The following is a 42722-nucleotide window of genomic DNA, read 5'->3' on the forward strand; positions in this document are numbered from 1 at the left end:
CGGCGGCGACCGTGGTGCTCTGGCGCGGCGCGGCGGCGGCGGAAGCAGCACCGCGGGCGGCGGGCGCGAACAGTTCGCGGATCAGCGCGAGCTTCGGTTGCACGGCGGTGTTGCCGGCATCGAGCTGCAGCGCGCGGCTGTAGGCCTGGCTCGCGAGCTTGGCATACACGTCGCCCAGGTTCTCGTGCGCGGTGGCGTAACTTGGATTCGTGCGGATCGCCATCTCCAGCGCCGCGCGTGCCTTGTCGAACTGCGCCTGGCCGGCATACAGCACCGCCAGGTTGTTGTAGGGTTCCGGCAGCTCGGGGTAGTCCTCGGTCAGCTTCTGGAAGGTGGCGATCGCCTCGTTGATGCGGCCGGCCTCCGTCAGCACCACGCCCTTGAGGAAGCGCATCTGCGGGTCCTTGGGCTTGGCGGCGAGGTACTGGTCGGCCTTGTTCAGGGCGTCGGTGAGCTTGCCGGAGCGCAGCAGCTGGTTGACGTCGCCGTATTCGTCCGCGCGCGCCACGCCGCCTGCCAGCAGGGCGGCCGTCAGAACGGCCAGTCCCAGTGATTTGGGAAGATTCTTGCGCGCAAACTTCATGGGGCCCCTTGCTCCAACACGTGTGACATGCCCCGAAGGGGGGCTATATACTGCGGGCCGATTGTAGCCGTGGGGCTGCGCCGCGGCTCATCCCCGCTTTCCCCAGAACAACATTTGCGCACGGCGCCACGCCGACCCCGCATCCCTGGATTCCAATGAGCCTGCGCATCTACAACACGCTCACGCGTGCTCTGGAGGTTTTTTCGCCCCTCGAGGCGGGGCACGTGCGGATGTACGTGTGCGGCATCACGGTGTATGACCTGTGCCACGTGGGCCACGCGCGCGCCACCGTGGCCTTCGACCTGGTGCAGCGGTGGCTCAAGGCCTCGGGCCTGCGCGTCACGTTCGTGCGAAACATCACGGACATCGACGACAAGATCATTCGCCGTTCGCTCGAAAACGGGGAGACTGTGCGCTCCCTCACCGACCGCATGATCGCCGAGATGTATCGGGACTTCGACGCGCTCGCCATCGAGCGTCCCACCCACGACCCGCGCGCCACCGATTACGTCCCGCAGATGCTGCAGATCGTGCGCCAGCTCGAGGCCAGGGGGCTCGCGTACCGTGCCGGCGGCGACGTCAATTACGCCGTGCGCCGCTTCCCCGGCTACGGCAAGCTCTCGGGCAAGTCGCTCGACGAACTGCACGCGGGCGAACGCGTCGCCGTGCTCGAAGGCAAGGAAGATCCGCTCGACTTCGCGCTGTGGAAGGCGGCCAAGCCCGCCGAGCCGCAGGATGCGCAATGGGACAGCGACTTCGGGCGCGGCCGCCCTGGCTGGCACATCGAGTGCTCCGCGATGTCCTGCGCGCTGCTGGGAGAGACCTTCGACATCCACGGCGGCGGCGCCGACCTGCAGTTCCCGCATCACGAGAACGAGATCGCCCAGAGCGAGGGCGCCAACGGCGTGCCGCTGGCCAGCGTGTGGATGCACAACGGCTTCGTCAACATCGACAACGAGAAGATGTCGAAGTCGCTCGGCAACTTCTTCACCATCCGCGAGGTGTTGCGCAAGTTCGATCCCGAGACGCTGCGCTTCTTCATCGTGCGCGCGCATTACCGCAGCCCGCTCAATTACAGCGACGTGCATCTCGACGACGCGCGCGGCGCGCTCAGGCGCCTGTACACAGCGCTCGACGCGGTGCCGCCCGCGCCGGTGCAGATCGACTGGGCCGATCCCCACGCCGCGCGCTTCAAGGCGGCGATGGACAACGACTTCGGCACGCCCGAAGCGATCGCGGTGCTGTTCGAACTGGCTGCCGACGTGAATCGCTCCAGGTCCGCCGATCGTGCCGGCCTGCTCAAGGCACTGGGCGCCACGCTGGGCATCCTGCAAGGCGAGCCCAAGGCCTTCCTGCGCGCCGGCGCCTCGCTCGATGAAGCAAGCATCGAGCAGAAGATCGCCGAGCGTGCCGCCGCCAAGCAGGCGAAAGACTTCGCCGCCGCCGACCGCATCCGCCAGGAACTGCTGGCCCTGGGCATCGTGCTGAAGGACTCGCCGGCCGGGACCACCTGGGAAGCCAAGCAGTGACCGACGGCGCGCAGCTGGTGACGCCGGAGTACTGGGACGAGGCCCGCAAGTACCTCACCCGGCGCGACCGCGTGATGAAGCGGCTGATCCCGCAGTTCGGCACGGCCTGCCTGCAGTCGCGCGGCGACGCCTTCACCACGCTGGCGCGCAGCATCGTCGGCCAGCAGATCTCGGTGAAGGCGGCGCAGAGCGTGTGGGATCGCCTTGCGGCCCTGCCCAGGCGCATGACGCCGGCCAACGTGCTGAAGCTCAAGGTCGACGACATGCGGGCCGCCGGCCTGTCGGCGCGCAAGATCGAATACCTGGTGGACCTGGCCCTGCATTTCGATTCGGGCGCCGTCCACGCCGACGCCTGGCTCGAGATGGCGGACGAGGACATCATCAGCGAACTGGTGGGCATCCGCGGGATCGGCCGCTGGACCGCCGAGATGTTCCTGATCTTCCACCTGATGCGTCCCAACGTCCTGCCGCTGGACGACGTGGGCCTGATCACCGGCATCAGCAAGAATTATTTCTCGGGCGATCCGGTCTCGCGCAGCGACGCCCGCGAGGTGGCGGCGGCCTGGAACCCGTATTGCTCGGTCGCCACTTGGTATATTTGGAGATCGCTCGACCCGCTGCCGGTGGCCTACTGACCGGCAAGCGAGGGCGGCAACCTGAGGAGTTTGGCTTGGCGAAGAAGACCTTCCTGGATTTCGAACAGCCGATCGCGGAGCTGGAAACCAAGATCGAGGAACTGCGATACGTGCAGACCGAGTCCGCGGTCGACATCTCGGACGAGATCGAGCAGCTGGGAAAGAAGAGCCAGCAGCTTACCAAGGACATCTACAGCCAGCTGTCGCCCTGGCAGATCACCAAGATCGCGCGCCATCCGGAGCGGCCGTACACGCTGGACTACCTCAATGAAATCTTCACGGATTTCGTCGAGATGCACGGCGACCGCCACTTCGCCGACGACCAGTCGATCGTCGGCGGCCTGGCGCGCTTCAACGGCAATCCCTGCGTCGTGCTGGGCCACCAGAAGGGGCGGGATACCAGGGAGCGCGGGCTGCGCAACTTCGGCATGAGCCGGCCCGAGGGCTATCGCAAGGCGCTGCGCCTCATGAAGACGGCGGAGAAGTTCAAGCTGCCGGTGTTCACCTTCGTCGACACGCCCGGCGCCTATCCCGGCATGGACGCCGAGGAGCGCGGCCAGTCCGAGGCCATCGGCCGCAACATCTACGAGATGGCGCAGCTCGAGGTGCCCATCATCACCACCATCATCGGCGAGGGCGGCTCCGGCGGCGCGCTGGCGATCTCGGTGGCCGACCAGGTCCTGATGCTGCAGTACTCCATCTACTCCGTGATCAGCCCCGAGGGCTGCGCCTCGATCCTCTGGAAGACCTCGGACAAGGCGCAGGATGCGGCCGACGCGATGGGCATCACCGCCCATCGGCTGAAGGCCCTGGGCCTGATCGACAAGATCGTGAACGAGCCGGTCGGCGGCGCCCACCGCGACCACAAGCAGATGGCCGCCTTCCTCAAGCGCGCGCTGAACGACGCCTGGCGCCAGCTCAGCGACCTGAAGGTGCGCGAGCTGCTGGAGCGCAGGTACGAGCGGCTGCAAAGCTATGGCCGCTTCTCCGACACCAAGGCCGAAGCTGCCTGAAGACGCCGGCGGCAATCCGGCGGTCGCGGCGCTGGCCGGACTGCAGTTGCCGCTGCCGCTGGGCGTCGCCTACAGCGGCGGCGCCGACTCCACCACCTTGCTGATCGCCGCCGCTGCCCGTTGGCAGGGGCAGGTGCAGGCGGTCCACGTGCACCACGGCCTGCAGGATGCGGCCGACGACTTCGAACAGCATTGCCGCGACACCTGCGCGGCGATCCACGTGCCGCTGCATGTGCGGCGCGTGTCGGCGCGCAATGCGCCGGGCGAGAGCCCCGAGGATGCCGCCCGGCAGGCGCGCTACCAGGCGTTGGCGCATGCGGCGCGGGAGCACGGGCTGCAGTCGGTGCTGCTGGCCCAGCATGCCGACGACCAGGTCGAGACCCTGCTGCTGGCGCTGAGCCGCGGCGCCGGGCTGCCCGGCTTGGCCGCCATGCCGCCGGTGTTCCAGCGCGAGGGGATGGTGTTCGTGCGGCCGCTGCTGGCCATCAGCGGGCGGGCCATTCGCGAGTGGATCGCGCACAAGGGCGTGCCCGTGGTGGAGGATCCGAGCAACGCGGACATCGCCTTCACCCGCAACCGCATCCGCCACTTGCTGCTGCCCGCGCTGGAACAGGCGTTTCCACACTACCGCGAGACCTTCGCGCGGTCCTCGCGCCACGCGGCGCAGGGGCAGGAGCTGCTGGAGTCGGTGGCGGTGGAAGACCTGGCGCGCATGGGCGGCGTGCCCGGGATCACGTCCTTGCAACACATGCCGCGCTCGCGCCAGGCCAACGTGCTGCGCCACTGGCTGCGCACCACGTACAGCGCCACTGCCAGCGCCGCGCAGCTCGATGAACTGCTGGCCCAGGTGGCCGACTGCACCACGCGCGGACACCGCATTCGCATCAAGGTGGGGAGCGGGTTCGTGCAGCGGCAAGGCGAGCGGCTGCAGTACACGGTGGAGTAGCGAGGATGTCATCCCGGGCTTGACCCGGGATCCACGGCGGCGCTTGCATCGGCGCCATCTGGATTGCGGGTCAAGCCCGCAATGACATCCAACCGGTCCCGCGACGACATCGGTCTGCCGGCATCGTGGGCGGCGCGGTCCTCCCGGCCGCGCCGCCCCTCACCCCCACTTACTTCTTCGTGATCGTCAGCGTCGCACCGCCACCGAGCACCGGGTTGCTGGACCACGCGCGCACCACGGTCGGTGCCACGCTCCAGCCACCCGCGGGGTTCGGGTTCTGGAACGCGGTCGCCGCGAACTGCGAGTCGAAGCTGAAGGCGCCGGTCGCCGTCACACCCGTCGTGCCCACCGTGCACTCCGGGATGCGGTCGGTGCCGTCGCAGGTCTGGCCCGCGTTCGGGCCGCGCGACAGCGTGCCGTTCGTGTACGTGATCGAGATCGTCTGGCTGGCGCGGATCGTGTCGGTGCCGTCAACCCGGAACCGGTTCCTGCCGGACTCGAACAGCACGCGCGTCAGCCCGATGGTCTCGCTCGCCACCGTGGTGACCGTGCTGGTCGCCGTGTTGATCGATTGCGCGCCGGCGGCATCCACCGCCCGGAAGCCGATGGCGAAGTTGCCCGTTGCCGCCGGCGTGAAGCTGATGACGCCCTTGACCGGCACCGGCTGCGGCCCGAGTTGCGGCGGCCAGGCCGTGATCACCACGTTCTTCAGGTCGGCGGCCCCGTCGGGATCGGTGGAGGTGGCCAGCAGGTTCAGCGTCATCGCGGCGTTCTGCACCGCATTGATCGTGATGTCGCCCGCGATCGGCAGGTCGTTCACCGGGGTCACCGTGATGGTGGCCACCGCCGCGCTCGAGGCCGCGCCGCCGTTCACCGACACGGCGTACGAGATCGCGTCGGTGCCATTGGCGTTCGGGTTCGGCGTGTAGCTCAGGATGCCGTCGGCCGAGACGCTCGCGATGCCCAGGCGCGCGCCCTGCACCAGGGTCACGGTGACGCTGCCACCTTGCTGCAGCAGCTGGCGCAGGTTCTGCTGCGTGCCGTTCAGCGCGATCGTGTCGTTCGCCAGCAGGTCGATGGTCACGCCCTGGCCGGGGGCGCAACTGGCGGACGCGTTGGGCGAGCAGTCCTCGAGCACCGTGGCCGTGTCGTTACCGGCCACGATCTGGCCGGCCGCCACGGCCATGCCGCGCGCCGTCTGGACGGTGTGGAAGCCGGCGCCACCGCGCGAGGAGACCACCTGCACCTGGTTCGGCGGCGAGGTGATGGCGTGCACCGTCACCGCGTTGCCCGCCAGATCCGCGCCGGGGCCGCGGCCGGTGAAGGAGCCGTCGGCAGCAGGGGCGCCGCTGCCGAAGCCGGCGAGCGTCAGCAAGGCCGTCGGGTCGCTCGATTCGGCCGTCACGGCCAGCGTGCCGCCGGACGGGCCGTTGTACGCCGCCGTCTTCACGACCACGTCGTCGGTCAGCGGCCGCAGGAAGTAGGCCGGCTCGATCTGGCCCGCCGCATTGCGCGCCGTGGTGTCGACGATGCAGACGTGGCTCGCGGGCTTGCCCGTGACCGGCGCCTGGCCCCAGTAGTCCGTGCTGTTCGTGTCGTTGACCAGGCTGGTCTGCGTGCCCGCCGGTGCGGTGTAGGGCGGCGGGTTGACGGTCGTGGCGCCGGTGGCGGGATCGATCGTCACGGCACCGCCGCAAGCCTGCGGATAGAAGGCGAGCGCGGGCTTGACGACGCCCTGCACCGGCTGGCCGGGGATGCGCGCCTGCACGGTCGGCGACGCGGAACTGAAGACGTCGACGTCGGTGGCATTGCCGCTGGCGTCGGCGCGGTACACGGCGCGGCCGCCGTTCACGCGGCCCGGCAGGTTGCCGGTCATCAGGCGGCCTGCCACGGTGAAGTTGCTCTCACCGTCGATCGTGTAGAAGACCGGGCCGTCGTGGTTGGGCGTGGGCACGCGCACTTCGACGCGGAAGGTGTTGTGGTTGCGTTGGGCGGACGTGCCGTCGACATTGTTCGCGGTGAAGTCGGGCAGCGGGGTGCCCGTGACCGTGCCCACGCGAGCCGGGTCGGCCAGGTACTTCTTGCCGGTGCCGGGGGCGCCGGTCGTGGCGCCGGTGGCCACCAGCAGGTCGTAGAACGGATCGGTGCCGGAAGGCGCGGATTGCAAATCCGGCATCGGCGGGATCTCCGCACCGCCCGCGGTCGCGGAGGGCAGCAGGAACGGGCCCAGCGTGCCGGCCAGCGTGCAGTCGAAGGTGGTGGGGCAGGCGACGCCGATGTCCACCGTCTCGAAGATGCGGTCGCCGACCTTTTGATCCAGGTAGATCGTGTCGCTGAAGGGCGTGATCACCCGGTAGTCGCCGTCGAACGGCAGCGTGTTCATCTGGATGCGATGGCGGGTGAACGTCATCTGGTCGCCATCGATCGGGGGGCCCCCCGAGAACGCGGCTTCCACCGCCAGCACGAGGCGGGCCTTGAACGCGTTGCCCGGGTCGAGCAGCACATTGGCCGCGTCGTAGTAGAAGTGCTCGCCGAAGTAGTTGGTCGGGAACACCTCGGGCAATCCGTTCGGGGGGCCGTCCGGCGGCGCCACCACGCACCAGCCGCCGTCCCATTCGGTCTGGTTGGTCAGGCTGCAGAACTCCAGCGTCACGCCGGTGTGGTCCTGGAACCAGCTCGGGTAGCCGCCGATGGCGGGGGCGCGGTCGACGGGGCCGGTGCGCTCGAGGCTGGCGTGCGCCGGAGCGGTGGCGGCAATGGCCAGCAATGCGGCGGCGGAAATGACATGCAATTTCGATTTCATGAAGACCTCAAGTTGTTCAGCTCAGCACGTTCGGGTACGCGGCCGCACTCATTGCCAAGCCATGCGCAGCCCCCTCCTGGCCCGGCGGCACCGCGGCGGCGGCGCCGTCCTCTTCCTGCAAAGGGGTGTGACGCACGGGCTGTGCCAACCTGACCGCAGGCTGACCTGGAAGGAACTCGTGACCTATTACCGCTGGCACGAACGTGCCGTGGCGATGGCACCCCCGATGCCGGGTTTGCGGCCCCTAAGTGGGGGCCGATGTGGGCACAGGCGCCCACTCCGTGGTGCCGGAGCCCCCGAACGAAGAGGCCATGGGGGCGCTAGGTATAATCCCGCGCTTCCAGGTGCGTCGCCCCGCGTCCCTGGGGCCTCCTGTCTCCGGCCACTGCGTGGCCTTTCTCATCCCGGTTCCGATGGCATTGATCGTTCACAAATACGGCGGCACGTCGATGGGCTCCACCGAGCGCATCCGCAATGTCGCCAAGCGCGTTGCCAAGTGGGCGCGCGCGGGTCACCAGATGGTGGTGGTGCCCAGCGCCATGAGCGGCGAGACCAACCGCCTGCTCGGCCTGGCCAAGGAAGTCTCGCCCGCCAGGACCGACGAAGCCGTGCAGCGCGAGCTGGACATGCTGGCCTCCACCGGCGAGCAGGTCTCGGTGGGCCTGCTGGCGCTGGCGCTGCAGGCCGAGGGGATCCCCGCGGTCAGCTTCGCGGGTTGGCAGGTGCCGGTGCGCACCAATAGTGCCTACACCAAGGCCCGCATCGACTCGATCGACGACGGGCGGGTGCGGCGCGAGCTTGCCGCCGGGCGCGTGGTGATCATCGCCGGCTTCCAGGGTGTGGACGACCTCGGCAACATCACCACGCTCGGGCGCGGCGGCAGCGACACGTCCGCCGTGGCGGTGGCCGCGGCGCTGAAGGCGGCCGAGTGCCTGATCTACACCGACGTGGACGGCGTCTACACCACCGACCCGCGCGTGGTGCCCGAGGCCCGGCGCCTCGCCACCGTGAGCTTCGAGGAAATGCTGGAGATGGCCTCGATGGGGTCCAAGGTCCTGCAGATCCGTTCGGTCGAATTCGCGGGCAAGTACCAGGTTCCGCTGCGCGTGCTATCGAGCTTCACCCCGTGGGACATCGCGATCGAGGAAGAAGCGGCATCCGGCACGCTGATCACTTTTGAGGAAGACGAGAAAATGGAACAAGCCGTTGTCTCCGGCATCGCGTTCAACCGCGACGAAGCGAAGATCTCCATCCTGGGCGTGCCCGACCGGCCCGGCATCGCTTTCCAGATCCTGGGTGCGGTGGCGGAGGCCAACATCGAGGTCGACGTGATCATCCAGAACGTCAGCCACGACGGCAAGACCGACTTCAGCTTCACCGTCCACCGCAACGACTATGCGCGCACGGTCGACGTGCTCAAGGCCTCGGTGCTGCCCACGCTGGGCACCGATCGCATCCAGGGCGACACGCGCATCTGCAAGGTGTCGATCGTCGGCATCGGCATGCGCAGCCACGTCGGCATCGCCTCCAAGATGTTCCGCGCGCTGTCGGAAGAGGGCATCAACATCCAGATGATCTCGACCAGCGAGATCAAGACCTCGGTGGTGATCGACGAGAAGTACATGGAGCTGGCCGTGCGCGCACTGCACCGGGCGTTCGATCTCGATCAGCCGGTCGGATAGGAGCGCAAGCACGCCAGCGTCCCGGCGCGGCCGGGACCTCGAGTTCGGGTATCATCCCCGTCACGGAGCGGTGACCGAGTGGCCGAAGGTGCTCCCCTGCTAAGGGAGTATGCGGGCAAAAACCTGCATCCAGGGTTCGAATCCCTGTCGCTCCGCCAGGACGAAGTCCGAAGAGGTCCCCAGAGGTCCTCTCCAGCAGCAAAAAGCCTTGAGAAATCAAGGCTTTTTGTCTTTCTGCGTCCCGGGACGTCCATGACGTTCCCACCCCTTATGGGGGTACGAGGTGGGGTATCGAGGCAAGCCTTATGGGGGTACTTTTCTCCTGGCTTGAAGGACTCGACATGTCTGAAACCTCTACCGATCGCAGGACGACAATCGCGCTGGCGAGCTTCACAGGGGCACCGCCTTGTTTGCCACTCATGCCGCTCCAAGCAGTCGCAGTTTCGCGCGTCTGCTCGGCGTAGTCGGCAATGCTGGGTTTCGCAAACGTCGTGGAGTCTGGCGTGAACAGTTCGGTCCGGAAGAAGCCTGGTTCCACCAGCATGGTCCGGATACCGAACTGGTGCACCTCGGGAGCCAACGATTGCATCCAACCCTCCACGCCGAACTTGGCGGCGGCATAGGCCGTGCAGAACGCTTGCCCAGTGATGCCCGCAGTCGAAGAAATGGTGAGCACGAGGCCCGAGCGCTGCCTGCGCATCTGCGGCAGCGCGGCGCAGGTGACGTTCATCGGGCCGAACAGAAGCGTCTCGACCTGGCTGCGAACCTCGTCGGGGCTCAGTTCCTCGAAGAACCCGGCGTAGAAGTTGCCGGCATTGTTCACGAGGACGTCCAGCCTTCGGCATCGGCGCCCGCAGGCCTGGCAGTCTCGGCGAACGCACCGAATGAGCGCAGCCGCGCCAGGCGCTGCGCCAGCCGCGAGGCTGCGTCCATCGCCTCCAGAGCCGTCAGCACGCGAAGCAAGGCCGCGTCGACCTGTTCGATCGCCTTCTCCGCGCTGCAGTGGGCACCGCCGTCGCGTTCCGCGATCACCTCGTCGATCAGCCCCAGCGCATGCAGCCGCGGCGCCGTGATTCCCAGCGCGCTGGCCGCCACGTTCGCCTTGGCGGCGCTCTTCCAGAGGATCGATGCGCAACCCTCCGGGGAAATCACCGAGTAGGTCGCATACTGCAGCATGCAGACCCGGTCGGTGACGCCGATGGCAAGCGCGCCGCCTGAGCCGCCTTCGCCGATCACGATACTCACCGTCGGCACCTTCAGCTGCGAGAGCCGGTAGATGCATTCACCGATGGCCGCCGATTGCCCGCGCTCCTCGGCGTCGATGCCGGGAAAGGCGCCGGGCGTGTCGATGAGTGTGACCAGCGGCAGACCGAACCGCTCGGCCATCCCCATCATCCGCAGCGCCTTGCGATAGCCCTCCGGGCGTGCCATTCCGAAGTTGCGGTGCATGCGCTCCTTGACATTGCGCCCCTTCTGGTGGCCGATCACCACGACAGGCCTCCCTCGAAACCGCGCCAGGCCGGCCACGATGGCTGCGTCGTCGCCGAAGGCCCTGTCGCCGTGGAGTTCGACGAAGTCGGTGAACAGCCCCTCGATGTAGTCGAGCGCCTGCGGCCGCTGCGGGTGACGCGCCAGCTGGGCGATCTGCCAGGCGTCGAGGTCGGGCTGCGCATCGTCCAACGTCAGGCAAGACCGGGCATCGCCCGGCACACCGCCTTCGCCAGGATCGGGCAGGCGCGCCGTCGCGATCGTATCGAGCATCTGCACGAGGCTTTCCTGCTGCAGATCGATGACTTCACGTTCGAGCTGTCCGGCATTCATGAGGCTTTCTCCTCGGTTTCCAGGAAGTGGATCTGCGTCGGGCAATCGCGCTGCAGCATGCCCAGCGTGCGATGCAGCATCTGCGGCTGCTGGCGGCGATCAACGATCAGGTCGATCGCGCCCTTCTCCAGCAGGAATTCGGCACGCTGGAAGCCCGCGGGCAGTTTCGTGCGCAGCGTCTGTTCGATGACGCGCGGTCCCGCGAAGCCGATCAACGCTCCGGGTTCGGCGACCACGATGTCGGCCAGGAAAGCGAAGCTCGCAGACACGCCGCCCATCGTGGGGTTGGACAGGATCGAGACGAACGGCAAGCCGACGCGCCTCAACTGGGCGATGGCCGCGGTGGTCTTTCCCATCTGCATCAGCGAGTAGAGTCCTTCCTGCATGCGCGCACCGCCGCTGGCAGTGATGCAGACGAAGGGCAGCCGCCGCTCGCATGCGACATCGACCGCCCGAACGAAGCGTTCCCCCACCACCGAGCCCATCGAGCCGCCCATGAAGCGATAGTCGAAGCAGGCGATGGCGACCTCGATGCCGGTGCTTGCGGACAGGAGCCCGGTCTGTGCCACCAGCGCCTCGCTTTCGGACGAAGCCGTCTGCGCACGCTCGAGTCGCACGGTGTAGGGAGACGAGTCCTCGAAGCGCAGGGGGTCGCGCGGCACGACGTCGGAGCCGATCTCCGTCGTGCTGCCCGCCTTCAGCAGGGATGCCAGGCGGCTGCGCGCGCCGATCGCTGCATGGTGCCCGCATCGCGGGCACACGTGGAGGTTGCGCAGCAACTCCTGGCCGAACAGCGTCGTGCGGCAGGAGTGGCACTTGGCCCAGACGCGATCAGGAACGACGCGACGCCCGCTTTCCCCTCGGGGCTGGATCGGCGGCGGCGCGGACCGGGCGATCCAGTTCATCGTGGCCTCCGCCGGCCGGATGGAGCATGCCTTGTCGTCATCATGTTTCCTCTCGATCTAGATGGGATCCAGCGCGGTTGCGCGCATTTCCGCGGCGCAGTGCAGTGCATCGCGGGCGGGTGCAGGTTCGAGCGTCAGCCGATAGCGCAGCGCGAAAGGCCCCAGGCGCTGCGCCACCGCGCGCTCCACCTGTCGGCGCTCGCCTTCGCTCGCCTGCAGGCGGACCTCGGTGAGCAGTCCGTGTTCAGGGTGCGGTCTGCATTCGACGCCCAGCAGGCGCCGCTGCGGTTCCAGGTCCTGCAGGGCCTGGAGCACGGCCTGCTCGTGCTCCAGTTGGACCAGCTTCGCCTTGAACACCTTGCCGACAGCCGTCAGTGGCATCTCGTCGATGACGCGGATGGCCTTCGGCCATGCTGCCCGCTCCGGAATGTGCCGGGTGGCGTGGTGGAGCAGGTCGTCGGTGTGGTGGGGCTTCCCGGGCGCAAGCGTCACGTAAGCCACCGGTACCTCCCCCAGCCTCGCATCCGGCTGCCCGACGGCGGCCGCGGTCACGACGTCGGGATGCGACTGCAGCGCCTCCTCGATCATGCGCGGATCGATGTTGTGCCCGCCGCGGATGATGAGCTCCTTGGCGCGGCCCGTGAGCCAGACGTAGCCGTGCTCGTCGACACGCGCGAGATCGCCAGTAGCCAGCCAGCGCATCCCTATGCCGTCGTCGACCCACAGTTGCCCGTCGTGCCGCGGATCGAGATAGCCGTTGGCGACGTGGTCGCCGGCGATCAGCAGCTGCCCGATCTCGTCGGGCGCGCAGTCCCGGACGTGGCGCTGTCCGTCCAGCACGGCGGCCTTCAGGCGGGTGAACGGCAGCCGCAGGCCCACCGAGCCGGGCCTGCTCGCGGCACCGAATGGCGTGAGGCAGCTTGCCACGGTCGCCTCGGTCTGGCCGTACCCTTCGATGATGCGGATCCCGGTGCGCTCTTCGAAAGCCCGCATCACCTCGCGGGGCAGTGCCGCCGCGGCCGATATCGCGAAGCGCATCGAACGCAGGTCCTGTGAGCGCGGCGGCGCCTGCAGCAAGGCGGAGAAGATCGTGGGAACCGCGCTGAAGTACGAGATGCGGTGCTGCTCGATGATGTCGAAGAACCGTTCCCGAACGCCGGCCGTCCTGAATCCCGCCGGTCCGGCGATCACGGTCGTCATGCCCAGCAGCAACCCGAACAGCGCATTGATCGCGGCATTCACATGGAACATCGGCAGCACGAGCAAGCCGACATCCTCCCGGCGCAGCGGCGTCACGAGGGCCAGCATCTTCGCGTTGGCGAGCTTGTTCCGATGCGTTCCGCGAACCAGCTTGGGCGAGCCCGTCGTGCCGCCCGTGTGGAACAGGCTGGCCACGTCGTCCGCGTCGGGCCATGCCTCGCGCGGCAGCGGCGCGCGCTCCTGGCGCGCGAGCGCCCGGCGGTAGTGCACGCAGTCCGGTGTGCCGTCGCCGCGGACAAGGATGACGGCGCGCAGGCTCGGGACGCGTCCCAGCAGGCGTTGCACGTTGCTCCAGATCGGGCTGCCCGGCAGGTTGCCGACAGTCACCAGCACCCGCGTGTTGGCCTGGACGAGGATGCTCTCGATGATTTCCGGTTCCAGCAGCGGGTTGATCGGATTCACGATGCCCACCGCCTCCGCGGCCCACAGGCAGAACAAGGTTTCCGGCAGATTCGGCAACAGCAATGACACCACGTCGCCTCGGCCGACCCCGTACTCGCGAAACAGCCGCGCGGTCTGCGACACCTTTTCGCGCACTTCGCGAAAGCTGAATTCCTCGTAGGGCCGTGCCACCGGGCTGCAGTAACGCAGCAGCGCGCCGGCTGCGCGCAGCCGGGCCCGGATCGGAATGCGGCGGCGGTCATGGCAATGGCCGTCGATGAAGAATCGCAGCGCGGTCTTGTCGGGCCACTGCGCGGCCGCCGCGTCCAATGCTTCGTAGCTGGATTGCACGGCGCAATAGGAATCGAGCGGCCTCGACTCGACGGCCAGCAGGTCCTTCAGGTCCCGGACGGGCGTTGACGGCTGCAACATCACAGCTCCCGCGGCCATGCAGCGGCGAGGACGTCGGCGGTCGCGGGCGCGGGCATCGGCAAAGCCTGCGCGGCGCGCATCCGGCTGTACGCGGCCAGGGTGAGATCGTCCGACCGCGCCGTCGGCGCCAGCCGTTCCATCAGCTCCACGACATGCCCGAACACCTGGGCCAGGCGCTGCCGGTCCACCGCGGGGCTGCAGGCCATCGCGTTGTAGCAAAGGTGGCCGTCCACCTGCCGCAGCCAGAAGATGAACAGCGGGCCGCCGACGCACGCTCCGTTGAAGCCGAACACGTCTTCGATCGCGAAGGAGCCGACGCGCTCCGCGAACGGGTAGCGGCCGACGTTGCTGATGTTGATCCCGTCGCCGGCGCCGCCCGAGCGGCGGTGGTCGAGCCCCCAGCGGGCGATGAATTCGCGGTAGTCGGTCACCGTGTCGGTGACGGCCTGGAACAGTTTCGGTATCCCGAGCTTCACCTGCTGGCGCGCGCTCTCCATGAGCTGTCGTGCGAGTGGCCAGAATCCGATCTCCGGCGACACCTTCACGCCGATGCTGGCGATGCTCGTCCCGAGGCCGATCGCCTCGCCGTCGATCTGGCCGTGGTCGACGCGGCCGCGCATGTTGTAGTCCATGGAAAGCGGCATCGCCACGTGCCGGCCGCGCATCGGCACTGGCATTCCGTGCTCCGTCAGGTAGCGTGCCACGGCGAACTGCACCGATGCACTGAAGGCGCCGCCGACCGTGACGCCGCGCTGCTTGCATTGCGTGGACAGCTCCTGCCATGCGCCTGGCTGGCCCCGCCGGAAGACGCACTGGGTGCGCACCTGCAGTTGGTTGCCGGGCCCCGGCGCTGCAATCGGGAGCCACGGCGCAGTGGTGAACTGCTTCTGCTCCCGCGCGAACTGCCACCGCCCCACCCACGTGAGCACCTTGTCGAGCCAGCCGAAGCGCAGGTGCGAATACAGCGACGCCGACAAAGGCATCGGTTCGACCGGGCGCAGGCGTGCTGCTGCCCGCGCGTGCAAGGCGCCGCTTCCGGTGAGGATCTCATGCAAGGCAGACATCTCGTGCAGAACCTGGTTGACCAGCCGCATCAGCGATGTGCCATCCACCACGGCGTGGTGGCTGCAGATGATCAGGTGGCCGGTGTCGCCGGACGAGTCCGGCACCCAGACGACGCGGAAAAGGAACCCTGCATCGAGGTCGAACCGGTGCTTCGACTGCTCCTCTGCCACCCATTCCCAATGGGCCGAATGCGTCCGCCGCCAGGGCTGCGGGCCCGCGTCGGCAGGCTCGACCACCACCACATCGAGGGCGTCGCGATCCGCTTCGAAGACCTGCAGCCATGGAGCCTGTGCGCGCCCCTGCGGCCAGCGGATGGCGGCGCGCAGTGACGGATGCTTCTGCTGCACGCGCCAGCAAGCGTCGCGCAGCAGCGCTTCGGACACCGGACCGCGCAGGGCAGCGACGATGAGATCGGGACCCATCGTGTCGCCGACTTGCGCGAGCACGACCTCCAGGCCTCGCATCGGCCTTTCGGCCAGCACCATGCGGCGTTTCGCCGCGGGTTCAGAGAGAGCTTCCATTGCAGATGTTCCTCAGGGTCAGGGGTGGACGGGGGACGGCACCGCGGTTTCCCGCGGCGCGCTGGACTTGCGGCCGTATTCATAGCGGGCCAGGGTGTAGCGGTACACGGAAAGGTGCGGGTCGATGACCGACGGATCGGGCAAGCGGTCATAGAAGCCGTGCTGCACCAGCCAGCGGTGCAGGGCCGGCAGGCGCCATTGGGGCACCGACGGGTACAGGTGGTGTTCGAGGTGGTAGTTGCCGCCGTAGTCGATGAGCGTGAACAGCCAGTGCGTGCGGCTGCGCGTGTTGTGCAGATCGCCCACCCCGGTATGGGCATGCTCGGTGAAGGAGCGCAGGCCCGACAGCCAGCCGCTGACCACCAGCGGCACCGCCACGCAGATCCAGATGGAGCCAGGCAGCAGCGTCTCGACATGGAGGTACGTCAGCAGCCACCCGAGCGCGAACAGCAGGTTCAGCACCGCCAGTGCACGCATCACCGGCGGCCTGAACGGCAACCTCACGTTGGAGATCTCCGGCGGCAGCGGACGCCCGAGAGCGAGGTGGAGCGCGCGTCGGAAATAGTGCGCGTTGGCGCGATTGCGCTGGCCGAACATCCGGCCCCAGAAGGTCCTGTAGCGGCGCAGCAGCCGCAGGTCCGGGTCATGCTCGGTATTGGCGAAGCGGTGATGCGACCAATGGTCGATCGCCATCCCCGACTCGTAGAACACGAGCGTCATCGACGAGAAGAACAGGGCGATGACCGCAGAGACCCTGGGATTGGAATGGAACGTGAGATGGAAGCCGTCGTGCGCCACCCAACCCATGAGGTGCACGCCCTGGCCGGCGATCACGAAGAGCGGAAGGCTCGCTGCCAGGCACCCCCACCATGGCCAGGTGGAGTGCATCCACAGCCAGTAGTTGATGCCCGCGGGGACCAGGAACATCGCCAGCATGAAGGCGATCAGGCCGGAGGCGCCAAGCAATGACTTGCGGGTGAAATGGGCTGGAATCCTCGGCTTCGGCTGCGGGGTGGCGAACGGCTCCTGGGGTTCGAGCTGCATGGGACTTTCCTTCATGGTGGAGGCGATTTGCCGGGACGCGTGAGCGGATGGCGGCGGCAGGTTCAAGGGTGCGCGGCCTGCAGGCGCAGGACCAGCGCGCCGGCACGTTCGGCCCGCTGCTTCAGGCGCGTGGGATGCAGCGGGTAGCCGGCGAAGTCCCGTTGCAGGAGGTGCAGTGCGTGGTGCCGCTGTCCGTTGCGTGCCAGCGCCTGCGCATAGGAGATCGAGAAGCGGGTCCGGTCGATGCCGTAGGACGGCGCCGAGCGGTATGCCTCCTCGAACGACGCGAGTGCACGCTGCCGGCTGCCGCCGACGATGCGGGGGGCACGCAGGTGGAACTGGCCGTGGACGTAGTGGACGAAGGGCTGGTGGGGATCGCGGCGCAGTGCGCATGCCCCCAATGCGCGGAACCGCGGCAACAGCAAGGGCGCCAAGGGCTTGGGCGCCGACAGCAGCCGGAAACCCCAGGCGCGGAACTGCTGAACCTGCATCTCGTGGCTGCCCGGGTCGCTGTGCGACGCGAGCTCCACGAGGCGGAACACCGGTCGCAGGTCCGTCCAGCGGATCATCTCCGGGCCGCGTTCGATCAGGTCCTCGAGCAGGTGCTCCGCGCGCGCGGCCAGATGGCGCGCCGTGACCTGCGCCGCCTCGGCGTTCCATGGCGCTTCGGACTGGAGCACGGCTGCCAGCCGCTCGCGGCAGCTTGCCTTCACGGCGGGCACGCCGTCGCGCTCAAAATCGGCGGGCAGCACCGGCGGCAGCATCACGGCGCTGGCCCGGCTTCCCTTCACGGGCCAGAGCCGGCACTTGGGCAGCACCCGGTGTGTGTCCAGCAGCGCCACCGGCACCAGCGGAACACCCAGCTCCCGCGCGAGATTGAAGGCGCCGAACTTGAACGGCAGCAGGGCCTTGCCGTCGGAGCGGGTGCCTTCCGGGAACACCAGGACGATCCGGCCGTCGGCGATCAGCCGCCGCAGCGCGCGATACGTGCCTTCCCGGTCCGCGGGATCGATTTCCACAGCGCCGCAGGCCAGGTGCAGCCAGGAGCGGAAGATGCCCTTGAAGGCTTTCCTGTTGGTGGGGATGTACAGCTTTTCCCCGTAGTACAGGCGAATCGCATGGGCGAGCAGGAAGTCGTCCATGTAGCTCAGGTGGTTGGCGACGATGACGAAGGGGCCTTTTTCGGGCAGATGCTCGAGGCCGACGATGCGATCGATGTGCTTGCGCATGAAGAACAGGAACAGCCAGGTCACCACCCGGTAGATGGCCCGCAGCACCAGGCACTTGGCCGGCACGGCCGTGTAGTCGGCGTTCAGATCGGGGGAAGTGCCGCCGGGTCCGGGGCGGGGAGCCGGCCGTGCCGGCCGGGCGCTTGGCTGCTGGTTCGACACGTCGGTTCCCCCGTTCTTCTTCGGCCTCGCCGCGCCTCAGGCGACCCTGAGCTGCTCGAGCTCGTTCTCGCGCTCCGCCTGGCCATTCCGCTGCCACTGCACGTACTCGACGAGATCCTTGATCGTCAGGTACTGCAGGCGGTGCGCGCGTGCCATCACTTCCAGCTCCGGCCTGCGCGCCATCTCGCCGTCGGCCTTGATCACTTCGACGATCACGCCGGCCGGCGTCAGACAGCACAGGCGCGAAAGCTCCACGGCAGCTTCGGTATGGCCCTGCCGCTCGATCACCCCGCCGGGACGGGCGATCAGCGGGAACAGATGTCCCGGAGCCTGGAGATCCGAAGCGCCGTATTGCTGCCCGATCACGACCTCGATCGTCTTCGCTCGATCGCTGGCGGAAATGCCCGTGCTCACGCCGTGCGCGGTCGTCGCATCGACGCTGACCGTGAACGCGGTGCCGAGGTGGTCGCCATTGCGTTCGACCATCGGCTTGAGCTGCTTGCGGGCGGCGATCTCCGGGCTGATCGCCAGGCACACCAGGCCGCGGCCGTGCGTGATCATGAAATTGACGGCGATCGCGTCGGCGTAGTCGGCGGCGATGATCAGGTCGCCTTCGTTCTCGCGATCTTCGTCATCGGAGACCAGGACGAATTCGCCCCTGGCATAGGCGGCGAGGGCGAGCTCGGTACGCCGGATGACTTGCTGGAGGTGGGTGTTCAGTGCGTTGCAGTTCATGATGTTTCCTGAGGGTTCGACGGTTGGGTCAAGAAAGACAAAGTGGGTGAGGGTGAGAACGGGTGCTTATGTGCGCGCGGCCTCCCTTTTCATTGCTCAAGGGAGCGCGGCGAGAAGTACTCGTTCCCGATCCCGCGATCGGCTTCGAACTTCGTGTACTCGATGACGGTGCTGTGACCGGTCTGCAGGTTGGCGGCGCTCATGCGCATCGCCTGCCACTTGCCGGCGGAGCCGGCCGGCTTCAGGTCGGCAAAAGTCATCCGCTTGAGCGGCTGGCCGGCGACATCCCAGACGTCGATCTGCACCGCGACGAAGGTGTCCTTGCGCACCCAGGTCAGGCGCCGCGAGTAGCCGCTGTCGGTCTTGACGGATTCCTGCTTCGGCAGCGACTCGATCACGTCGCACGGGACGCCGTCCACCTGCTCCTCGCGGACCAGGCGGTGGGTCCACTCCCCGACCTTGAAGCCGATCATGTCGCCGTAGCTGAAGTCGGTGCCGACGAAGCTGTCCTTCTTGTTGGCCGCGGCGAGCCGCCGGACCTTCTTCAAGGCGGGCAGGTAGACCCACAGGTCGTCGTCCCGATCGGCATGTTCGACCATCAGCGTGGCGGTGCCGTTGATGTCGGACGGTGACAGGAACTTCACCAAACGCATGTTGTCGCTGCCGTTGGGCTGCAGCTTGGTGTAGCTCGAGGTCGTGCGTCGACGCGATTCACCGTTGCGGTTGGTCAGGGTGAAGGTGGCGCTGGAATCGGAGTCGCGTACCTTGATGGCATCGACGCTCTTCTGCATGAGGGCGGCCTCGTCCGTCTCCGCATGGGACAGGCGCGGGACCATCAGCAGCACGCCCGCCGATACGGCGACGCTGATGAACACCTGCCGGGCCAGCGCCATCCGCTTGAGGGACGCGCCGAACATGAACGCGGGCCGCAGCGACAGCACGATGGCCGGAACCAGCGTCAGCGAGGCCAGCGCGCTGACGATCATCGCAACAACGATGAACAGCGACAGCCACAGGTGCACGTTGTATCCGAACGAGAGAGCCAGCACGCCGTAGCCGCCTGCCACCGCGGTGGCGACGAACAGGCATGCCTTGCCGGCGGAGCCCAGGGTGGCCCGCAGGGCCTGTTCAACATTGCTTTGCATCATGATTTGTTCCCGGAAGCGGTAGAGGATGTAGATCGCATAGTCGGCACCGATGCCGACTGCCATCGCGGAAATCAGCGAATTGGGAATGTTCAAGGGAATGCCGAACAGGCCCATCACGCCGAATACGGCAAAGATCGAAAGCAGCACGGGCAGCAGCACGATCAGGCCGCCCAGCACCGAGCTGAAAACCAGAGCGGAAATCAGGAACACGGCCACGCAGATCTGCAGGATGTTGCGCAGCTTGCCGTAGACCATGGCGTCCGAAAGCGCGACGGTCATCGCGGTGTCGCCGCCGAAGGAGACGCGGACACCCGGAGGGAATTCCGCCTTGGCGTAGCGATCGAGGTCCGCGACCAGCCGCTTGACATAGGCGTTGCTGCCCGTCTTCAGCAACACCGTGACCTTGGCGGAGCGATAGTGGTCGTCGACGTACGCATCGAAGTCGCTGGGCTGACCCGAGATCGCGTACAGGAACAGGTACTGCGACACGAGGTCCCGGCCCGTCGGCAGGGCGTCGTACCCGGCGTCGTCGGCGTGCACCGCCCGGTTCATGCGCTTGAGGAAATCGACGATCGACAGCGTCTTCCCCACCTCCGGACGGGTCTCGATGTGGCGTTGGAGGCGTTCGATGGAGGCGAGCACGCCGGGGTCCTTGATCGCGTCCTCGCCCGAACCCTCGACCATCACGTACAAGGTGTTCGTACCCGCCAGGCGGCCGTTCAGGAAGCGGTCGTCGTGCTGGATGTCCAGGCCGCTGGAGAAGTAGTTCTTGCTGTTGTTGTCGACGACCACGTGCTCCATGCCGAACGCCATCAGCGCGACTGCGACGGCGGACAGCCCGTACAGGAGGCGGCGGCCCGACGGGCGAACCACCAGGTCGGCGAGCCGGGCCGGGATCCGGTCCCAGATCCGGGTGGCCGCTTCGCGCAAGCGGTCGCTGTCCGACGGCGGGCGCAGCAGCGAGCGCACGGCCGGTATGAAGGTCATCTCGAGCAGCACCGCGCTGAGGATGCCCACGCCGGTGAAGATGCCGAACGAGCGGATCGTCGGAATATCGAACACGATCAGCGAGAAGAAGCCCAGCGCGGCGACCCCTCCGGCGATCATCATCACGGGGCCGACGCTCGCCATCGAGCCGACGATGGCACCGACGTTGGCTTCGCGCGGGGCCGTGCCCCCGGCACGCAGGCGCTCGTATTCCTCGTAATAGCGCTTGAGCAGCTGCACGGCATGGCCGGCCGCGATGGCGAGAATCAGGATCGGGGTCGGCGAATTGAAGATGTCCAGCGACTGGCGCAGCAGGCCCATCGTCCCCATCCCCCACACCACCGCCATGACTGCCGTGACCAGCGGAAGGATGAGCCCCTGCCTGGTGCGGAAGGCCTCGAAGTGCAGCAGGCCGATCACGAGGATTGCGAGCGGGAAGAGCAGGTTGATCCGCCGGCCGAAGGTCTCTGACTTGGCGATGAAGACCGGGTTGCCGCCCATGGCGATGTCGACGTCCGCACCGGATTCGGCGCGTGCGATGGCCGTGATGGGCGCCAGGAGCTTGTCGACGCCGTCGAAGCCTTCCTTGAGCTCCACCAGGATCGCCGCCGTCTTGAAGTCCCTCGAGACGATGGTGTCCAGGTACACCGGGTTGGCCTGCAGCGCCGCCTTCAGCTGGCTCATCTCGCTGCCGTTCGCCGGCACACGGTCCATCAAGGGCAAGGCATCGAAGCCGTCCGCGTGGCCGGCGATGTTGCGCACCCGCGGCGCGGCCAGGCTCATGAGGTTGCTTTGGACCACCTCCGGCCGGGTGGCCAGCTTCGCCGTCATGCGCTGCACGCGTTCCAGCACGGCTGGCTGGAAGATGTCGCCGTGTTTCGGCGTGACGCCGATCAGCACCATGTACTTGGAGCCGAACCGGTCGTTGATGCGGTCGATGGCCTGGATCGTCGGGCTGCTGCTCGGGACCAGCGCGGACGGATCCACCGTGACCTTCAACTGCGGCGAAAGCAGGCCCAGCACGGCGGTGATGATCGAAATGACCGCGATCACCCACCAGCGGACCCGCAACAACCAATGCGCGTAAGTTTTCAATTTCTGCTCCGGGAGGTGTTGCTTCAGAAGGTCGCAACGGCGCCGTTGCCACGTGCCACGACGGCGCTGGTCCACTGGGTGACGACCTTCAGCTCGTTGCCGAGGAAGTCTTCACGGCACGGCCGCCGCGAGAGCTTTCCGCTGGTGGTCTTGTTGATGCTGCCCCTTTCGACCAGTGCGACGGCATGCGGATGGATGTCGTGCCGGTTCGCGATCGCATCGCGGATGGCCTGGATGATCTGCGGGCCGTTTTCCTTGTCGCGGCGGCCGACTTCCTGCACCACGACGAGCCGCTCTTCACCCTCGTGCTCGATCGAGAAGCAGATGCCGCAATCGGGACGGATGGCCTCGTGGCACTGGTTCACCGTGTCCTCGATGTCCTGCGGATAGTGGTTCACGCCGTGCACGATGATCAGGTCCTTGAGTCGTCCGCTGACGTGGACCTCGCCGCCATGCAGGAAGCCCAGGTCCCCGGTGCGCAGGAACTCGCCCTCGTGGCCGTCGATGCGGACGCGGAAGCTCGCCAGGGTTTCGGTCTCGCGCTGCCAGTAGCCCGCGGCCACCGAAGGGCCGGCCACCAGGATCTCGCCGACGGCATCCTCCGGCAGGGAGGCCAGCGTGACCGGATCCACGATCGCCACGCTGTGTCCCGGCACCGCCGCTCCGCAGCAGACGATGGCCTGCGCGCGGTCGGCTGCATGGTCCTCGGCGCTGGCGACGATCGCGAGTTGATCCCGGGCGTAGGCTTCCTTGTCGATGATGCGCGCCTTGAAGGTGTCGCGGCGCTGCTTGCCGGTCACCATCAGCGTCGTCTCGGCCATGCCGTAGCAGGGATACAGCGAGCGCCTGTCAAAGCCGCACGCGGCAAAGCGCTCGGCGAAGCGCTCCAGCGTGGCGAGCTTGATCGGCTCCGCGCCGCAGAACGCCACTTGCCAGGACGAGAGGTCGAGCTCCTCGATCTCGCTGTCACTGACCTTCTCGATGCACAACTCATAGGCGAAGTTGGGCGCACCGCTGATGGTGCAACGACGCGTCGAAATCTCGCGCAGCCAACGCGAGGGCCGGCGCACGAAGGTCAGCGGGGTCATGAACGCCGCCGGCATGCCGGCGCAGAACGGTGACAGGATGGCGCCGATCAGTCCCATGTCGTGATAAGGCGGCAGCCACGAGAAGAACCGGTCCTGCGGCACATACTGGCCCTGTTCGGCGATCGCGCGCACGTTGGCCATCAGGTTGCCGTGCGTGACCGTCACGCCCTTGGGCGTGCCCGACGAGCCCGACGTGTATTGCAGGAAGGCGAGCTGCTTGCGATCGATGGCGGTCTTGCGCCAGGCATGTTCCAGGCCGTCGAGGGCGCCGTCGGTGGCGAACCATTGCATGCTGGCCAGCGGGTGGCACAGCCGCGTCAGGTCTCCCATCTGCGCCAGCGTGGGTGCATCGGTCAGCGCGATCTTGGCGTGGCAGTCCTGCGCCACGGCACCCAGCCGCGTGTGCAGCCGCGCGTTCAGTGGCGGATAGGCCGGCACCGCAACCATTCCCGCGTACAGGCAGCCGAAGAAGGCGGCCACATAGTCCAGCCCGCCTGGATACAGCAGCAGGACCCGCGCCCCCGGGCTTCCGTGCATCTGCAGCAGCGCCCCGATCTGGCGCGCGCGCCGGTCCAGCGACTCGTGGGTGAGCGTGGATTCGCACGCCCGCTCCGTCGCGTAGTCGACGAAGGTGTAGGCTGGTTGCGCGGGTGTCCGGGCGGCATGCGCGTGCGCGACCTCGACGAGGGTTGCGCAGGCATAGGGCCATTCCGGAACGAGCAGGGAAGCAGGGGCGTGGTTGGGCATGTCGGGTCACCGTCCGTTGAGAAATCAGGAGCCGCCGAGGCGGCGGGGGTCAGGCTTCGAGCTTTACCGGGCGCCCGAAGCTGCGCAGGCTTGAAAGGGAGAAGCCGTGCTTGCGGGCCAGCCGCTGCTGCCGCTGCACTTCGGCCGCGTCGAGCGCGTGGCCCAGGCTCGTGTCCTGCGGATCGCCTTCGAGCGCGAGCAGCATCGTTTCTGCCATGCAGGCGTACGACGTGCCGTCTTCGAGCCCGTACGGTCCGATGCGCGGCCGTCCGGGCAGTGCGACGATCCCGCCGTCGATCACCAACACATCGGGCCGTCGCTGCAGGATCGACTCGCCGATCGAACGCGGCCGCGAGACGTCGCAGATCACCGCGTTGCGCGCCATCAGGTCGGGGTTGAACAGCTGGCCGGGAAAGCTGGTGGCGGCAACGATCACGTCGGCCATCGCCGCGGCCTGGATGCTGGCCGTCAGGATCAGCCGTCCGCTGCTTTCCAGCGCAAGCAGCACTTCTTCGGGAGTGGCGCCGGATGCGCTGTGCTCGACGATCTGCGCCGCCAGCGACGCGGGTTCGACGCCCCGCGATGGATCGGCCAGCGCGTGGCGCACCATGGAGCGGGCAATGGCGAGCAGCCGCTCCCGGCCGATCGCGGGCTCGTGCGCCGGGTTGCCGATCAGCACCAGCCGGGGCGCCCGTTCGGACAGCAGCATGACCATGCATGCGCCGATGGCGCCGGCGGCACCGACCACACCGGCCGTCCTCTCGTCCCAGCGATGGCCGTGGCGCTGCACCACGAGGTCGAGCGCCTCGATCGCGGAGACCACGGTGTACGAATTGCCCGAAGTGAGCTTGACCGTCGGGTTGACCAGCCTTGCACCGCCGCCGCTGACCACGGACGTATAAGCGCCCAGTCCGACGATCGAAGCCCCGCGCCGGCGTGCCAGGGCGACGCCTTTGTTGAGCACGTCCAGCGCCTCGCTCTGCGGCATCTGCTTCAGCTGGGCGGCGGTGTGGCTGATCATGATGAAGTCGCCACGTGCGCGCGCACCGGTCGCCGATTCGATGTCAACCGTCGTGCCGACGACCGGATCAAGCAATCCCGTCATGCTTTCCGAGAACTCGCGCAATTCGTCGCGTTCGAGGGAATCCAGGCTGGTGTCGTATTCGGCATAGCCGGCTTCGTCCAGCGGATGCATCAGGAAGGCGAAGCGCGTCGCCCGGCCGTCGTCCGCGGTCGGCACCGGCGAAGAGGGCGCCGCCGCCGGCGCGGGCAGGGCCGGCGGCGCCTCGCGCCGCAGGATGGCGCGGTAGAAGATGCCCGTCTGGCGGGACGCGAGCACGTCGACCGTGCGCGCGAGCGCATCGGCGACCATCACGCATTGCTCGTGCGTCGCATTCAAGGGCGGCTGCACCCGAAGCACGTTGCCGCCGTTCAATGTCGGCGCGAGCCGCACGTTCTCCACATTGAGCAGGTAGCTGGCGACGAATTGCGCCAGTTCACCCTCTTGCGCGGCGATGCCGAGGAAGTTCTCCGGCCACGGCGCGCGCTCGGTCGTGAAGGAGATGCCGAGCATGAACCCGCGGCCGCGCACTTCGCTCACCAGCCAGGGATGGCGTGCGCGGATCGCCTCGAAGCGTTCGAGCAGGTACTGGCCTTCACGGCGCACGTTTTGCAGCAAGGCGCCATCGTTGCGCGTCAGCAGGTCCAACGTGGCGAGTCCTGCGCGCGCGGCCAGTGCATTGCCGGCAAAGGTCGAGGAATGCTTGAGTGCGAAGCGCTCGCCGTAGGCGCCTTCGCTGCAAAGCGTTGCTCCGATGGGAACCAGGCCGCCGCCCAGGGCCTTCGCCAGCGTGAGGATGTCGGGTTCGACTCCTTCGGTCTCGCAGGCGAACAGCGCGCCCGTCCGCCCGAGGCCGGTCTGCACTTCGTCGACGACCAGCAGCGTGCCGTGTCGTGCGCAGACCTCCTTGGCGGCGCGCAGGTATCCCGGCTCCGCCATGCGCACCCCACCCTCACCCTGGATCGCTTCGACGATGAAGGCGGCGTAGCTGCCGGGGCGGCAGGCCAGCGCAGCTTCGAGCGCGGCGATGTCACCGAAGCCCACCTTGTCGAAACCGTCCAACGGCAGGCCGAATGGCGCCTGGTAGTCGGGATTGCCGGTGGCCGACAGCGCGCCGAAGGTCTTGCCATGGAAACCGCGGTGGGTGGACAGGATGCGCATGCGGCCGGTGGCCTGGCGCGCCAGCTTCAGTGCGACCTCGACTGCCTCGGCACCGCTGTTGGAGAACGTGACGTAGCGCAGGCCGGGCGGTGCCAGTTCGAGCAGGCGTTTTGCCAGTTCCCCGGATGAATGCGAAATCGACGGCTGGCAGAACACGGGCTCGGCGTCGGCGTGCAAGGCCTGTATCGCCTGCCAGATCTCCTGCGGGTGATGGCCGAACGGCAAGGCGCCGTACTGCGCCATGAAGTCCAGATAGCGGCGGCCCTCCTGGTCGAACAGGTAAGCGCCTTCGCCGCGCACGAAAGTGCGGTCGATCTTGAGTTGCTTCAGCTTCGCCGCGAGGTAAGGGTTGACGTGCTTCTCCCATGCCCTTTCGCTCGGCAGGCGCTCGGCAGCGCGCCGCTGCAGGTCTGCGATCGCCTGCAGCAGGCCGTGCGTGTCGGTCACTCCCGACAGAAGATCGGTCGGCACGGGAATGCCGAGCCAGCGCTCGAGTGCGCACACGAGGTCGACCGCTGACAGCGAGTCGATGCCGAAATCGGCGAGCGCCACCCGATCGCCGGCCCACGCCGCCTGGTGGCGCTCGTGGACGTAAGCGGTGAGCCAGGCGACGACGTCGCTTCTCGACTTTGCAATCATGTTCACGCGCAATGCTCCGAAGAAGTGAAGGAGGGGTGGTGCCGCTGGCTGCTTGCCTCTTGGGCCTTCCGGATCACCTCGCACCTGGCGACGATCGCCGCCTTGATTGCGTGAAACAGGTCCCGCGCTTGCGCGGGCGGAAGGTATTGCACTGGCCGAGCTGCGCTCTTGTAGGAAACGGGGACCATTGCGTGCTCCTTGTCTGCAGGTGGGATCGTGCTTTCCCGATGCAGCCAACTCTAGGCGACGCCATCGCAAAGACGATCGACCGATCGGGTTACGCACAACGAGAGGTGCGCAGGAGCGTTGGCCGCTTGGTGCGCTGCCCGTTTCACTTGCGATCGACGCAGGCCACGGCTTCGGTGGCGCATGCGTGCTGCTCAATTGCCAGCGCAAGCCGCACGGCCGCGCAGGATCCCCGCAGGGAGTGGCGCTATATTTCGGCGCCATGATCGCGAAACCCGAATTCCTCGACCGCCGCGGACAGCCGCTGCAGCACCCGCGCTGCACGCGCGCAGACAGAGGGAGGCGGCGTGCGGCGCGCGAAGGGCGGACGATGCTTCGCTGGCAGCTGGCCGTGCTGGCCTGCTGCGTGGCAGGAAGTGCGGTGGCCGCCGAGGACGAGAGCCGCACCGGCTTGCGCGAGTGGCTGAACGCGAGCGGGTCGTTGCGGGGCGCGTACTTCAGTTCATCGCGCGAGCTGGACGACCGGCAGAATCTCGGGGCCGCGTCGGTGTGGTTGCGGGCCGCGCCGAAGCTTGGCGACGCGGCCACCATGACGCTGGAAGGATGGTCGCGCGACGACGGAGGCCGACGCCAGAGCCATTTGCGCGAGGGCTACATCAACGTGCGATCGGGCCCCGTCGATCTGCGCGTCGGACAGCAGATCATCGCGTGGGGCCGTGCCGACGAATTGAACCCGACCGACAACCTGAGTCCGCGCGACTTCACGTTGCTGACACCCGAGAGCGACGACCAGCGACTGGGCACCGCGGCTGCGCGCCTGACCTACCACTTCGGCGACTACGCGATGACGGCCATCTGGCTGCCAAGCTTCCGTTCCAACGTGATTCCCATCCCCCACACGCCGGGCGTCGACGTCGCACGGCAAGTGCCGGACGGACAAGGGGCAGCATTCAAGCTGGAACGCTCAGGCACGCGCTGGGAAGGGTCGCTATCGTTCTACGACGGCCTCGATGTGAATCCCGATCTGGTTTTTCTCGGGGTGAACCAGAACGCGGCGGACCTGGCGCTGCGCAACCATCGCATCCGCGTGTTCGGGGGCGACGTCGCAACGGTGGCGGGGCCGTGGGGGCTGCGGGGCGAGGCGGCGTATACCTGGACGAGCTACGACCCCGTGATGCGGCCACTCGTGAAGAAACCCTTCTTCTATGGCGTCGCCGGCGCAGACCGCACATTCGACAACGGCATCTACGTCAATGTGCAGTACTACCTGCGCCATATCAGCAACTTCCAAGACCCGGGAGGCATCGGCGATCCGTTGCTGCGTGAGATCGCGGTGCAAAGCGCGTTGACGGTGAACCAGCGCGACCGCTTCGAGCACGGCCTGAGTCTGCGCTTGTCGGACAAGTGGTTCAACAACACGCTCGAAGCCGAACTCGCGGCGGTGGTTTCGCTGACCCGCGGCGATCAGGTGTGGCGGCCGAAGGTGATCTATGCGATCAACGACCAGCTGAAGCTGACCGTCGGAGTGGATGTGTTCGCTGGCGGCTCAAACACCTTCTATGGGCGCCTGCGCGACAACTCGGCCTTCTACGTCGAGATGAAATACGGACTTTGAGCATCCTCGCAGGGGGTGAGCCCCTGCGCTGCAATGCCAATCTGCTCATTCGAGCGAGGGCAGCGGCGCGCCTCCGCCGCTCGTGAGCAGGCCCGTGCGGCTGTAGATGCCCAGCTTGTCGCGCGTGTCCGCGACGGCCGGATCGCTGCCGATCTCCGATGCCCTTGCGACCACGCGCAGCCAGCCGGGGCCACCTGGCACGGCGACGCTGGGAGCGAATGTCTCATCCCAGCCGTCATAAGGCTCCGGCACAGGGGACAAGCGCCATTGGCCGCGTTCATGCTGAAAGCAGACCCACTGCGTCTCATCGTCCAGCGCCCGGTAGTGGATCGAAGTGCCAAGTAGCAGTCCCGGGGCCTAATAGGGCGCATTGCCAAGCAGCGCCGGCCCGGCGGCCGGAACGGGTGGCAATTCGATTCCGCAATCCGGGCGCGCCATTGCAGGCGTAACTGGGCGCGAGCCGATGGAAGAGCATCTCCCGCCCATTCAGTCACGTGCCCTCACTCCGCCCGTTTCAGCCGTAACGCCCGACGCGCCGGATGTCATCGCGGCGTCGGCGCCGGTCGCCAATCTGGCGAGCACCGACAACCTCCCCGCGAAACCTCTGAAAGGCTGAACCCATCATGGGCAAGACAACTGCCACAACTTCACGTGTCGCGAGCTTGCTCGCCGGCGTCCTGGTCATGCTGAGCGCGCAAGCTGCGGACATGACCCAGGACAGCGGATCACCCGTTGGCGACAACGAGAATTCGCAGACGGCGGGACCCTCGGGTCCGGTGCTGCTGCAGGACTCCCACCTGATCGAGAAGCTGCAGCGCTTCGATCGCGAGCGGATCCCCGAGCGCGTCGTCCACGCGCGCGGCACCGGCATCTTCGGCGAGTTCGTGCCGACGGCGAACATCAGTTCGCTGACCACCGCGCAGGTCTTCGCGCCCGGCACGAAGACCCCCGTGTTCGTCCGCTTCTCCACCGTGATGGGCTATCGCGGCTCGCCGGAGCAGGCACGCGACCCGCGCGGCTTTGCCGTCAAGTTCTACACGCAGCAAGGCAATTGGGACATCGTCGGCATCAACCACCCGGTGTTCTTCATTCGCGACGCCATCAAGTTCCCGGACTTCGTGCACGCGAACAAGCCGTCGGCAGTGACGGGTGTCCAGGACCCGAACCTCGCGTTCGACTTCTTCGCGAACACGCCGGAAGCGACCCACATGCTGACGCGCCTGTACAGCCTGGTGGGGATGCCGGACTCGTATCGCCGCATGGACGGCTTCGGCGTGCACGCGTTCAAGTTCGTCAATGCCAAGGGTGAAGTCCACTACGTGAAGTTCCATTGGAAGAGCCACCAGGGCCTGCAGGGCATCCGGGCGCAGGACGTCAAACCCTCGATCGGTGCAAACTGGAACCTGATGACCGACGATCTCTACAACGCGGTCAAGGCGCGCGACTTTCCGCAATGGGACCTGTACGTCCAGGTGCTCGCGCCGCAGGACCTCGCCAGGTTCGATTTCGACGCGCTGGACGACACCAAGGTGTGGCCGTCGACCATCCCCGAGCAGAACGTCGGAACGATGACCCTCAACCGCATTCCCGACAACTACTTCGACTCGACGGAGCAATCGGCGTTCGACCCTTCGCGATTGGTGCCTGGCATCGAGCCCTCCGAGGACCGGATGTTGCAGGGCCGCCTGTTCTCGTACACCGACACGCAGATGTACCGGATCGGTGCGAACTACCAGCAGTTGCCGATCAATCGCCCGCGCGTGGCGGTGAACAATTTCAACCAGGACGGCGCGATGAACGCAGGCGACCGCAAGGGCGAAGTGAACTACGAACCTTCGACGATCAACGAGCTCGGCGCGCAGGACAAGTACAGGTACCTGCGGACCCCGCTCACGGGCACGACGCAGCTGGCGCCGATCAGCAAGCCGCTGGATTTCCGCCAGGCCGGCGAGTACTACCGGTCCCTGTCGGAAGCGGGCAAGGCCGACCTCGTCACGGCATTGTCGGCTGACCTGAACGGCGTCAGGAACGAGTCCAACAAGTACACGATGCTCTCGTATTTCTACAAGGCCGATGCGGATTACGGCGCGCGTCTCGCCCGCGCGACGCACGCCGACGCAGCCCGTGTGCAGAGCGCGGCGGCACGCCTGGCGGACAACTGATCGACGGCCCGCAGGTCTTCATTCACGCCTGCCCCCTTGCCGGAGAACGGGATGCGACACCTTCATGCCTTGCGCCACGTCGCTCGCGCAGTGACAGTGCTTGCCGTGGGAGCGCTGGCCCTGGCGGCTGCCGCGCAACCCCAGCCCATGCCGGGGGGCGCTTCTTCCCGTTCCGAGGGCACGGGCGTGGCGCAGTATGCCGATGAGTGGTTTGCCGCGGCGCGAGCGGGCCGCGTGGACATCCTGCAGGCGCTGCTCGACGCCCACTTTGCGCTCGAGACGGCGACGCCCGAAGGCCACACGGCGCTGATTCTTGCCGCGTACAACGCGCATCCGGATGCCCTGAAGCTCCTCATGTCGGCGGGCGCGAACGCCTGCGCCGCCGACAGGAACGGCAACAGCGCGCTGATGGGTGCGCTGTTCAAGGGCGAGACCGGCATCGCGAAGATGCTGCTGGATACGCGCTGCGACATCGACCAAACCAACAACGCCGGGGAAACCGCGCTCGCGTTTGCCGCGCTCTTCGGGCGGCTGGACATGCTTCCGCTGCTCGTTGCGCGCGGGGCCGACCCGAACCACGTCGATGCGCGCGGCGGCACGCCCCTGCAGATGGCGATCGCGCAGCGCAACACGACGGCTGCGGAGGCTTTGCGCACGGTCGGTGCGACGCATTAGCGAGGGTGCACGAATTCTTCAGGGCGGGATTCGCCAGCACATAGCGCCCGAGCCGCACCGGGCTCTGCGCGATCATCATTGCAAGCGTGAACAGCGCCGCGCCCCCTGCCGCATCTCCGATCTCGTCGACCGCGTTGCCGACCACTGCCGGGAGGTCCTCGTTCAAACGTTCTCGACGCGCAGGACTTCGACATCTTCCTCCAGGGATCGTACGGGAACGAAACGAACATTTTTGCGGACAGCGACGTCGACATCGTGATCCGTCTCAGGCAGACGTACTACTCCGACCTCCAATACCTGACAGAGAGCGCGCGTCGATTGGGCATCCCCAGCGGCGTGCTCACATTCATCGCAAATTCTTCTCGAAAAACGCGATTGACTCTTGTGCAAGGCGGTCCAGGAACGCAGGCCGGTCGAAGCCTTTCGGGTCGCTGGCCACGCTGCCGTCCGGTGAGGGTAGATCCATCGTCGGCGTGTCCATGAACGCGTAGTGTCCGGCATTGGGCACGAGTTGCAGCGTTGTGCTGGCGCCGCGCATGTTCTGCATGACCCATTGCGCGTGGAAGCGCGGCACGAGAAAGGTGTCTTTTTCGCCAGCGTAAATAGCCACCGGAACGGTGATCGATGCCAGCGACGACGCGCTGAATGCCACCCCCATCGGCGCCAACGCCATCACTGCCCGCACTCGTGGATCGGCCTGCACTGGCTCTTCCTGCCCGTCCGCGGTGGCGCTTGCCTGCACTGAGGCGCCGCCGGTGGCGCGGCTCATGTTGCACAGGACGGGGTCCAGCTCCGCTTCGGTCTCGCAATGCGTGCGCATGCGCGAGAGCACCGGCTTGCCGCCTGCCAGCGCCAGTACCGTGTAACCGCCAGCCGAATGGCCCAGTGCACCGATCAGCGGGCGCCCGTCGGCACCATGGGCAATGCCAGGGCTCCATTGCGGGTCGGCGAGCAACGTGTCGATCACGCGCGATACCTGGCGCGGCCGCTCGGCAAAGTAGCGCCGCGGCGTGGCACGCATCGACTGGTCCTGCCAGGTATCGCCCACGTGCTCGACACTGGCAACCAGGTAGCCGTCGCGCGCCAGCGCTTGCGCCAGCGTGGCAAAGCCAAGATCGACGGAGGCCGTGCCATGACTTATCAAGATGAGGCCCTTGAATTTCGTCTCCGGTGCTCCGTTGATGGCCACTGTCTGCGGGAACGGCCCCATGGGGATCAACCGGGCCGCATCAGGCGTCGGGTAATAGAGCGCGAAGTGCGCCGGCTTGTCATTCGCCGCGCTGGCGGCCACCGTCATCCGGCGAAATCCCACCTCGGAGGCGTTGGCGGCAGGCTGCAGCAGCGACAAGCAGGCTGCTGCCATCACCAAGGGGAGGGCACGGAAATCAAACGTGGAGCGGGCGAGCATGGTGGATGCCTTTCGGATTTGGCGGCGCTGCCGGGGGGATGCGCAAACGGAGTATCCAGGCCCTTCGCGCGCCGTCGCTGGCCGTGCGACGAAATGGGTCTCGGACGGCGCCGGATGCAGAAAATGGCCGTAAAGGTCGGAAGCGGACATGAGGGGAGTGCGCGCCCCGAGGCAGAATGCCGCATGGACAGCCTTGGTCACGCTTTGGTCGCGAACTACCAGTTCCTCGCCAAGTACAACCGCTGGTTCAATGGCCGCCTGTTCGATGCGTGTGAGCAGCTTTCCGATGCGGATCGTCGCCGCAATCGCGGCGCATTCTTCGGTTCGATCAGCTCTTCCCTGAACCACCTGCTGTGGGCGGACCGCTTGTGGCTAGGACGGTTCGCAGCGCAAGGCGTCTCTTTCCCTGCACTGACTTCCGAACTGCTGGAATTGCCCGCAGGTGCCCTTCATGGCGCCGTCATTCACGAAGAATGGGCACAGTTGCGCAAAGCGCGAGAAGCGCTTGATGCCGCGATCGAGGCGTGGGTGCGGGACATGCCTGCCCATTTCCTCACCCGGAACATCCGGTACAGCAACACCAAAGGTGTTCTGCGAGAGCATCCCGCCTGGCAGGCGCTGACCCACTTTTTCAACCACCAGGCGCACCATCGCGGCCAGGTCACGACGCTGCTCTCGCAGGCTGGCGTGGACGTGGGTTTGACGGACATCATCGCGCTGGCCTGAACCCTGGATGCCTGCTCCCGGCCAGGAGCAGCATTGGCCTTGCATGCGACACGACATGTCGCCGCCGCCAGGATGATGTGCCGCTTAAGGAGGACACCGCATGCACGCCATCTGCCTGCATGGCTTTGCGAGGGAAAGACATTTTCGAGCGACTGGCACGCCAGGCAAGCGGCGGCGCGCCGGCTAAGTCTGTCCGCGCTCAAAGCGGGAAGCTGAGGTATTGCCTGGAGGCCACATGAAGATCAGTCCAGACGCGAACACGCAAGCGCAAGTCGACATAGCGATCACGATCGGGATAGGAATGGCCGGGCAAAAGAACCTCGACGGCATCAGCAGCGACAACGTCCGGTTCGCCGAACTCAAGGACCGGGAGCACGCCTAGGTCCGGTCTGGTGATGGCGCCTTGCGCAACAAAGTCGAAGAGCTGCAAGGGCAGGTCGTCGGCCTCGCGAAGGAGAGGGATGCGCTGCGCGCGCGTAGTCGTGCGCAGCCGGGTGCTCCTCGAATGGACGCACGGCAACGAGGTGTTCAGCGCATCCTTCGCCGGTGTTGGTTGGAGCGGCCTGAGTTTCCCCCGAAAAAGCCCGGCTCGGCGGGCTTCACGGGTCGCCAGACACGAGCGGCTTAGGAGGAGCGCGCCAAGTTGGTTTTGCGAGCGATTCGGCATGCACTTCGCCCTGACGAGAGATGGACGTACGATCGCCAGCATGACTTTTGACAGGCGGGGACTCGTCGCCGGCGCGGGGTGGCTTGCGCTGGCCGGTTTGGCCGGCTGTGCCGCGCCAGCGAAATACGGCAGCCAGGAAGCCTCCGTTCCACGGCTCTCACCGATGTCCGACCTGCAGGCCAGCGAAGCGGCCTTCATGGCGCTGGGCCTCGTAGGGACGCCCTACCGCTACGGTGGAAACACGCCGGAGGCCGGGTTCGACTGCAGCGGCCTGATTGGCTACGTGTACAGGCAATCGGCAGGGATTGCACCGCCGCGAACCGTGGCACAGATCAGCCGCTGGGGGCAGTCCGTGAGCGCCGGTGCGTTGCGCGCAGGGGACCTGCTGATCTTCGGCGAAGGTGGATCTCCGTCGCACGCCGCAATCCACGCAGGGGAGTCGCGCTTCGTGCACGCGCCAAGCACGGGAGGAACCGTTCGCCTGAACGGCTTCAACGAGCGGTATTGGAAGACCCGTCTTCTCGATTTCCGTCGGGCTTGAGCTTCGCGGCTCGCTACTGAACCAGGCATCGCTCGCAATAGGCTGGTCCCATGCGTCGCGTGCACTCGTCCTGCAGCCCGATGGATGAGCGCTGCTGGAACAAGGCTCTGTACGGATAACACTGCGGATCCGCCTCCATGGCGGCGATGGGATTGCCCTGCGGCAGCGATGAGCAGCCGACCGTGATCAGGGCGGCCGCGACGGCCAGGAATGGACGGATGTTCATGGCCATCTCGTGGACTGGGCGGCCAGCTTACACCTGGCGGAGCCTTGAAGGTAGGCAGTCCGTGAATCCATGCGGAAGCAGCCTGCGACGGCAGCCTGGCGTCTGAATCACCGCATTCCGCTCCCGGCCCATAGCCGCCTAGACGCACCGCACGTTCACGATCTCAGAGGCCGCTCGGGTGAACTCGCGGCCGGAAGCCCCGCCCAAAGGTCCTCACCGTCGATGCAGGCGTCAGCACGCTTACCGCTACAGCGGGTGCCTCCACCGGCCTGTCGTAGCCTTCGAACGACCAACGGCGTACCTCGGTCGCGCTCGCTACGAGCCAGGCGTCACCAGCCCATTCGACAAGCACCCCGAAGGGGAGCTCCGACACAGGCGCGGTAAACGTCACCTTCCCGTTCGACGCAGTCCTAGATGCGCGCTCTGCATGCAGTTGGCGATCCAGGGCTGACAAAGAGAATCGCTCCAGCCGATCTTCGGGAACGTTCGCCGCCTTCCAGGCGTCTCGGAACTCCAAGTGTCGTGCCCTCTGGCATTCTCCGCAAGGACGATGCCCTGCGGCGAACGCAGTGGCCTCGTCCAGAAAGAACAGCTTCGAATAGTGCCCTGGTCTGAATACGCCAGGCGAGGTTCGCCCGCGAAAGTTCAAGACGCATGTCACCCATGTTGACGATGCCCACTTACGAACGATGTTGCCTTGATGGTCGTGGAGGATGCCTCGGTTGCCCATGAGGCTGCCACGACTCGGCACCGCTTGCAGGGCGCCCCACGGGTCGACTCGGTTCTGCTGCGTCATTCGGCGGCAATGATGCCATGGCAATTCATGCGAGCCCGCTCTCAGTCGCCTCAGATCGCCTGCACCGCCCGGTGATTGCTGCTTTTGGCCGCAAGCCACCGTGCGTGGAGAGCTGGGTGGACGGCGTCGGGGAACCGAGACTGGCGTGAGATCTCGAAGCTGCCGTGCCTAATTGAGCTTGCTCCATCATGTAAGCTGCACGTGTGGACCGGAGCCGTTAGCCATCGCAACGGCTGCAAGGCCCAGCGTGGTCGCCTTCTGGGCGTGGCTACTTTTTGTTCTCTTTGCTGCCGCATTCTTCTACTGGATGGTGAAACCCCTCGGGTGGTTTGCGCCTCAGTCAATCGATGGCTATTTCCAGGCCGCCTGCCTGTTCGCCGGCCTCTGCTTAATTCTGGGTCGTCCAAGCACCCTCGGCTTCCCCGACATAAACCGGGCTGCGCTCCACGCAGCGAGAATGCGGTGCCCGGAGCTGGGCGAATTAAGCGACGCGGAGCGCGGAGCGGCACAGTTTCTTGTGAATCTCGCAGCGAACGCGTCTCAAAGGCGAGTTGTCGGCTTATGGTGGGGTAACGGGTGCATTTGCACAAACGTACACTCTAGAACGGCCGCATCAGGCGATCGAGGAGTGGCTAGGGGTTTGAGTACCCCCGCAAAAGTGGCCAGCCGCGCGCGCGGAGATCGCGAAGCTGCAGCGCGTCCTGGGCAAGAAGACCCTGGAAAACGCAATCCTCAAGGAAGCCGTTGGGTACGCCGCCGAAAAAAGTGGATTGCGCGCTCGCACGTCCACGAGCTGCACCACCGTGCCGACACTTGCGTGATGGCCGAACCGGTCGCACGCCGGTATTCCTCGGCGTTCGCCTGGCACGCATGTGACATGCGTCCTTTGGTGCACCACAATGAGAGCTCATCCATGAGGGAGGGCAGAGGAGATGCTTCACAGAACGATGCGGCCGGTCGCGGCCGGCTTGGCCGTGGCGCTGGCCGGCTGTGCGTCGGTCACGGGCGGCGACTCACAGCGGGTGCACGTGCAGGCGCAGACGACCGAAGGCGCGGCGGTGGACACCGCCGAATGCACGCTGACCAACGACCGCGGCAGCTGGGTCGTGCGGACGCCGGGCGAGGTCGTCGTGCACCGCTCGAACCACTCAATGGAGGTGCGCTGCCGGCGCGCGGCGTTGCCGGAGGGCGTCGTGATCGTGGAATCCGGCACGCGTGCCGCGATGTACGGGAATATCCTGGTCGGCGGCGTGATTGGCGCGGTGATCGACCACAACACCGGGGCGGCGTACGAGTACCCTGAGCGGGTGCGCGTCGTCATGGGCCGCACCACGAACTTCACGCTGCCGCGTCCCGGCGGCACGCCCAGCGCCAGCGGCTACGCGGAGCTGAAGGACCTGGACGCGCTGCCGCCGATGGCGGCTAAGGGGCGCGAGACCTACACCGAGTGGTTGAACCGCCCGCACCCGCGCGCCTTCGCCATCGGCCCGAACGGCGGCTTCGGGGCGGCCTGGACCGGCCGCAGCAACGACCCGTCCCTGTCGAACGATCCGAACGAGCGCGCGCTGACGCTGTGCGAGCGGCGCGCGCACGCGACCTGCAAGCTCTATGCGGTCAACGACCAGATCGTCTGGGAAGCCGAGGGCCCGGCCCCGAAGGCGGGCACGGCGGCCGCCCAGGCGACGCCGCCGGCCACCGCCGCCGCGCCCAGCCCCGGCGCGCTTAGGCCGCCGCCGTCCCTCATCGCCACCGGCTATGCCGCGATCGAGGATGTCGACGCGATGCCCTGGCTGTCAGATCGCGGCCGCGCGGCCTATCGCGAGTGGCTCACCCGTGCGACACCGCGCGCGTTCGCGATCGGCACCAACGGCTACTGGTGGTCGGCATACGGACTGCGTTCGTCCGACCCGACCCTGCCCAGCGACCCGACGGAACGCGCGCTGGCGGGTTGCACGCGGGCCGGCGGCACGGGCTGCCGTCTCTACGCGGTGAACGGCTCGGTCGTGTTCACCAAACCCTGAAGGGGGCGCCGGCAGGCGAATAGGTCGCGCCCCTCCCAGCGGCGGAGGGCTGGTGGTCGTGTGCGACATGGCGGCGTCAGACCTCCAGGAGCGGCGACCTGCAGCACGTGGAACCGTACTGAATCGCATCGAAGCAGCTGCGGCGGTCATGGCAGCTCAGGCCCGAGAGACTGCATTGCGATCAAACGCCAGGAGGTGTTGACTCGAGTAAAGAACAAGGATTTTGGATTCGACTCTGACGAGGGATTCCGCGAATACCTGATCGACATGTTGCACGATGAAGACGGGCTGTGTGCCATTTCGGGCCTGAAGCTCCAGTATCCAGGAGAGGTGCAGGACAGCGAGTTGCAATGCTCCCTGGATCGAACCGACAGCAACGGCCACTACGCTCCCGGAAACCTTCAAATCGTCTGCCGATTTATAAACCGCTGGAAGAGCAGCAGTGACGATGCCAATTTCGGCGCTTGGTGCGGGTGCTGCGTTCTTCGGTAGATCTCGAAGGGTTGGGCCGATAAGCTCGGTCCCCTAGAGCTCTTTCGCCGCTGCTGGAAAAGCATGAGATGGCTGCTCCCGGCCACAAGCCGCCGTATCCTGGTTGCTGCAGATCGCCGCGCGGTGGTTGCCTGCGGCCTCGGTTGCCTGATCGTCTGTTCTCCACGCTTACGCCATCGAAGTGACTAGCGGCTCGATATCGCTTCGCTCGCCTGCTCCACGATGCCTGATCGCTCGCGTTCCACGGCCCGGAGCGCTGGACTGACCGACGCCTCGAGCTCCGCCAGGCGGCGCTGTTGCTCCTCGTCGTCGGGGCTGACCTCGTGCCGCAGCTGAAGCCTTGCCACGAGGAGCTCTTCGTAGGCATCGTCGTCGGGGAACAGGGCCGCGCGTTCCTGCGGCGTGAAGCTTCGCGCGCGCAGATCCTGCAGGTGCTTCACGTGGACGCGCAGCGCCTGTGGATTTCCTGCGGTATCGATAGCGCGCTGCAGACCATCGGCCTCGAGCTGGAACGCGATCGTCTTGCTGGCCAATGCCGCCGCCGCCTGCGCCTGTAGAGGGTCTCCATTGGCGAACTCACGCGCCAGTTCCTGCTCGAGGATCGCCAGCGGGACATCTCCGAGCTTCGCGAATTCACGCACCAGGGCACGCCGCAGCACCTGCGACGGCGCCGCTACGGTGCTGGGCGGGTCAATCGGTGCGGTCACGTCGGCGGGCGAGGCAGTGGGGGCTGGCGTGCCCGCGACGCCGTTGCCACCATGCAGCGCCACCGCCTCCACCAGCGAAGCTTGAAGCACTGCGGCCGGTAGCGGGACATCGGAGGCCGCGCTGTACCAGACGCCCGCGAGCAAAGCGGCTACAGCCGCAAACGTGCAAGCGATGGCAGTGAAACGCACGGCGCGTACCTCACTTGGTCGTGAACGTCGTCAACCAGTTCAGGTTGGTCTCCAGTTCCCAGTCTTGCACACCGCTCTTCCACCCGGCGTCTAGCGAATTCTGGCTGCCCAGGCAGCCACCGGACTGTCGCATGTAGCAGTGGTCCGCTGAACCGTCACCGACCTGCGCGTTGTGCACGATGATCCACCCGCTGTTGTTGCTGGCCAAGCAGCCATAGGCAGCGGTTCCGCAGTTCATGCCGGTGAGCTCCTGGAACTGCGAGCGCACGTTGGTCGCAGTGGGTCCGATGAAATTGTCGACTTCCCCGTCGACGGCACGCAAGCGCGAGGTCGGCAGCGTCCGGTTGCCATTCGCCACGCAGGCGCGGAGGTCGTAGGTTGAGTACTGCACACCGGCGCCCAGCCCGTATGCAGCCTGCACCCGGCCGTCGTAGTTCTTCGCGAGGATGGCCATGATCGATCCCTGGCTGAATCCGGCGACGACGATCCCCTTGCTGCAGTCAGCCTTGCCCCGCCCGCACAGCTTGCTGACCGCGCTGGCGGCGCTGGCAGGGTTGAAGGCACACGATGCCTTGGAGCCGATGGCAGAACAACTGCCGAACACGCTGCTGCCGTACTGGATCGTGGCAGCCACATAGCCCTTGGAGGCCATACGGTTCACCGCCTCCGTCGCCGACGCGTTGTTGTAGGTCTCGCTGGTCCCGACCATGTACACGAACACCGGATAAGTGCCGGTCGCGGCCGGCTCGACACCCGCGATGTTGTAGGTGCTGTTGCAGCTCCCTCCGCCTGCAGGTGCGCCACTGTAGGTGTCACTGAAGGGGGCCGTCTGCGCGAATGCACTGCCGGCCAGGAGGGCGGCTGCGCATATTGCACGCCGGACCAGGATCCCGATACTCACCATGTTTGTCTCCTTTGTTTGATTCCCTTGTAGGAGCGGATATCTAAGCGCAAGCCGGTGGCCACCGCCATGGGGGAATGCCATCACGGCTCAACTCATCGAGCGGCAATCCGTGGAAAACCGCCGCGCGAGGATGTCTCGCAGTTGACAGCCTGTCTGCGCATAGCGCCCTGCTGCGTTCCATTCCGCTAACCACGGCGCTCACCTCGATGCCAGTCGGGCCTCGGAAATTGGTGCGGACAATCGGGATGTCCGAGGTGACGTCCGCAACGCCTTGGGCGGTCTCGCGGTCGGTAGAGGCCTCTTTCGCTCGCCGCAACTGAATGCGCCACCTGCAAAGGCGTTCGCTGCGCCCGACGCTCGATTCGCCCAAGGCCTCGGAATTATCCTGGGACGGCTGTTCGGAAATGCTCTCGCTTGCGCGATCACTGTGGGGGCCGTTGTCCCTGCGGTTGCGCTGTGGGTCACCTTCATTGCCGTCAGTCTGGGACTCGCAGTCTTCGCATTTCCAGTACCCGTGGCCTATGGCGCAGCTTTCTTCCTGGGCGCGCGAAAGCGAGCAGGTGTCGCACTCACAGCAAAATAGGCTATGGCCGCAACCGGCCAAAAGCGGCCCTGAATGCGCTGATTGCGATATCCCGTACCATGATCAGAAAACGTCGCGAGTGATTTGGCCGAATTCGCGGATTCCTACCCAGGCGATTGCGTACACGCGTTGAGAAGGACGGCGCCACATCGCTGGACCTGGTAGCGCACCTCCCTGGCTCGTCAAGGCTCTTGCAGCGTGCTGCCGCGCTCCGCTGACTTGGAGGACTCGCTATAACTGCATCCGTGGCGATCGACTACAAACGCGAGTCGGCGTCTGGACCGCCGAGTATTGCCACTTGAGGCGCGGCCAATCGGTGTGCAGTCACGGAGTTCGCGCGCAGTTTGAGGGTGCGACTACGGTGGCAATTGGCGCGCTGCTGGCGCTGGTCCCGCTTCCGGTTTGCCGGGCAAAGACTCTGGCGAACTGGGTCTTTTCCTTCGCGTGCGCTGCCTTGTTGATCTGTTCCATCGTGATGAAGTAACTGAAGTCCTGCGGTAGAACCTGGCACGACAGTCGGCTCGATCGCATGCGGATGACTTGTACCTGTGATCACCCGCGTCGCGGGTGCCGTGAAGGGAGCGTGGAGTTGAAGAAGTACGGGTGGTATCACTACGGGGACTCGCCCCGCTCGATCATGAACTTTCTCACCGGCCAACAGCTGGTGGCAACCCGGGAGGACTGGCTCGGAGACACGAAGTCCTACGTTGGTGAGTACCGCGACGCAGAGATCCAGCTTCCTGTGCGTTTCAACATCAGCCCGCATCGAGGCCGGGGGAATCTTGTGGAGTTGGACTACGCACAGTTTGGCGACAGCATTTCGTACGGGCTTTGGCGGAGATTGGACGACTTCCTGACGGACGCGCTTCTCAGCTGGCCGGAGCTGCTGGTACCCCGCTGCCGTTTCTCGCTGCTGGCAACTGGCGGCTGGTGGGGCGGCGCATGGAAGCCGGAGTGGAAGCGCTTGTTCAGGGGCGAGAAGGACATCAAGCCAGGCATGGACGGCGAGCGCGCGCTCGCGGAACCGTGCTTGTCTCCGCTCGGCCGACCCGAGCCGAAGGGGTGGCGCTATATCGACCATCCGCAGCCTGCATGCGAAGCCAACCTCCATCTTGCCTACGTCGAGCCGTGGCACGTCCCATACATTGCGGCAAACAGTCCTCTGGATGGCTTCCAGGGCGACGTTCCCTACCTGGTGCGAGACGACGCACGCGCCGTCTTCTTTCCGTCTCGTGTCGGGGTTCGAAGGGATAAGGACGGCGACATCACGGGCCTGGAGGTCTATTACACCTACGCGGACGAGAACGTGTTCTTCACGTTCCGCAGCGTCCCGCACCGGGGCCTCGAGCTGTGGAGCTGCATGGACTACGGATACAGACACTTTCCGCCAGATCGGCAATTCTGGCCGTCGGGTCGCGACGGGCTCGAAGACCCGCACACCATGCGCAATCGGAAGGAAGGCTTCTCTCACTTCGCGTTCCTGTCGTACCGCATGTGGCGCGAGTTGGTGTGCACCACGTCCGACGCGTGGCTTCACTGGCCGGACCCCGGGGTCCGCATCGAACACCGCCCGAGCGGCCTTGGGGCCCGTGTCGGTGCGCATGGCCCGGACGTCGTAACGGGCTACACGGCCGGCTTGCCGAACTACAACATCTGGCTGCAGTACCGGGGCAGCTAGGAAAAGTCCGCGGTTGGACTCGCGGAGTTCGGCGCTGCGCTCGCGCGCACCTCGGGTTGCCACCCACGCCGTCATGTCGGGCAGGGCTGTTTCCCGGCTAGGAGCCGCCGTCGCGGGAAAAAGGGCTGCATCTGCACCCGACGCTTTCGCGCGACCGGATCGAGAGACCAGGCATGCGACGGATTACCTCGGCACCGACCGGTCCATTCGCATGGCGTCCAGTGTTAGTAACGACCGCCGCCGTAGCCGCCATTGCCATAGCCAACGTCCGCTCGATTGGTGGCCTTGAAACCGTCTGCACCGGAGCGGCCCGGGCCACGGCCTTCCTCACGAGGGCGGGCCAGGTTTACGGTGATCGAGCGTCCATCCACGGACATGCCATCGAGCGCCTTGATGGCAGCCTCGGCAACTTCCGCAGACGCCATTTCGACAAAACCGAAGCCCTTGGAGCGGCCGGTTTCACGGTCCATCATGA

The 42722-nt window shown here is 66.5% G+C and carries 32 protein-coding genes and 1 tRNA gene; 14 read left to right on the forward strand and 19 right to left on the reverse strand.

From position 1 onward, the window contains the following. Positions 1-583 (reverse strand): tetratricopeptide repeat protein (locus JWP60_RS17790; protein ID WP_299794350.1); only part of this gene is annotated, 583 nt, incomplete at its 3' end. A gap of 155 nt (positions 584-738) precedes the next feature. On the opposite strand from JWP60_RS17790, the gene cysS reads away from it, so the two are divergent. The 4 genes from cysS to tilS are packed head-to-tail and all read left to right on the forward strand — an operon-like array spanning position 739 to position 4706. Beyond that, a complete protein-coding gene (gene cysS / locus JWP60_RS17795; protein ID WP_299794353.1) occupies positions 739-2112 on the forward strand; it encodes a cysteine--tRNA ligase in 1374 nt (457 codons plus the stop codon). Then, positions 2109-2747 carry a DNA-3-methyladenine glycosylase 2 family protein gene (locus tag JWP60_RS17800; RefSeq protein ID WP_299794399.1) on the forward strand — a complete coding sequence of 213 codons (639 nt, stop codon included), beginning with the start codon at positions 2109-2111 and terminating at the stop codon, positions 2745-2747. The genes cysS and JWP60_RS17800 overlap by 4 nt, the downstream gene beginning before the upstream one ends. 35 nt (positions 2748-2782) lie before the next feature. After that, complete coding sequence (locus JWP60_RS17805; RefSeq protein WP_299794402.1) at positions 2783-3760, forward strand: acetyl-CoA carboxylase carboxyltransferase subunit alpha; 978 nt, start codon at positions 2783-2785, stop codon at positions 3758-3760. Then, a complete protein-coding gene (tilS, locus tag JWP60_RS17810; protein ID WP_299794405.1) occupies positions 3723-4706 on the forward strand; it encodes a tRNA lysidine(34) synthetase TilS in 984 nt (327 codons plus the stop codon). Before JWP60_RS17805 ends, tilS begins: the two co-directional genes overlap by 38 nt. A gap of 169 nt (positions 4707-4875) precedes the next feature. Here the strand turns inward: tilS and JWP60_RS17815 are convergent, their stop codons facing one another. Continuing rightward, positions 4876-7509: an Ig-like domain-containing protein gene (locus JWP60_RS17815; protein WP_299794408.1), complete on the reverse strand. Its 2634-nt coding sequence runs from the start codon at positions 7507-7509 to the stop codon at positions 4876-4878. 413 nt (positions 7510-7922) lie between these two features. Between JWP60_RS17815 and JWP60_RS17820 the strand changes: the two genes are divergently transcribed. Together JWP60_RS17820 and JWP60_RS17825 are read left to right on the forward strand one after the other, a co-directional pair. Then, positions 7923-9191, forward strand: coding sequence for an aspartate kinase (locus JWP60_RS17820; RefSeq protein ID WP_299794411.1), 1269 nt, complete (start codon positions 7923-7925; stop codon positions 9189-9191). Positions 9192-9255: 64 nt separating this feature from the next. After that, positions 9256-9349 (forward strand) — tRNA-Ser (locus tag JWP60_RS17825). A 110-nt stretch (positions 9350-9459) separates the two neighbouring features. On the opposite strand, the gene JWP60_RS17830 is transcribed toward JWP60_RS17825, so the two are convergent. From JWP60_RS17830 to JWP60_RS17880, 11 genes are all read right to left on the reverse strand, one after another. Beyond that, complete coding sequence (locus JWP60_RS17830; protein ID WP_299794414.1) at positions 9460-10014, reverse strand: SDR family NAD(P)-dependent oxidoreductase; 555 nt, start codon at positions 10012-10014, stop codon at positions 9460-9462. After that, on the reverse strand, positions 10011-11012 hold the full coding sequence (locus JWP60_RS17835; RefSeq protein ID WP_299794417.1) for an acetyl-CoA carboxylase carboxyltransferase subunit alpha: 1002 nt from the start codon (positions 11010-11012) through the stop codon (positions 10011-10013). The genes JWP60_RS17830 and JWP60_RS17835 overlap by 4 nt, the downstream gene beginning before the upstream one ends. After that, positions 11009-11917 carry an acetyl-CoA carboxylase, carboxyltransferase subunit beta gene (accD, locus tag JWP60_RS17840; RefSeq protein WP_299794420.1) on the reverse strand — a complete coding sequence of 303 codons (909 nt, stop codon included), beginning with the start codon at positions 11915-11917 and terminating at the stop codon, positions 11009-11011. The genes JWP60_RS17835 and accD overlap by 4 nt, the downstream gene beginning before the upstream one ends. Before the next feature lie 57 nt (positions 11918-11974). Then, positions 11975-13990, reverse strand: a complete 2016-nt coding sequence (locus JWP60_RS17845) for an acyl-CoA synthetase (RefSeq protein WP_299794423.1) — start codon at positions 13988-13990, stop codon at positions 11975-11977. Continuing rightward, positions 13990-15576, reverse strand: coding sequence for a hypothetical protein (locus tag JWP60_RS17850; protein WP_299794426.1), 1587 nt, complete (start codon positions 15574-15576; stop codon positions 13990-13992). Before JWP60_RS17850 ends, JWP60_RS17845 begins: the two co-directional genes overlap by 1 nt. An 18-nt stretch (positions 15577-15594) precedes the next feature. Beyond that, a complete protein-coding gene (locus JWP60_RS17855) occupies positions 15595-16620 on the reverse strand; it encodes a fatty acid desaturase (RefSeq protein WP_299794429.1) in 1026 nt (341 codons plus the stop codon). 62 nt (positions 16621-16682) lie between these two features. Continuing rightward, positions 16683-18011: a lysophospholipid acyltransferase family protein gene (locus JWP60_RS17860; RefSeq protein WP_299794431.1), complete on the reverse strand. Its 1329-nt coding sequence runs from the start codon at positions 18009-18011 to the stop codon at positions 16683-16685. Between the two features lie 36 nt (positions 18012-18047). Continuing rightward, positions 18048-18746, reverse strand: coding sequence for a 3,4-dihydroxy-2-butanone-4-phosphate synthase (gene ribB, locus JWP60_RS17865; RefSeq protein ID WP_299794435.1), 699 nt, complete (start codon positions 18744-18746; stop codon positions 18048-18050). Positions 18747-18835: 89 nt separating this feature from the next. After that, positions 18836-21976, reverse strand: coding sequence for an efflux RND transporter permease subunit (locus JWP60_RS17870; RefSeq protein ID WP_299794438.1), 3141 nt, complete (start codon positions 21974-21976; stop codon positions 18836-18838). A 23-nt stretch (positions 21977-21999) separates the two neighbouring features. Then, the gene (locus JWP60_RS17875) at positions 22000-23811 is read right to left on the reverse strand and encodes a fatty acyl-AMP ligase (protein ID WP_299794441.1); all 1812 of its coding nucleotides are present in this window, start codon (positions 23809-23811) and stop codon (positions 22000-22002) included. Between the two features lie 49 nt (positions 23812-23860). Next, positions 23861-27181 carry an aminotransferase class III-fold pyridoxal phosphate-dependent enzyme gene (locus JWP60_RS17880; RefSeq protein WP_299794443.1) on the reverse strand — a complete coding sequence of 1107 codons (3321 nt, stop codon included), beginning with the start codon at positions 27179-27181 and terminating at the stop codon, positions 23861-23863. Between JWP60_RS17880 and JWP60_RS17885 the strand changes: the two genes are divergently transcribed. Beyond that, entirely contained in the window at positions 27120-28472 is a 1353-nt protein-coding gene (locus tag JWP60_RS17885) for a DUF1302 family protein (RefSeq protein ID WP_299794446.1), read from the forward strand. The genes JWP60_RS17880 and JWP60_RS17885 overlap by 62 nt on opposite strands. A 45-nt stretch (positions 28473-28517) precedes the next feature. Here the strand turns inward: JWP60_RS17885 and JWP60_RS17890 are convergent, their stop codons facing one another. Further along, positions 28518-28673 carry a hypothetical protein gene (locus tag JWP60_RS17890; RefSeq protein ID WP_299794449.1) on the reverse strand — a complete coding sequence of 52 codons (156 nt, stop codon included), beginning with the start codon at positions 28671-28673 and terminating at the stop codon, positions 28518-28520. Between the two features lie 482 nt (positions 28674-29155). Here JWP60_RS17890 and JWP60_RS17895 point away from each other — a divergent pair, with 482 nt between their 5' ends. Continuing rightward, entirely contained in the window at positions 29156-30634 is a 1479-nt protein-coding gene (locus JWP60_RS17895) for a catalase (RefSeq protein ID WP_299794452.1), read from the forward strand. 147 nt (positions 30635-30781) lie between these two features. Continuing rightward, a complete protein-coding gene (locus JWP60_RS17900) occupies positions 30782-31309 on the forward strand; it encodes an ankyrin repeat domain-containing protein (protein ID WP_299794483.1) in 528 nt (175 codons plus the stop codon). Between the two features lie 346 nt (positions 31310-31655). On the opposite strand, the gene JWP60_RS17905 is transcribed toward JWP60_RS17900, so the two are convergent. Beyond that, positions 31656-32717: a dienelactone hydrolase gene (locus tag JWP60_RS17905; RefSeq protein ID WP_299794455.1), complete on the reverse strand. Its 1062-nt coding sequence runs from the start codon at positions 32715-32717 to the stop codon at positions 31656-31658. A gap of 183 nt (positions 32718-32900) precedes the next feature. On the opposite strand from JWP60_RS17905, the gene JWP60_RS17910 reads away from it, so the two are divergent. The 3 genes from JWP60_RS17910 (at position 32901) to JWP60_RS17920 (ending at position 34651) form a co-directional block, all read left to right on the forward strand. After that, positions 32901-33443 (forward strand): DinB family protein, encoded by a 543-nt coding sequence (locus JWP60_RS17910; protein ID WP_299794458.1) that lies wholly within the window; start codon positions 32901-32903, stop codon positions 33441-33443. 235 nt (positions 33444-33678) lie between these two features. Then, positions 33679-33825 carry a hypothetical protein gene (locus JWP60_RS17915; protein WP_299794461.1) on the forward strand — a complete coding sequence of 49 codons (147 nt, stop codon included), beginning with the start codon at positions 33679-33681 and terminating at the stop codon, positions 33823-33825. 325 nt (positions 33826-34150) lie between these two features. Then, the gene (locus JWP60_RS17920) at positions 34151-34651 is read left to right on the forward strand and encodes a C40 family peptidase (protein WP_299794464.1); all 501 of its coding nucleotides are present in this window, start codon (positions 34151-34153) and stop codon (positions 34649-34651) included. 13 nt (positions 34652-34664) lie between these two features. Here JWP60_RS17920 and JWP60_RS17925 read toward each other — a convergent pair whose 3' ends face one another. Further along, positions 34665-34877 carry a hypothetical protein gene (locus JWP60_RS17925; protein ID WP_299794467.1) on the reverse strand — a complete coding sequence of 71 codons (213 nt, stop codon included), beginning with the start codon at positions 34875-34877 and terminating at the stop codon, positions 34665-34667. Positions 34878-36605: 1728 nt separating this feature from the next. Here JWP60_RS17925 and JWP60_RS17930 point away from each other — a divergent pair. Next, positions 36606-37694, forward strand: a complete 1089-nt coding sequence (locus JWP60_RS17930) for a hypothetical protein (RefSeq protein WP_299794470.1) — start codon at positions 36606-36608, stop codon at positions 37692-37694. A gap of 677 nt (positions 37695-38371) precedes the next feature. On the opposite strand, the gene JWP60_RS17935 is transcribed toward JWP60_RS17930, so the two are convergent. Continuing rightward, positions 38372-39082, reverse strand: a complete 711-nt coding sequence (locus JWP60_RS17935) for a lipase secretion chaperone (protein WP_299794473.1) — start codon at positions 39080-39082, stop codon at positions 38372-38374. Positions 39083-39092: 10 nt separating this feature from the next. Continuing rightward, positions 39093-39986, reverse strand: a complete 894-nt coding sequence (locus JWP60_RS17940; protein ID WP_299794475.1) for a hypothetical protein — start codon at positions 39984-39986, stop codon at positions 39093-39095. Positions 39987-41206: 1220 nt separating this feature from the next. On the opposite strand from JWP60_RS17940, the gene JWP60_RS17945 reads away from it, so the two are divergent. After that, the gene (locus JWP60_RS17945; protein WP_299794478.1) at positions 41207-42247 is read left to right on the forward strand and encodes a hypothetical protein; all 1041 of its coding nucleotides are present in this window, start codon (positions 41207-41209) and stop codon (positions 42245-42247) included. A gap of 224 nt (positions 42248-42471) precedes the next feature. Here JWP60_RS17945 and JWP60_RS17950 read toward each other — a convergent pair. Next, positions 42472-42722: RNA-binding protein (locus JWP60_RS17950; protein ID WP_299794481.1), on the reverse strand; the 251-nt coding region annotated here is incomplete at its 5' end.

This window comes from Ramlibacter sp., assembly GCF_028291745.1.
GTDB lineage: Bacteria > Pseudomonadota > Gammaproteobacteria > Burkholderiales > Burkholderiaceae_C > Ramlibacter.

Coding starts and splice junctions, on each gene's coding strand:
- cysS (WP_299794353.1), top strand. CDS start 739: ATGAGCCTGCGCATCTACAACACGCTCACGCGTGCTCTGGAGGTTTTT.
- tilS (WP_299794405.1), top strand. CDS start 3,723: ATGGCCGCTTCTCCGACACCAAGGCCGAAGCTGCCTGAAGACGCCGGC.
- JWP60_RS17815 (WP_299794408.1), bottom strand. CDS start 7,509: ATGAAATCGAAATTGCATGTCATTTCCGCCGCCGCATTGCTGGCCATT.
- JWP60_RS17820 (WP_299794411.1), top strand. CDS start 7,923: ATGGCATTGATCGTTCACAAATACGGCGGCACGTCGATGGGCTCCACC.
- JWP60_RS17835 (WP_299794417.1), bottom strand. CDS start 11,012: ATGAATGCCGGACAGCTCGAACGTGAAGTCATCGATCTGCAGCAGGAA.
- accD (WP_299794420.1), bottom strand. CDS start 11,917: ATGAACTGGATCGCCCGGTCCGCGCCGCCGCCGATCCAGCCCCGAGGG.
- JWP60_RS17845 (WP_299794423.1), bottom strand. CDS start 13,990: ATGTTGCAGCCGTCAACGCCCGTCCGGGACCTGAAGGACCTGCTGGCC.
- JWP60_RS17850 (WP_299794426.1), bottom strand. CDS start 15,576: ATGGAAGCTCTCTCTGAACCCGCGGCGAAACGCCGCATGGTGCTGGCC.
- JWP60_RS17855 (WP_299794429.1), bottom strand. CDS start 16,620: ATGCAGCTCGAACCCCAGGAGCCGTTCGCCACCCCGCAGCCGAAGCCG.
- ribB (WP_299794435.1), bottom strand. CDS start 18,746: ATGAACTGCAACGCACTGAACACCCACCTCCAGCAAGTCATCCGGCGT.
- JWP60_RS17875 (WP_299794441.1), bottom strand. CDS start 23,811: ATGCCCAACCACGCCCCTGCTTCCCTGCTCGTTCCGGAATGGCCCTAT.
- JWP60_RS17885 (WP_299794446.1), top strand. CDS start 27,120: ATGATCGCGAAACCCGAATTCCTCGACCGCCGCGGACAGCCGCTGCAG.
- JWP60_RS17895 (WP_299794452.1), top strand. CDS start 29,156: ATGCTGAGCGCGCAAGCTGCGGACATGACCCAGGACAGCGGATCACCC.
- JWP60_RS17900 (WP_299794483.1), top strand. CDS start 30,782: ATGCCGGGGGGCGCTTCTTCCCGTTCCGAGGGCACGGGCGTGGCGCAG.
- JWP60_RS17905 (WP_299794455.1), bottom strand. CDS start 32,717: ATGCTCGCCCGCTCCACGTTTGATTTCCGTGCCCTCCCCTTGGTGATG.
- JWP60_RS17910 (WP_299794458.1), top strand. CDS start 32,901: ATGGACAGCCTTGGTCACGCTTTGGTCGCGAACTACCAGTTCCTCGCC.
- JWP60_RS17915 (WP_299794461.1), top strand. CDS start 33,679: ATGAAGATCAGTCCAGACGCGAACACGCAAGCGCAAGTCGACATAGCG.
- JWP60_RS17920 (WP_299794464.1), top strand. CDS start 34,151: ATGACTTTTGACAGGCGGGGACTCGTCGCCGGCGCGGGGTGGCTTGCG.
- JWP60_RS17925 (WP_299794467.1), bottom strand. CDS start 34,877: ATGAACATCCGTCCATTCCTGGCCGTCGCGGCCGCCCTGATCACGGTC.
- JWP60_RS17930 (WP_299794470.1), top strand. CDS start 36,606: ATGCTTCACAGAACGATGCGGCCGGTCGCGGCCGGCTTGGCCGTGGCG.
- JWP60_RS17940 (WP_299794475.1), bottom strand. CDS start 39,986: ATGGTGAGTATCGGGATCCTGGTCCGGCGTGCAATATGCGCAGCCGCC.
- JWP60_RS17945 (WP_299794478.1), top strand. CDS start 41,207: ATGAACTTTCTCACCGGCCAACAGCTGGTGGCAACCCGGGAGGACTGG.